Source organism: Ramlibacter sp. AN1133 (genome assembly GCF_037890035.1).
In the GTDB taxonomy this organism is placed as follows: Bacteria; Pseudomonadota; Gammaproteobacteria; order Burkholderiales; family Burkholderiaceae_C; genus Ramlibacter.
This window is the reverse complement of sequence record NZ_JBBKTQ010000021.1, coordinates 56,623-97,911: the sequence shown is the minus strand read 5'-3', so window position 1 is coordinate 97,911 and position 41,289 is coordinate 56,623. Positions and strand designations below refer to the sequence as shown.

The 41,289-nt window shown below is 66.6% G+C and carries 34 protein-coding genes and 1 pseudogene (1 of these 35 only partly in view); 14 read left to right on the top strand and 21 right to left on the bottom strand.

Annotation, left to right across the window (positions count from 1 at the left end; genetic code table 11):
• Positions 1–103: 103 nt before the first annotated feature.
• Entirely contained in the window at positions 104–805 is a 702-nt protein-coding gene (locus WG923_RS23500) for an SDR family oxidoreductase (RefSeq protein ID WP_340353436.1), read from the bottom strand.
• Positions 806–1,340: 535 nt separating this feature from the next.
• On the opposite strand from WG923_RS23500, the gene WG923_RS23495 reads away from it, so the two are divergent.
• From WG923_RS23495 to WG923_RS23475, 5 genes are all read left to right on the top strand, one after another.
• Entirely contained in the window at positions 1,341–3,683 is a 2,343-nt protein-coding gene (locus tag WG923_RS23495; protein ID WP_340353435.1) for an AAA family ATPase, read from the top strand.
• Positions 3,680–5,551, top strand: coding sequence for a UvrD-helicase domain-containing protein (locus WG923_RS23490; protein WP_340353434.1), 1,872 nt, complete (start codon positions 3,680–3,682; stop codon positions 5,549–5,551). Before WG923_RS23495 ends, WG923_RS23490 begins: the two co-directional genes overlap by 4 nt.
• 534 nt (positions 5,552–6,085) lie before the next feature.
• Positions 6,086–7,114, top strand: coding sequence for a hypothetical protein (locus WG923_RS23485; protein ID WP_340353433.1), 1,029 nt, complete (start codon positions 6,086–6,088; stop codon positions 7,112–7,114).
• Between the two features lie 410 nt (positions 7,115–7,524).
• A complete protein-coding gene (locus tag WG923_RS23480; RefSeq protein ID WP_340353432.1) occupies positions 7,525–7,812 on the top strand; it encodes a YlcI/YnfO family protein in 288 nt (95 codons plus the stop codon).
• Complete coding sequence (locus tag WG923_RS23475; protein WP_340353431.1) at positions 7,809–8,120, top strand: type II toxin-antitoxin system RelE/ParE family toxin; 312 nt, start codon at positions 7,809–7,811, stop codon at positions 8,118–8,120. Before WG923_RS23480 ends, WG923_RS23475 begins: the two co-directional genes overlap by 4 nt.
• 65 nt (positions 8,121–8,185) lie before the next feature.
• On the opposite strand, the pseudogene WG923_RS23470 reads toward WG923_RS23475, so the two are convergent.
• The 5 genes and pseudogenes from WG923_RS23470 to WG923_RS23450 all read right to left on the bottom strand — a co-directional run.
• Positions 8,186–8,338 (bottom strand): annotated as a pseudogene (locus tag WG923_RS23470) (IS3 family transposase); the annotation flags it as partial.
• Positions 8,339–8,365: 27 nt separating this feature from the next.
• Positions 8,366–9,589, bottom strand: a complete 1,224-nt coding sequence (locus tag WG923_RS23465) for a conjugal transfer protein TraB (RefSeq protein ID WP_340353430.1) — start codon at positions 9,587–9,589, stop codon at positions 8,366–8,368.
• Positions 9,590–9,671: 82 nt separating this feature from the next.
• Positions 9,672–10,073, bottom strand: coding sequence for a bactofilin family protein (locus WG923_RS23460; protein WP_340353429.1), 402 nt, complete (start codon positions 10,071–10,073; stop codon positions 9,672–9,674).
• On the bottom strand, positions 10,066–11,055 hold the full coding sequence (locus WG923_RS23455; protein ID WP_340353428.1) for a hypothetical protein: 990 nt from the start codon (positions 11,053–11,055) through the stop codon (positions 10,066–10,068). Before WG923_RS23455 ends, WG923_RS23460 begins: the two co-directional genes overlap by 8 nt.
• Entirely contained in the window at positions 11,052–12,074 is a 1,023-nt protein-coding gene (locus WG923_RS23450; RefSeq protein ID WP_340353427.1) for a recombination directionality factor, read from the bottom strand. Before WG923_RS23450 ends, WG923_RS23455 begins: the two co-directional genes overlap by 4 nt.
• A 422-nt stretch (positions 12,075–12,496) precedes the next feature.
• Here WG923_RS23450 and WG923_RS23445 point away from each other — a divergent pair, with 422 nt between their 5' ends.
• Complete coding sequence (locus tag WG923_RS23445) at positions 12,497–13,468, top strand: PD-(D/E)XK nuclease-like domain-containing protein (protein ID WP_340353426.1); 972 nt, start codon at positions 12,497–12,499, stop codon at positions 13,466–13,468.
• Between the two features lie 169 nt (positions 13,469–13,637).
• On the opposite strand, the gene WG923_RS23440 is transcribed toward WG923_RS23445, so the two are convergent.
• From WG923_RS23440 to WG923_RS23415, 6 genes are all read right to left on the bottom strand, one after another.
• Complete coding sequence (locus WG923_RS23440) at positions 13,638–14,843, bottom strand: TIGR02679 family protein (protein ID WP_340353425.1); 1,206 nt, start codon at positions 14,841–14,843, stop codon at positions 13,638–13,640.
• A gap of 20 nt (positions 14,844–14,863) precedes the next feature.
• Positions 14,864–19,036 carry a TIGR02680 family protein gene (locus tag WG923_RS23435; protein ID WP_340353424.1) on the bottom strand — a complete coding sequence of 1,391 codons (4,173 nt, stop codon included), beginning with the start codon at positions 19,034–19,036 and terminating at the stop codon, positions 14,864–14,866.
• Entirely contained in the window at positions 19,033–20,286 is a 1,254-nt protein-coding gene (locus tag WG923_RS23430) for a TIGR02678 family protein (protein WP_340353423.1), read from the bottom strand. Before WG923_RS23430 ends, WG923_RS23435 begins: the two co-directional genes overlap by 4 nt.
• A complete protein-coding gene (locus WG923_RS23425; protein WP_340353422.1) occupies positions 20,283–21,794 on the bottom strand; it encodes a TIGR02677 family protein in 1,512 nt (503 codons plus the stop codon). The genes WG923_RS23430 and WG923_RS23425 overlap by 4 nt, the downstream gene beginning before the upstream one ends.
• Positions 21,795–22,835: 1,041 nt before the next feature.
• Positions 22,836–23,273 (bottom strand): helix-turn-helix domain-containing protein, encoded by a 438-nt coding sequence (locus WG923_RS23420; protein ID WP_340353421.1) that lies wholly within the window; start codon positions 23,271–23,273, stop codon positions 22,836–22,838.
• A gap of 239 nt (positions 23,274–23,512) precedes the next feature.
• Positions 23,513–25,024 (bottom strand): recombinase family protein, encoded by a 1,512-nt coding sequence (locus WG923_RS23415; protein WP_340353420.1) that lies wholly within the window; start codon positions 25,022–25,024, stop codon positions 23,513–23,515.
• 931 nt (positions 25,025–25,955) lie between these two features.
• Between WG923_RS23415 and WG923_RS23410 the strand changes: the two genes are divergently transcribed.
• Positions 25,956–26,903 (top strand): NAD(P)-dependent alcohol dehydrogenase, encoded by a 948-nt coding sequence (locus WG923_RS23410; RefSeq protein ID WP_445322967.1) that lies wholly within the window; start codon positions 25,956–25,958, stop codon positions 26,901–26,903.
• 461 nt (positions 26,904–27,364) lie between these two features.
• Entirely contained in the window at positions 27,365–27,538 is a 174-nt protein-coding gene (locus WG923_RS23405) for a hypothetical protein (RefSeq protein WP_340353419.1), read from the top strand.
• Between the two features lie 357 nt (positions 27,539–27,895).
• On the opposite strand, the gene WG923_RS23400 is transcribed toward WG923_RS23405, so the two are convergent.
• The 3 genes from WG923_RS23400 to WG923_RS23390 form a co-directional block, all read right to left on the bottom strand.
• Complete coding sequence (locus WG923_RS23400; RefSeq protein ID WP_340353418.1) at positions 27,896–28,234, bottom strand: hypothetical protein; 339 nt, start codon at positions 28,232–28,234, stop codon at positions 27,896–27,898.
• A gap of 227 nt (positions 28,235–28,461) precedes the next feature.
• The gene (locus WG923_RS23395) at positions 28,462–29,547 is read right to left on the bottom strand and encodes a phosphoadenosine phosphosulfate reductase family protein (protein ID WP_340353417.1); all 1,086 of its coding nucleotides are present in this window, start codon (positions 29,545–29,547) and stop codon (positions 28,462–28,464) included.
• Positions 29,544–30,032: a hypothetical protein gene (locus WG923_RS23390; protein ID WP_340353416.1), complete on the bottom strand. Its 489-nt coding sequence runs from the start codon at positions 30,030–30,032 to the stop codon at positions 29,544–29,546. Before WG923_RS23390 ends, WG923_RS23395 begins: the two co-directional genes overlap by 4 nt.
• A gap of 338 nt (positions 30,033–30,370) precedes the next feature.
• Between WG923_RS23390 and WG923_RS23385 the strand changes: the two genes are divergently transcribed.
• Positions 30,371–31,849 carry a recombinase family protein gene (locus tag WG923_RS23385; RefSeq protein ID WP_340353415.1) on the top strand — a complete coding sequence of 493 codons (1,479 nt, stop codon included), beginning with the start codon at positions 30,371–30,373 and terminating at the stop codon, positions 31,847–31,849.
• Between the two features lie 223 nt (positions 31,850–32,072).
• Positions 32,073–32,390, top strand: a complete 318-nt coding sequence (locus WG923_RS23380; RefSeq protein WP_340353414.1) for a hypothetical protein — start codon at positions 32,073–32,075, stop codon at positions 32,388–32,390.
• 86 nt (positions 32,391–32,476) lie between these two features.
• On the opposite strand, the gene WG923_RS23375 is transcribed toward WG923_RS23380, so the two are convergent.
• The 3 genes from WG923_RS23375 to WG923_RS23365 all read right to left on the bottom strand — a co-directional run bounded on the left by WG923_RS23375 (position 32,477) and on the right by WG923_RS23365 (position 33,563).
• Complete coding sequence (locus WG923_RS23375) at positions 32,477–32,878, bottom strand: PIN domain-containing protein (protein WP_340353413.1); 402 nt, start codon at positions 32,876–32,878, stop codon at positions 32,477–32,479.
• The gene (locus WG923_RS23370) at positions 32,878–33,102 is read right to left on the bottom strand and encodes an AbrB/MazE/SpoVT family DNA-binding domain-containing protein (RefSeq protein ID WP_340353412.1); all 225 of its coding nucleotides are present in this window, start codon (positions 33,100–33,102) and stop codon (positions 32,878–32,880) included. Before WG923_RS23370 ends, WG923_RS23375 begins: the two co-directional genes overlap by 1 nt.
• Before the next feature lie 167 nt (positions 33,103–33,269).
• Entirely contained in the window at positions 33,270–33,563 is a 294-nt protein-coding gene (locus WG923_RS23365) for a hypothetical protein (RefSeq protein WP_340353411.1), read from the bottom strand.
• Between the two features lie 619 nt (positions 33,564–34,182).
• Between WG923_RS23365 and WG923_RS23360 the strand changes: the two genes are divergently transcribed.
• A complete protein-coding gene (locus tag WG923_RS23360; RefSeq protein WP_340353410.1) occupies positions 34,183–34,551 on the top strand; it encodes a hypothetical protein in 369 nt (122 codons plus the stop codon).
• Between the two features lie 104 nt (positions 34,552–34,655).
• On the opposite strand, the gene WG923_RS23355 is transcribed toward WG923_RS23360, so the two are convergent.
• Both WG923_RS23355 and WG923_RS23350 read right to left on the bottom strand, forming a co-directional pair.
• A complete protein-coding gene (locus WG923_RS23355) occupies positions 34,656–36,101 on the bottom strand; it encodes a DUF1173 family protein (protein WP_340353409.1) in 1,446 nt (481 codons plus the stop codon).
• A gap of 20 nt (positions 36,102–36,121) precedes the next feature.
• A complete protein-coding gene (locus tag WG923_RS23350; protein ID WP_340353408.1) occupies positions 36,122–36,835 on the bottom strand; it encodes a hypothetical protein in 714 nt (237 codons plus the stop codon).
• A gap of 287 nt (positions 36,836–37,122) precedes the next feature.
• On the opposite strand from WG923_RS23350, the gene WG923_RS23345 reads away from it, so the two are divergent.
• From WG923_RS23345 to WG923_RS23335, 3 genes are all read left to right on the top strand, one after another.
• Positions 37,123–37,758, top strand: a complete 636-nt coding sequence (locus WG923_RS23345; protein WP_340353407.1) for a thermonuclease family protein — start codon at positions 37,123–37,125, stop codon at positions 37,756–37,758.
• Positions 37,759–38,512: 754 nt separating this feature from the next.
• On the top strand, positions 38,513–39,880 hold the full coding sequence (locus WG923_RS23340) for a hypothetical protein (protein WP_340353406.1): 1,368 nt from the start codon (positions 38,513–38,515) through the stop codon (positions 39,878–39,880).
• Positions 39,881–39,883: 3 nt separating this feature from the next.
• Positions 39,884–40,627, top strand: a complete 744-nt coding sequence (locus WG923_RS23335) for a hypothetical protein (RefSeq protein ID WP_340353405.1) — start codon at positions 39,884–39,886, stop codon at positions 40,625–40,627.
• 424 nt (positions 40,628–41,051) lie between these two features.
• Here the strand turns inward: WG923_RS23335 and WG923_RS23330 are convergent, their stop codons facing one another.
• Positions 41,052–41,289, bottom strand: partial view of a group II intron maturase-specific domain-containing protein gene (locus tag WG923_RS23330; RefSeq protein WP_340353404.1) — the 3' portion only. The gene runs 38 nt beyond the window's last position; the window shows 238 of its 276 coding nt (coding positions 39–276); the start codon falls outside the window, past its right edge — the gene reads right to left on this strand; it ends in the stop codon at positions 41,052–41,054.

The window sequence follows — 41,289 nt, the reverse complement described above, 5'->3', positions numbered from 1 at the left end:
GAACGCAAAGCTGTCCAGGCCAGCGGCAGCAAGGATCTTCACCAGTTGGCGTCGCATCATGTCGCCGGTGCCCCTTCTCTCGCAAGGCTGCAACCCATGGTGCTCAGACCGATCGCGTGAGTCCGCCGTCCACGCGCAGGTTCTGTCCCGTGATGTAGGCGGCACCGTCGGAGGCAAGGAACGAAATCGTCGCCGCGATCTCCTCGCTCTTTCCGTATCGCTGCATCGGGACGGTCTGGCGTCGCGCATCGGTGGCGGGAAGGCTGTCGATCCATCCGGGAAGAACGTTGTTCATCCGGACATTGAACGACGCGTGCGTGTCGCTGAAGATCTTCGTGAAGGCGGCCAGGCCCGCCCGGAAGACAGCGGACGTCGGAAACTGCTCGGTGGGCTCGAAGGCCCATGCCGAGGAGATGTTGATGATCGCGCCTCCTTGTTGCGCCTTCATCATCGGCGCGACCAGCCGCGTCGCCCGGATCACGTTGAGCAAGTAGGTGTCCATGCCTCTGTGCCAGTCCTCGTCCGAGATGTCGAGGATCGGCCCCCGCGGGCCGTGGCCCGCACTGTTCACGAGCACGTCGATCCGGCCCCACCGTGCCATCGCGAGGCCGACGAGTTCACCCAGGGCCTGCGTGGACTGGTTGGAGCCGGTGACACCCACTCCTCCCAGTTCGCGCCCGAGCGCCTGCCCTTTGCCAGATGCCGACATGACGCCCACCAGGAAGCCATCCGCCGCCAGCCGGCGCGCGGCGGCGGCACCCATGCCGCTCCCGCCGGCGGTGATCAAGGCGACCCGTTTTGTCATGTCACTGTCCTTCCCAGGTTACCGCCCCGGCAGGAAGATGCGAGGCGGCCGCCTCGTCAGCTTACCCGCCCTTTCCTCCTTCAACCACGGTAGGGCCGCTTGTGGCCGATTTCTGCCTTGTCTTCAAGGTACTCCGCTCCCCCGACCTGCTCCTGTTATTCGGGAGCACTCGCGCCCTGCCCGTTCGGCCTCGGAACGGCGCTCGTCTGAGGTAGCCCCCCGTCGGTCGAGTGGGTCGGGCCTGCTGTTTCCGCTTCGCAGCGGTTGCGGCAGTCCGATGTCGCGAACTGGCGGGCGGGTTTGCCGCACGAACTTGACGTTCGACAAGTACGGCTCCCCAACACTCGGCGCGTCAGCTCCGAGCCGTCATGGCATGTTGTTGATAGCGGCACCTGCGTTCCGCCGTTGGATCACCTGCAGCGACTCAGTTACCCAAGCTTGTGGAGGTCGTCGCCGTGTGCCCAAGGTAGAGTTCGAGGTCCAGCAGTGTGCCCCGGCCTCTTAGGGAGCGCTTCTGATACTAACGGGGAGGCGTATGCATATCAAACACGTCGATGTAGGTAACTTCAGGAAGCTCCAAGCCGTTCACATCGACTTCGCTGAAGAAACAACAATCTTCGTTGGGGCCAACAATAGCGGTAAGACCTCTGCGATGGTCGCGCTACGGCGGTTTCTCGTTGAACGGTCCGACTTTTCGATCAACGACATCACGCTCACACATTGGGCGCAGCTCGATGCGGTTGGAGCTTCTTGGGAGAAGGCTACAGCAGGCGAGGAAGCCGTGCCTTTCGATTGGGGGAAGGCGCTTCCCTTCGTCGATGTCTGGCTCAGTGTGCCGTCGCACGAACTTCACTACGTTCAAAAGCTGTTGCCGACCCTGGACTGGGATGGGTCCAGTATTGGAGTTCGCCTTCGCTACGAACCGAAGGATGTGCCCGCTCTTAAGCAGGAGTACTTGGCCGCCAAGGCGGCTGCTGCGGCTGTAATGGCCGTGGCTGATGCGCCCAAACCGACCAGCGGTCTGGCTCCGGGCGAGCCGGGAGCCGCAGCGGCAGTGGGGATGAAAGCCGGACCTGAATTCGCACTCTGGCCCCGGTCAATGATGGACTTCTTGTCGCGCCGCCTGCGTGCGAACTTTGAGGTTCGCGCCTATCTACTGGATCCTTCCAAGCTTGTCGCGTCGAAGGACGGCCTCGCCACACCGCAAAGCCTGCCCGCCGACAGCGAACCAATTGAAGGCGATCCATTCAAGGGCCTTATCCGCATCGATGAGATCAGTGCGCAACGCGGATTTGGGTTTGCGCCGCAAACCGCCTCGCGGGGCGATGATCGGGGAGACGATCAGGCCGAGCATCGATCCGGAAGAAAGTTGTCGAGTCAGCTTCGGTCTTACTACACGCAGCACCTCGACCCGTTCGATACGCCCGAGCCCAAGGACCTGCAGGCCTTGCAGGCCCTGCATGAAGCGCAAACCGCTTTTGGAGAGCGTCTTGCGGACTCCTTTTCCGTCGCCCTTAAGGAACTCGAGGACATCGGCTACCCGGGGGTCACCGATCCAAAACTCAGCATCTCAGCCAAGATCAAGCCTATCGACGGTCTGAACCACGGATCCGCGGTGCAGTACCTGGTCCCGACGAACCTCTCAGGCCCCGAAACTGTTCATCGCCTGCCGGAGGATTCGAACGGGCTCGGTTATCAAAACTTGGTCTCAATCGTGTTCGCCTTGATGAGCTTTCGCGACAAGTGGATGAAGGTGGGCAAGGCAGGAAGTACTACATCCGCCGAGGATGCGCTCATCCCGCCTCTGCATCTTGTTTTGATCGAGGAACCCGAGGCTCACTTGCATGCACAGGTGCAGCAGGTCTTCATCAAACAGGCCTATGACGTTCTGCGTAAGCATGACAAGCTGAAAGGCTCAAAGGATCTGAGAACACAGCTCGTAGTCAGCACGCATTCCAGTCATCTTGCGCACGAAGCAGACTTCGCGTCGCTGCGCTATTTCCGAAGACTCCCAGCTCCGGCAGTTGCCGGCGCCGTCCCAGTCTCATCCGTCGTCAATCTCTCCGAGATTTTCGGCGCCGAGGACCAGACGGACCGGTTTGTCAAACGCTACCTGAAAGCGACGCATTGCGACCTGTTCTTCGCGGACGGAGCCGTTCTGGTCGAGGGCCCGGCTGAACGGATTCTGATCCCTCATCTTGTCCGCGCTCGCAAGGAGTACGAGTACCTCAATCGTTGCTACATCACTTGGCTCGAGATCGGGGGCAGCCACGCGCATCGGCTGAAGTCCCTCCTGCTCCATCTTGGACTCAACACGCTGATCGTTACCGATATTGATGCGAAGGACGGGGCCTCGGGAAAGGTTGCCATCCCAAAGCGCGGGGCTGGTCTGAAAGCGCGAAATGAGACGTTGAAGACGTGGATTCCCGCCGAGGAATCCTTCGACATCCTTCTCGACAAGAAGGCCGAAGAGATTGTCTACGCTGACCCGAGCGGCTACGCGATCCGTGTTGCCTATCAGCAGCCAATCGCGGTGAACTACAAATCGCCGGGGGAAGTTGAGGCGCTTGCCAACACGTTCGAAGACGCCATCATCTACGAGAACATTCCCATATTCGACAAGCTCGCCGGAACGGGTCTCATCGCAAGTTTCCGCAAGGCACTCGCAGACAGCAAAGATGTCGGTGAACTCGCCGAGGCTTGTGCCGCTGCTCTTGGAAGCGGCAACAAGGCGGAATTCGCGCTCGACCTCTTGTACAGCGACGAGATCGATGGTCTCAAGGTCCCGGCGTACATCCACACCGGTCTGGCCTGGTTGGAGGGGCAACTGAAGCGCAAAGAGCAGGACATGGCGGGCGAGCCTATGGTGGCGGCATGATGGCTGCTCCCGACGCCTTTGACGACGACATCGACAGCGTCGTCGACGTAGAGATCGCGGCTTGTCTCGATCTCGCCGCGCCGCGCAGTTTCTTCCTCTTCGCCGGCGCTGGCTCCGGCAAGACGAGATCACTGGTGACAGCGCTACAGCATGTTCAGCGTAGCCTCGCTAGCTCGCTGAGGATCAAGGGGCAACGCGTTGCCGTCATTACCTTTACCAACGCGGCTAGTGACGAAATCAAACGACGCTTGATGTTCGACCCGCTGATCGACGTACGGACGATCCACAGCTTCGCGTGGTCGCTGATTGAGGGGATGAACCGCGACATCCGCGAATGGATTCGCGCCGACCTGATTGCGGATATCGCTGATCTCCAGACCAAGGAAGCCAAAGGACGGAAGGGGACGGACGCGTCCGAGACGAGACTCCGGAAGATTGCTTCAAAGACCAAACGGCTTCACGGACTCGACGGCATCAAGCGCTTCGTGTACAGCCCAACCGGAGACAATCGCACACGCGATGCGCTCAATCACGCCGAGGTCTTGCAGCTAACGTCGCATTTCCTGAAGACAAAGGCAGCGATGCAGAGCATCTTGGTTGGTCGGCACCCGGTCCTGCTGATTGATGAAAGTCAGGACACAAACAAGCATCTGATCGATGCGCTCTTTTTGGTTCAGGCGGCGCACAAAGAAAGGTTTATCCTCGGCCTGCTCGGCGACATGATGCAGCGCATCTACAACGACGGCAAGGATGGTCTCGGACAGAACCTTCCCCCAGACTGGGCGACTCCCAGCAAGAAATTGAACCATCGTTGTCCGAAGCGCATCGTGAGACTGATCAACAAGGTCAGAAGCACTGCCGACACACAGCAGCAGAGGCCTCGCTCCGATGCCGCCGAGGGCTTCGTTCGTTTGTACCTGCTGCCGAACGATGCAGACGAGAAGGGGAAGCAGGCTGCCGAGCGAGCCGTCGCACGGCATATGTGTAGGGTTACGGGCGATGACATGTGGAACACTCCCAACGCGGTTAAGACCCTGACGCTGGAACATCGCATGGCGGCGTTGCGAATGGGTTTCCTGGACATGTTTGTTCCCCTTTACGAGGTCGAGAGCTGGCGCACCAGTTTTCTTGAAGGAACACTCCCCGCGTCACGTTTTTTTGCCGAGGACGTTCTTCCCCTCATTGCTGCGAAACGAGCAGAGGATCGGTTCGCGATCGCACGCATCTCCAAGGCTCTGTCGCCGTTGCTGACACCCGAAGCGTTGCGGGCGGCGGATGACAAGCACAAGCAGCTTCAGAAGGTCTCGGCGGCCATCGATGAATTGATGTTGCTGTGGAAGGACGACGCTGATCCCACGCTTTCACAAGTGCTCCGCTGCATCGCGCGAAGCAATCTGCTGGTGATCCCGGAAGTCTTGCAAGCGCCTGCGCATCAGGGCGAAGGAACGGCTGCGATCGCCGCGGGTGACGAGGAATCGGATCGTCACATTGAGCGAGTGGCGGCGATCGAGAAGTTTCTGGCAGCACCGTTCTCACAGGTCGAGCCCTTTGCAATGTATCTGGCAGGGAAAGCGCACTTTGACACCCATCAGGGTGTTAAGGGGCTTGAGTTCGACAGGGTAATGGTCATCATGGACGACGCAGAGGCACGGGGTTTTCTTTTTAAGTACGAGGATTTGTTCGGCGGAAAGGCAGCAGGAGACAAGACAGTAGAAGCCACTCGACGGCTGTTCTACGTCACGTGCAGTCGCGCCAAGGGCAGTCTCGCGTTAGTCGCCTACACCAGCGCTCCTGACCGTGTCCGTCGCTTCGTAGTTCAGGAGGGATGGTTCGAGGAGAATGAGGTTGTCGTCGGCGTCCCGGGTTAATCGCGGAGTCCGTTTAGTCGCTGGTGTGAGCACCAGGTCAGCCCACTAACGCGCGCTTCCGCCCCAACCGCGGGCGCTCGACGTTTGCGTCGCCCGATGTTAGGTAACGGCGACCGCCGTCACTAGGCGGTCCAGCCTGGCCGACCGCACCCAGTCTCGAGCGGCCCCTCAGACGCTCGCTCCGAAGCTGATCGCCAGCCCCACGCTAGGACATCACCCGGCCGCGCCGCACACGCACGGCTGGGCCTTCCCCAGTGCGATCGTCCTTGCGCCGATCAGTGCGGCCGGACTCGTGGCGCTTGTCCACGTCGCAGCCTTCGTGCCAATATAGCTTGCGACACGTCAATGCTTCTTCGTGAACTCGAAGGCTTGCACTAGAATCGCAGCCGTGCGCTAGTCGGCGCCTGCTGCCCACCAAAGGCCCACCCGGTTCGCTGGGACGACTTCTTTCGGCATCGTTCGATCCCCATTCCATGTTGGGCGGAGGACGGCAGTGGGCACCGTACGTCTCCGCTCCAGACCTGGAGTGCGACTTTGAACCATATCCCCACGACGGCGACTGCCGTCCAGAAGCTGAAGCGCCTAGCCAAGAACCGGCGCAAGTCGTCCGGCGAATCTCTTGCAGCCGCTCAGGACGCAGCAGCGCGCGAACACGGCTATCGGGACTGGAAGCACGTCACAGTGTGCCTCGCGACTACCGCTGCCGCCAAAGGCAGTTCCGATTACTTGCCCGACGCGGTGGGCGCCTTTCTTTCAGAGCGGCAGAAAGTGCAGCCAGCCGCACCGGCGACTGCCCAAACCATCGCCAAGGGCTTGGTGTTCGCGATGGACATCAAAGACGCGGACAACGTTCGGCCTGAAAGCACCCCCCAGATTCACGAGTGCCATGACGCCACACCATTCTTGGCAGGTGACATCTGGCGGGCCGTACTCCGGCACGAGCGAGAAGAGGGACTGTCCAAGGAAGATGACAGTCTCGAGCCGGACAAGGAGCTCCAACAGTTCCTCGACGAGATCGGAAACTACCGGTTCTTCAGGTACTCGGGGCCTACGGTCCCAAAGAATCTGGACGATGCGTTCGCAGGCCCTTTCCGCGACTTCTTCTTCCCGCCTACGCACGTATGGATTGAAGGCAGATTCTTCGACATGGCCGACGAGCGCGAGGTGCGCGTCGACGGCAGAGTGGCTTACTCGACGTCGCCCGGTCATTCCGGCGCTCCGGTAAGCGCAAAGCATTCGACGACAGGGACGTCGCCCAGTGGCCGGATGACGTCTCGGCCAGAGCCCGCTTCCGTCGTGGCTCGCTTGGATGTGCGCAAGCTCCAACCGAGTCTCTATGAGTACATCGTCTCGCACTCGGGACAGGAGCTTTTCTCGAACGCGGGCTTCTCCTCCATCGCGGACGCACTGCGCGAGGCTGCTGATGTGACCGGCTCCATACGCGGTTACGAGGTCGCGTATGCCGGCCTCGTTGCAGGCACTTACCCCGTCGAAGAACTGGCCTCAATAGCCGACCAGGTTGCACAACGGGCCGTTGACATGGCAGCTTCTTTAGGTCGGTAGTAGAAGTGGAGCGGTCCGTTCAGGATCGTCGCTCGTCGGCTTGGACCCGCCGCCCGCTGAAGACAGCTTCCAAGCAACACCGGTCGCTCGCTGCGAATGTCGGCCGATGTCAGGTATCGGCGACCGCCGCCAACCTAACCGGCTGCACCCAGTCTGAGCCGCCATCGGGGGCGGGAAGCCGGCCCACTGTTTCATAGCGCGACGTCCGCTAGTGGCGACAAGGCTCCAGAGAAGTACGTTGCCGAAGAACATCCCTGCCCCGCTCCAGCCGCTCCCGATAACGGCTACCTGTCGGGAGCGCTTAGAGCCCCGTCAATACCACAGTGGACTGGTTATGGCCGACTCCGGCCTTCACTTGGATCAAATGGCGCGTACACACGGCGCATAGCGTTTGCTATACACTGACGACCATGAAGTCGACACAACTGCCTCCCGTACGCGTCGAGCTCGCAGTTCGCCAGGAGATCGAAAGCTGCCTGCGAGACGGCGAGACCCTGTCCCAGTTCATCGAGAAATCAGCTGTCGAGGCGGCACGTGCGCGCAAGAGTCAGCAGGAGTTCCTCGCGCGTGGCCGAGCCTCGCTTGTGCAAGCGCAGCGTGACGGGGAGTTCTACCCTGCTGCCGATGTTCTCGGTGAGATGCGTGCCCGACTTGAAAAGCGGATGGAAAAGAAGAAGCAGGCCTCGAAGGCACTGTGACCTACCAAGTGCTGCTCACACGGGAAGCGAAGGACGACTTGCGGCGCCTAGAAGAGTTCCTCGAGGCAGCCGCAATCGAGTCGGGGGATTTCGACCTTCCCCTTCGGGCTGTCGACACGATCCTGGAGGAATTCGGCGTCCTTGAACGCAACCCGTTCACCTGTAGACGCGCGAGCGATGATCCGTTCGAGCGTGAATTGGTCATCCCCTTCGGCAAGACGGGCTACGTCGCGCTCTTCCGAATCCTGAGCGAACAAGAGGTTGCCGTCACTGCTATCCGGCATCAGCGCGAAGACGACTATCACTGAGGCGTCCAGACGCGCGGGCACTCGCCGGAAGCGGCCGCGGCTGCGTATCCACGGGGCTTACTGACGTCTACGACGGCCGTGAGATAGACGAAGCCACGCGCCATCGGAATGTAGGTCGTGTCAAGAGCCCACACCTGGTTGGAGCGACTGATTGCCATCTTGCGCAGCAGGTACGGGTAGATCTTGTGGCCGGGCGCGCGCTTGCTGGTGCCCGGCTTCAGATCCCTACCAAGCCCCCTGCCCGCTCATGCCGATGGCCGGTTCTCCGCCTTCAGGTAAGGCCGCGCGAAGAGACGGGCCATGCCCAGTGAGTGCCAAGTCTGGATGAGGGCTGCGCCCTCAGATTGCGCCGCCCAGGTGTTGGTCAGAGCCACGTAGGCGGTGGGATCGTCGCGTGCCTCGTTCAGCAAATAGAGCAGGGGCAGGTATTCCTCGTAGCAGAAGATCACCGCCGCCCGGTCTCCCTGGCCCAGGTCCAGCATGTTGCGCGCGCTCCAGTCGGCGATGAAGGTCTCGGTGCTGCGCCAGGGCTTCCACAGCGACAACGGAGCCGGCTGGCGGGCCACGGCCGTCGCGGTGCGTCCGTCCGGATAGAACGCCACGGCTGCATTCAGCATCCTGTTGCCAACCAGCGGTATGTCCATGCCGATGATCTGGGTCCGGCCTTCGCGGCGCGATTCGCGCAGCAGCTCGATCTCGAGCACCGGGTACAGGGCCGGCTCGTAGCGCCCAAGGATGCTTTCCGGCCAGACGACTGTTGCCGGCACCGGGCTCTGGCGGGCCGCTCCCATCCACTGCATGCGAAGCAGCGCGGCTTGTTCGCCGCGCAGCGCGCCCCAGGCCGTGCGCTGCGCGTGGACGCCGGGAACCGTTCCTTCCGGTGGCGGCTGGAAGAGCGCAAGGCCCGCGATGGCAAGGCAGGCCAGCACCGCTAGCAAGGCGCCGCCGCGCAGCCCGCGCGACGACGCCAGCTTGTGGGCTGCGAGAAGCGCGCACGCCGGCAGCCCGAGCGCGATCCCCGCGCCCGCCCAGCCGGTGCCGGGCAGGACAAATCCGGCCGCGATCAGCGGATGGCCCGGAACGCCGATGCACGCAGCCAGGGCCAGCAGCCACGCGCCCGAAATGGCTGCCTGCCTGACCCACAGGTGCGAGGAGCCGCTCCAGCCGCACGACCACACCAGGCCGGCGATGAGGGCATAGGCCGCCACCGCTGCAAGGCCAATGGCCATGTTGCCGTCGAACCAGCTCGCGATGAACGAAGGCGCGAACCGCAACACCCCCAGCGCGTAGCCGAAAGCCACGCAGAAGGCCTGCAGCCTGGATCTGCTGAAGGCCACCAGCAGCGGCAGCGCCAGCGCCAGCACGGGCACCCTGCCCCCGCCCCAGGCGCCCCAGCCCAGCGCCGCACCGGCAGCGACGCCCGCGCACGCGTGAGCCAGCCAGTGGTGCAGCTTGCGCGAGCTTGTCACGGGCAAATTGCGTGCTGGTTACGCTCCGCATGCGCCCGAGCCAGTGCTGGCGGAGCATCCAGCTGCGCGATGCGGTCCATGGCTACGCGGCGCGCTTCACCGTCCTGATCCGCCCCTCCACCTGCGCACCCTCGTACGACTTGATGGCGCCTGCGCTGATGTCGGCCTGCGCCCGAAGGGTCTCGGCCAGGAAGACGGCGCCACCCACTTCCAGCTCGCTCAGCTGGGTGTCAGAGCGGGGGCCCAGGGTGCCGAAGAGATAGGCCTCGCCGTGCGCCGTGATCTTGCCCGCGATGACCCCTTCGGGCATCAGCACGAGCGGTCCATCGGTCACCTCGATTTCTCCTTCCATGCGGCCTTCCACCATCAGGCCGCCCTTGCAATGAAAGGTGCCGGATTGCCGGCAGCCGCCGGCGACGCGGTTGACGATGTGCATCGCCACCGGATCGATGACGATGGTTTCGGTGTCACGCTGGTCAGTCAAGGCTGTACTCCATGCTCGATGAAACCACCCTTCCCGCCTTGGCGTCGATCGAGCGGATGATGTCGCCGGCCGGAAGCTGCTCACCGACCTCGAACTGCCGCGGCAGCCTGGTCTGCGGGTCCGTGAACACGGCGAATTTGCCGTCGGGGGTGATCGCGATGAGCTCCGCGGCAGCGGGCGATGTCGTTCGGAGCACCGGCGCCGAAGCCGCTGCTATGGCGGCAAGCGCCGTCGCGGAGGGCGGCTGCTTCGACGGTGCCGCGGTCGTCGCCGGCGGGTTGGCGGGGACAAGGCTGCGCGCGAGACCGGGCGCGCCGTCATCCAGAACCACGGCCGAGTCCTCGTGTGACTGCTGGCGCGCCGACGCCGCCGGTGCGGGCGGTAAAGGTGCTTGCTTCACGACCGGTGCGAGGGATTTGGCGGGCTGCAACGCTTGCCGGGGTGTCGCCGGCGCGCTCGCCCTGTGCGATGTCATCGCCGCCGGAAAATCAGCCGGCGTCGTGTACGGCAGCGGCGGCGTGGCGGCACCCGCGGTTCGTTGCTCGCCCAACGCCGCCTGCTCCCGGGGCGCGGGTTCGGGCGCGGCGGGCGGCAGCGCATACGCCGATTGCAGCACGCGCACGCTCGACAAGGCGGCCACCGGAAGCTCGCCCGGGTCGGTGGACCGGCCGCGCAGCGGGTGCCAGTCCATCGCGAGTGCGCCGACCAGCAGCGCGGCCACCGCCGCGAACAGCGCAACGCCGGGGCGCAGCCGCAGGTGCAGTTTCCTGCACAGCGTCTTGGCGAGCCTGGCCTGCAGCTTGCGCTTCGGAAGCATCCCGGGGCGCCACACGGAGCGCGGCTCCCGTTCGTCCAGCCAGCGTCCGCCGCGCCAGCGAAGCGCCGTAGCGCTCGGCGTCTCGAGCTTCTGGCCGACCGCGCGCCCGAGCGTCACCGTTCTCGGCCCACCCAGGATCAGGCGCGTGATCAGGTCCTCGTTCATGCTGCTTCGGCGGCGGCCGGTCGCGTCAGCTGCATCGCGTTCTGGATCGCCGCGGCCGCTACCTGCGCCAGGGGCATGCGCGGCTGCTCCGCCGCCCCTGGGGCACTCGGGGAGATGCAAACCTTTTCGGCTCCAGCGCGGCGGGTCCCCTCCGCATAGCACTCGCGCACCGCCTGGAACTCCATGCTCGCGCCGGCGAAGGCCTCCGCGGCGCCTTCATCGCTGAGGATGGCGTCGATGTCATCGTTGATGCCGGCGTCCTGAAGCTCCTTGCGCGCCGCCGTGACCGCCTTCATGGCCTCGGCCTCGCTCGGTGCGTCCAGCACCAGCCGCATCAGGCTGAACGCTTCGAAGCCGCTGGCCTCGTTGCTGGCCTGCCAGAGGGTCAGCTTCAGCGGCACATGGCGCAGGCCGCCGAAGCGGCGTTCGATCAGCAGCAGCTGGGACTTGAGCGCGCGGTAGCTATTGAGCGAGGAGGTCCGGACCTCGAAGACGCTCAGCGGATCGTTTTGGCCGTCGATCTGGACGCTCATGCGAACCTGCCGCCGGCAAATGGCTTTCTCGGCGCGCACCAGCTCGCACAGCTCCGGGCCCGGACAGGGCAGTTCGGCGATGACCTGCGTGTTGTCGGCCGCCCGCTCGATCCGCCTGGCCTTCCTGCCGTCTCCCGCGCAGACCGGGACGTTCCCTGGCGTGGAGTAGGCCTGGTACTTGATGGCAATCGCGTTGGAGGTCCTGTTGAAGAAAAGCCGGATCGGCACTTCGGTGACCTTGCCGGGGTCGCCTTCGCGGCAGGCGAGCTTCTCGCGCAGCGGATGCGCCGCCAGTCTGGATTGCCCGTCGCAGGCTTCGTGGTGGCGCTGGGTGATGAGGAACTCGTTGCGCGTGCGTGCCTCGCCGAACAGCGCGTCGTCGTCGCAGGCGACCTTGATGAAACCCAGCGCGTGGGGTGTCAGCGCGATGGTGTTCAGATCCATTGGTATCTCCGCTTGTCCTGTCCCTTCCATCGAAACACGCAACGGGTTCCTGTCAAGCCCGGCGCCTGCGAGCGCTTGGTCCGCGGCTGGTCGTCGCAGTGGCCGGCCAGCTGCAACGGCACATGCATGCTCGCGCACCTCGCCAGCCGGTCGCGAGAAGCCCGTGACGGGTGTCCGCGGTCCAGATCGGGGGGGCCCGGGGCTGCTGGAGCCTGCCCTGCTGCCCGCCGCGCTACAGCGCGGCATTCCACCTGTCCTGCGACTCGCCCCGGCTTGGATGACGGGGTTGCGCTCCATGGGTGCCGCGGTCGTCATGCGTGCGTTGTGGCGACCAAGGTAGCACGCGACGTGTCGTGCCCAGGTTGCCCCAAGTGGCGGCTCGGACGTCGTTGGCGTGACCGCGGCGGCTTGACAAGCGCGCCAACCATGCTGTCATGGATTGACGACACCTACGGTCACCGGCAATGGACACCATTTCCCTCTCATCCTCGCTCGCTCAGGCGCAGGCCTTCGCCGGCCTGCACGGCGCCGAACACCCCACCAGCGGTGCAGCGGGCGACAGTTGCCTGTACCGGCATCTGCCCGCCGACCTGTACCACGCCGACCGGGACGCGCTCAGCTGCTCGCTCATGAAGCCGCTTCTGATCTCTCCCGCACACTTTCAGGCCAGTCTCGTGGCCTGCGATCGGCCATCCGACGCGAAGGACTTCGGCACGCTGGTGCACCTGCTGGTCCTGCAGCCAGAACTTGCCAGCCGTGAACTGGCGGTGTTCCCAGGGATTGCGGAGCGCAAAAGCGCAGCGGGCAAGGACGCCATCGAGCAGTTCGAGCAGAAGCACGTCGGCAAGCTGGTGGTGGATGAGCCCACCCTGGCCGAGGCGCTCACGCTGGCGCACAAGGTACTGGAGACGCGCTACAGGGGCCGGCCGCTGCACGACTTCATCGCCGAATCCATTCCCGAGGCGACGATCTACTTCACCGAGCCGTCGACCGGCCTTGGCATGCGCATCCGGATCGACGCCTACCATCCGGACATCACCTTCGACCTCAAGACCAGCCGCTTCGCGGCGGCTCGCGCCTTCCTGAGAGACGCGGTGGAAAAGGACTATGACCTGCAGTCCTACATGTACAGCCTGGGCCGCTGCCTGTACGAGGGCATCACCACGCCCAAGCCGTTCGTGTTCGTCGTCGCCGAGAATGCGGCGCCGCATTCCGTCAGCACGCTCGAAGCGGGCCCGACCTTCATGGGCAATGGCGCCCACAAGTTCCAGGCCTGCGCGACCGCATTCAAGGCCTGCACCCAGTCTGGCTATTGGCCGGACCTGGGCAGCGATGCCAGCTTGGACCTCGAGCCGTGGCAGCAGTTTTCCGGCAAGCCGGCCTGGCATGCCGCGCTGAACTCCGAGCTGCAAGAGTCATTCACCGCGCCAACATGACAGGTCCCCCCGAAGCAATGCAGGAGAGCAGGACCGACGGCGAATCCGTAGCCAGAATCGCGGCGCCGCCTCATCTTCATTTCAGAGCGTGACACAAGCTACCCGAAGCAGCGCCACGGGACCGGACGCGGCGGCGCGACGCCTGCGAAGGCCTCCTGGCCTGCCGGTCTCACGCCCGCGGCACCAGATCTGGCAGCAGGGTGTCAGCCACGGCTTCCTCCGGAATCGCCACCCGATGTTGCTCCATCGTGGCTGTCAGTGTCGAATCCCAGCAGGCCGTCACGCGATCGCCTGTCAGAACCGACCCGGGGCGCGTTGCAGCCGGCAGGCAGGCGAGGTAATCCGCTGCCGTGAAGCGCCACGGCCGGGCGCCGAAGGCGCGCAGCACATGGTTGGCGATCGCCAGTCCTGGCCAATCGAAATCGCCGTGGTAATGCAGCCGGGCGCCCACTTCGGCCAGCTGTCGCAGCAGGGTGCGCTGGGCCGCCCCCGGCATGCCCTCCGTGCACACAAGAGGCGCGCAGCGAGCGCCGAGGCTGTCCGCCGCGATCGCCAGAAGGTTCGGGTTCTCGCAGACGTGGATGTCCCGTGCGCGCACGGGCCAGGCGACAGGCGTACGCACCAGCGAGCGCAACGACAGGTAGGCGGGCTGGCCCGCAGGGGCCGCGCCGGGCAGATTCAGGCACAAGGCGGGCCGCGCGAGTTCGTTGACCAGCACGCCGGCGCCGGCCCAGGTATCGCGCCTTCGCTCCGTTGCCGTGTCGTCGGCGTCGGACACGACCACCTTCGCCTCGCCTGCGCGCTGCCGCAGCACGGCGATCACCAGCGCGGCGACCGGTCGCCCGTCATCGAGGGCATGGGCGTCGCCGAGCGCCTGGGCGGCCAGCTGCGCCCGAGGGATCCCCTGGGCGGGCAGGCGCTGCAGAACCGCAGCGGCTGCGCGGCACAGGATGGTCGCCACGTCGGTGTCCTGGCGAGACAGCCGCTTGACCAGCCCGAGACCATGCGGCTGCTCGATCCAGCCGCGCAGAGGGGCGTCGCAACTCCGAGCGACGCCCTGCCAGCCTTCCTGAATCCGCTCGCGCTGCGCCGCCCGGTCCGTGATCGGCCCATCGAGAAGTTCGAGCGCGACGCGCAGCGTGGGCGCGATACCGGCAGCATCGAGCGCGCGGTCGACGGCCGCCAGCTCGATCTGCACCGAAGAACGCTGGCGTGCAGGCCGGCCCAGCAAGGCAGCCAGCGCGGCATGCTCGGTTTCGTTCAGCCCGGACAGGCGCAGCGTGCCGGTGTCGCCGACAGCCAGGCCCTGCTCGTAGCGCCGGCGCAGGCGCTGACGCAGGCCCGCAAGGGCTTCGCCACCGAGCAGCCGGGTCAAGCGCGGATCGACAGAAGAGCTCATGGCGGCGGGAAGCGGCGGTCCGGATCCTCATCGCGCCGCCGGCTGCGACCGTCCCAGGTCCAGCGCGAGACATACACCGCATCGATGCCTTCGCGCCGCTGCAACTGGCAGATGGCAACGCCGGGCAGCTCGGAATAGCAGGCCCATTCGCGCTCGCTGGTGATCACGAAGTCGAGGTCGAACTCGCGCACCAAGGCCATGCAGTGCGCGCGGGCGGCATCGTCGATGCCGGCGAACGCTTCGTCCAGCAGCATCAGGCGCGGCGCCAGGCGCTGCGCCGAATGGCCATAGAAACTGGCGATCGCGGCGAACAGGGGAACGGTCAGGCCCAGGGCGCGTTCGCCGCTCGAAGCCGGGCCCGAGAGCTTGCGCCATTGCCCGTCCTGCAGCCGCTGGACCCGGAACTGGTGCCACTGGCGGTAGTCCAGAGCGCGCGCCAGCTGCTCCACCAGCCCGGCTTCGGCCTCTCCGACGCCGTCGGAGCGCTGGCGCTCGTCGAGTATGCGTTGCTGCAGCATCGCGCCGACGACGCGGCGGTCCTCCTGCGACCACAGGTCCGCGCTGGTGCGCAGCAGCTTCTCCCGCGCCGCGTGCAGCCCCACGGGTGCGCCCTGCCCTTCCTCCAGCGCTTCCCATTGCAGGCGGAACCTGACCCCGGTGGAGGTCGGGCGCTTGTGCAGTTCGCGGTTGATGTCTTCCACCTGCTTTTCGGCCACGCGGATCAGGCGCTGGATCTCCGCCGCGATTTCCGCCTGAAGGTGGTTCTCCAGCACTTCACGCTCGCGTGCGGTGAGCAATTCGCGCCGCTGCGCAATTTCGTCGGCCAGGAGCGCCGCCAGCCGGTCGGGCCGCTCGGGGCGGTTGCGGTACACGGTGTGGATCACCAGGCCGAACTCGGTCGGCTCACCGGACGCCTGCTGGCCCAGCGCGCCCAGCGCGCGCTGCAGCTCCTGGAAATCCTCCGCGATCCGGTGCCCGATGCGCTTGAAGCTGTCGTCGTCGTCCTTGACCGAGGCGAGCAGCTGCTCCGCACGCCGCGCCAGCGCCAGCGCCGGATCGATGGTCCAAGGCACTTGGTTCGAGGGCAGCTCGAGCTCCGGCAACGCGGAGGACAACAGTCCGGCCGCAGCAAAGGCCTGCAGTCTGCGCACGGCCTCTGCGCGCGCGGCGCCGCGCTGCTCCAGTGCGGCGTCCGCCGCTTCAAAGCGCTCCTCCGCCCGCGCTCGCGCTTCGCCGGCGCGGCGCAGCGCGGCTTCGGCCCCGCGCAACTGATCCTCCCCCTTGCGGACCGCCTCCCGCGCCTGGCTGACGCGGGCACGGATCGCGTCGGCCGCGGCCCCGGTGGACTCCTGCAGCACCGCCCAGCGGGCCTGCGCTTCCTCCAGCTCGGCGCGCCTGAGCTCGGTCTGCTGGCTGCAGGACTCCACGCGCAGCCGCGCCGTGGCTTCCCGTTCCGTCTGGACGGAGAGCTCCGCTGCGGCGGCACGCCAGTGCGACGCCGCCTGCGCCGCGCCGTGGACCGCGTCCCCGAAGCCATGCACTGCCTCTTCCACCTGTTCCAGGCCGGCTGCGTCCGTCGGCAGGTGCAGGTCTGTGGCATCGCGTTCGAGGGCGGTGAGCGCCAGCCGCGCGGCTTCGTCCGCTTCGCGCCAGCGGGTTTCCACCCGCGCGAGCTGCGCGCGAATTTCCTGGAATTCGCGTGCGCGGGCGACGGCAGCCTCGTGCGCCTGCCGCAGGGTCTGTTCGGACGGCGCGGCCTGCCACTCGCGCTGCGCCTGCTCGCGCGCTCGCTGCACTTGCCGCTGTTCTCCTTCCAGCACAGCCTGTTGCTCCTCCAATGCTGCGAGCCGCGCGGCGATGTCGGCCAGCCGCTTGTGCCGTGCCGCCAGGCGCGCAGCGTGGCCGATGAACATGGCTTGCGTTTTCGCCCAGGCGCCCCGCAGGCCCGCCAGGCGCCAGCGGCCGTCTGGCGCGATCCACGCCTCCGCCTGCGCAGGTTCCACCAGGCCGCACGCCACCGAGGACAGCAGGTCCTCGACCGCCTGCTGCGGCACGGCTGCATCCGGGCCGACATCCGCCCGCAGCCACTGCGACAGTGCAGCTTGCGGCCGCGCGCCGCGGCGCACCCATTGCGCATCCAGCCAGGGACTACCGTCGGCCACGGACACCAGCTGCCCATCCGGCGTGACCCACGCATCCAGCAAGCCGCTCGCCTGCAGCGCCGCTTCCAGACCGGCGCGTTCGGCCTGCTCCAGATGGGCGCGGAAGTCCACCAGTTTCCACAGCGGCGCGCCGCGCAGATCGGTGCGCGTTCCCGCTGCGCGCTCAGGCGGCGCAGCCGGCTCGGCGTCGACGCCGGCGAGCAAGCGCTGCTGTTCGCCGGCAAGCTCTTGGCGCTCTGCCTCCAAAGCAGCCTGTTGCCCCTGCAGCGCTACCTGGCGCGCACCCGTTCGCGTACTGGCTTCCTGCTGCGCGAGCAGCAAGGCCTGCCGCCCGGGATGCTCGCCCGTGAGTTGCAGCGCCCAATCCGTCAGTGCCACCAGGACAGGATCGGCATCCACCACCAACTGCTGCAGGCCCGCCATGTGCTCGGCCCAGGCCTGCATGTGCACCTGGGCCTCGGAGACGACCGCCGCGTCGGCGTCGGCCCGCCGTGCCGCGGCCGCTTCAGCCTGCTCTTGTCTTTCCTGCAGGGCAGCCAGTTGCGTCTCGCACTGATGCTGGGCTTCGCCGCGCTCGCGCAGTCGCTGCCGTACCAGGCCAATGTCCTTGCGGCGGCGTGTTGCCGCCTCGAGCAGCCGCCGCGCGCTGGCGGCAAGCTGCGGTTCCGGTGAGGCCGCCAGACTTTGTGGAGGTGCCGCCGCCAGCGGCTCCGCCTCGCAATCCTGCTGCAGGCCGACCTGCTGGGCAAAGCGCGCGAGTTCGCTCTGTTGCGCGTCCAGGCGGCGCCGGCTCTCGTCTCGCTGCTGATGGCGCTGCCGCAGCTGGTCGGCCTCTCGCTGCAGCTCCTTGCCGGCCCCCCGTGCCTGCTCCTCTGCGGTCTCGAAATCCCGCTGGCGCGCTTCGGCGTCGCGCTTGGCCTGCTCGAGCCGGTTGGCGGCCTGCATGGCGGGATCGGACAACAGCGTGTCCAGCCGCATGCGCTGCCCCTTGAGGGTGATGTCGGCAACGCCATGGTTCTCCCTGGCCGTGGCTTCCGTGCCGAGCGCGCTGGCCAGCGAAGTATTCGCCTCGTTGCGCTCGCGGCTCGCGTTGTCGAATTCCGTCTGCGCCTGGCGCAGTTCGCGCGCCTGCCGGCGGCTCAGAACGCCCGCGTACCCGCGGTAGCGCGCGTCGAAATGAACGACCGCTGTCTCGAGCTTCTGGAAGTCCTCGAGCTGGCGACGGTCCTCTTCGAGCTGGTTCATGGCTTCCGCCACGTCCGCCAGCAGCTCCTGGGGCAAGGGCGGCAGCGCTTCGGTCAGCGCGTCCGAGAGGCTGCTCTCATCGGGCCGGCGCGACAGTTGCGGCTGGCGCAGCTGGATCAGGGTATCCATCAAGGCGTCGTAGCGCCGCGCACCGAGATGAAACAGGCGCTCGTCAACCGCGCGCCGGTACGCGGCCGCGTTGTCGAAGACCTGGCCGCGCCCCGCCAAGGCCTCGCGCAGCCGCTCGCGCGTGAGCACCACGCGCTGCGCGTTCACCAGCCAGAGGTCCTGTCCGATCCGCGCCCCGGCATCCTCCTCGACGATGAAGAACCAGGGCTCCACGTGCGCACGCGCAGCCACCGCGAGCAGCCCCACGCCGATCGTCAGGTAGCGCGGGCTGCCGTCTTCGGCCACGCGGCCGAACTCGATCCAGCTGTAGCCGGTCCGCCGGTCGTAGGTGCCTCCCAGCAGCAGGTTCCAGCCCATCTTCTTGCCGGGGTCGCCGTCGGGCTCGACCCGGGCCGAGCGCAAGTTGGCGTCCAACAGCAAGGGCAGTGTGAGGGAGAGGACCTTGGACTTTCCGGTGCCGTTGTTGCCGCGCAGCAGCAAGTGCCCGTCGCGAAACCAGAACTCCTCGCTGTCATAGCGATAAAGCTCCAGCAGGCCGAGGCGCAGGGGCTGCCAGCGTGCCAGGCGCGGTTCTGGCAGCGTCGACAGGGGGCGCGCAGCGGGCGCGGATTGGTCGGAGAAATCGAGCTTCATTCGGGCAGCAGCGAAGCGGGGGAAGGCCGCGGAGGAACCACGATGGCCGCGCCCGCCGCGAAACGGGCAAGCGCCGGCAAGACAGTGAATGCATCGCCGTTGCGGCGCAGCAGCTGCAGCTGCTCGAGCCGCCCGAGAGCGAGCGCAGCAAGCTCGCATTCGCCACCGGCCTCGCGAGCGGACTTGCGCCAGTAGCGCCCGTAGGTCTCGCGCGCGCCGGCCAGGAACCGCTCCACCTCTTGCAGCGGCACCGCGGCCGAGGACTCCTGTTGGCCTGCGCGGGCACCGCGGGACAGGTATTCCGCCACCAGCAGGGTGGCATGGGCTTCGGTCCCTTCCGCGGGCATGGGAACGTCCGTGAGCAAGCCCGCTTCATCCGTGAGTGCCAGACCTTCGGCCCTTTGTTCGGCCACCAGGCCGGCGGCTTCGCACAGGCGGGCCGCCATCGGGCCGCGCTGGCTCATGAAGTAGCTGCGGCCGTCCTCGTCCAGCGTCTGCAGGTAGACGACGGGATCGTCCAGCAGCCGGCGCGCAAGGTGATGGCGCCAAGCGGTGCGGCGGCCTTCATCGCTGTCCGGCACATGCTCGGCGACCAGGCCCGCCAGCCGCTCGTGGAGCGACAGCGGCTCCTCCCCGGCCGGCCAGGTGGAGGGGCCACGCGCGGCCGCGAGCATGCCGGACAGCGCCCGGCGCTGGATGTCGTACAGCGCGTCCGCCTGCGCCCCGCCGCCGTGGACGAACCCGTCTTCGTCGCCGACGACGCGTAGCAGGACGCCGAGGTCCAGCAGGGTCTGGCACACGGCGACCAGGTCGCGCCGTTCGTGCGCGGTGGCCAAGCCGAAGTCCAACCCACGGCCTGCCAGCACCGGATCGGCGGCCAGCTGCAGCAGCCGTTCGCCGAGCGTGCGCAGGCTGATCTGGGCTTCGGAGCGTTCGAGCACCGCGCACGCCAGGCAGAGCAAGACATAGCGACGGCGGTCGTAGCGGGGCAGACCGCGGGTTGCGTCCTGCAGATCGGCCGGCCGCTTGTACAGGCGTGCACCGTCGCGCTCCACCACCAGCACCCATCCCGTCTCGCGCAGAAACCACTCGCGCAGCCGCTCGCCGTTGCGCCTGACCAGGGGCAGGTCTTCGTGGGTCGCAGCCATCAGGGGTGTCATGAGAAGCGCGCGCACCGCCGTGCGGAACTCGTCGCGCTGATGGCCTTGCTGGTAGGCGCCGATGCTTCGGCTGTCGCTCGCTTGCTTCATGCGGCGGGGGTCACCGTCAGCAGGTGGTCGCGGCCCGTGAACGCGCCTGCGGGAGTTTCGATGGTGGCATGCGTTCCGGGCTCCAGAGGCTGCAGCCGAACCCGAAAGAGGCCGTCGCCGGTGGCGCGCTCGACGACGGCGTCGGGCCCGGGCTGCTCCGCCAGCGCCTCGCCCAGCAGCGACAGGAAAAGGCCGAACTCCTGCGGCTGAAGAACCCCCAGCTCGGACAATCGGGCCGGCCGGCCGGTGGCGAGCCGCGCGCGCGCAGCCTCCACCTGGCGTGACTCCTCCTCCAGCTGGGCGGCCAGCGCGGCGCGTTCCTGGTCGCGCACCTTCACACGGGCCTGCGGGCCGCGCGGCGCTGCTTCACCATACTCCCGCAGCCGCGGATGGATGGCCAGCGGCGGCGCGCTCGCCCAAGGGGTACTGGCCGGGAGACTTTCCTCGGCCGAGGAATTGAACGCGAGATGGCGCGCTGGATTGAGCGCGAACGCCGCACGCGCCAGCCGGTGCGCTTCGGCATCGTCTGCACAGCCCAGGAACCAGCCGGCGAGAATGCGGAAATCCGCGGAGCGGTCGCTGCGTCCGCTGCGCCGCTCATTGACGGCGGCGATCGCGGCCAGCAGTTGCGGAATGGCGGCCCGGGCGCGCGCCCGCAGCAGCTCCCCCTGCGCGGGGGCGTGGCCCTGCGCCATGAACCAGCCGCTCAAGCCCTGCCAGCGCTCGCGCCAGGCGAGATAGCGCGCGGCTTCTTCCGCTGTCTGCTCCTGCGCATCCCCGGGCGCGGCGTCGCGCGCTTCACGTTGCGCCACGGCCAGCAAGGCCGGCCTCATGCGCGGGCCCAGGTCCGAAAGGGCGTTGGCGATGCTCTCCGACCGGTGCACCAGATCGCCGATGAAGCGGTCCAGGTAATCGATCAAGCGGCGCTTGTAGCCGATCACGGCGGCCACGTCCGCGCGCTGCAGTTCCACCGAGCGGGCCACCCCCGCCATGAAGGACTGCGCGTTCTCCGCCAGGCTCTCGAACACGCGCGTCAGGTCACGCAGCACTTCATGCAGCTTGGCCGCATCCAGCTCGGGAAGATCGAGCAGTGTCCTGAGCGCGCGCAAGCGCGCGTCGATGTCCTCGAGCGCGACGGTCTGCAATTCGGCGCGGCGCTTCATGGCCTGTTCGAAATGATCCAGCGCGCCTTCGACTGCCTCGCCGCCCTGCGAAAGGCGGTACAGGAAACGGGCCCGGTAGTAATCGGCCAGGGTAGTCACGCGCGCCATGTCCGGCTGCGATTCGAGGTTTCCCCATTCCGCCAACTGCGACAGGGCAGCGTTGACCTCCTCGATTGCAGGCGCCGCTCCCTCCCATGCCGCTTCGGCCAGCACCTCGTCTGGCCGCAGTTGCAGGCGATACTGCCGCTTCGCCGCCGCGAAGGCCTCCAGAACGGATCGATAAAGAAACGCCTTGTCCGCGGTGAGATGGCGAAACAGGTCCCTGGCTTGCGCGGGCTTTTTCATTCTTGCGGTCCTCTTCCCCCTTTGATTATTGTCCGCCGCGGCTCACTAGCCGCAGCAGGCCAGGCTGGCTTCGAGGCGATGGCAAGCTTCGATATCGCAGCTGCGCGAGCGCGTGCCGCAGCCGCGGGGACACGGGTTCGATGCCCGCCGATTGCTGCTGGTGAGGGCGGTGAGGGACGCATCGGCTTGCCTATGCATCGCGTGCTGCGGGCGCGGCAGGTACTGCTCCAGTCTTCATCCAACCACCTCGCGACTTGCGAATGCCTGTACATCGATACAGTACAACGGACCAGCGGCAGCGTGATTACTGGGTTTTCCCTGCCCGGGAGCGCCCCGCAGTGTGAGGGAATGGCGAGCCTCGGAAGCACGGTGTGTGCAGCAGTGCCCTGGATGGATCCCCGGCGATCGACCGCGGCTTCCGCAGGAATTCGCGTGCCGCCATTGCGATCTTGTTCAAATGGGCACCGCTTCGAAGCCAGCGCCCTGTCGTCACGCCAACGCCTGGGTCGGCGACTCGGATTCAGTGCATCCCGGTACGGCGGCATCTTGCATGCCGCTTTTCCTTGTGAACTGATCGAGGTCCAATCGGCGCGCAGCCAGCGGGCGGCCCAGTCGCACACATGCGCCGCACCAGCTCCCCGGAACGAAAGGGGCCCCTTCACGCTCCAGGGCGGCCAAGGCATCGCCCCGCCGCAGCTCGGAAAGAAGGAAGATCTTCGGCACTTGGACAGATTGCCGGAGCAGTGGGGATCGCGCAGCGCCGATCTTCACCGCGGCACTGTGAAGAGAGTCGCAAAGAACATGCTGCGACCGGAGGCGGGACTTTCGCCGTTCGAAGACCAACTCAGGTCCTGACCCGTCGCAATGCCGCACGCGCGTGGCGAGAGTGCAGCTCACCGCACTCGATCGACCCTGACCGCGAATCGTCCTCTCGCCAGGTGAGGTGTGATCGGCGTCCGTTGGGCGGCACAGAATCGCTCTCATACGCGCGTCCACCAAGGGCCGTGCAATGCAGGCCACCGCCGGGATGGGCACTGCTGGTCAGCCCAGCGCCTGCAGCCGCTTGCTGACCTCGCGCTTGCCCAGACCTCGCACGGCGGCAATGGCCTCCAACTGTGCCGACCGGGGGCGCGCAGCGCCGGCTTCCCACTTGTAGATCGACTGTCCCGTCACGCCCACCAGGGCTCCGAAGTCCGCTGCCGAGAGCCCAAGCTTCTTGCGGGTCGCGGCAAGTCGCGCCGCGCTGAAGCGGCGCTTCACCCCGCCGCCTGCCTGCGGCTCTTCCCGAACGACGGTCTTACGCGCGCTTCTTCCGGCCTTCTTAACTTGCCGTTCGAGCTCCTCGATGCGACGGCGCAATGCGGCAATGTGACCGCGGTACTGGGCGGAGGATTTCTTGAAGTCCACGGTTTCGCTCCTTACCTCCTTGCGGGCGATGCGTGCAATTTCGTCCTTGAGTGCTGCAGCGATATTCGGCATATTGCAATGATAGGCGGGAATTAACCTGGAACTGCATGAAGTTGTTGCGGCGGGCGGTTTGCGCCGACCGGGCATCAGCGCCTCGTATGAAGCGTGCACGAAATAAGGATGGCCGGATTCCAACTTCCGGGCACGACGCTGTCTGGAGCAAACGAGCGGATTGCAGACCTTCCGAGAGGCCGAAGGAAGTACGGCGGCTTTGCAGAAGCGGAATGGCCGTGGCGGGCCGGGCGTCTGCCTCAAGCCAGGCAGCGGAACCTGGCTGCGATCTGGGCTTCCGTGGTCAGCCACACCACGGGCTGTTCAAGGTCGTCGACGAACCAGCGTCGATGCCGAAGATATCGATCCGCAGCCAGCAGAATGGAATCGAAGACGCTCCCATCGTCTTCCACCCGGATCAGCAGTGCGTGGTCGAAAAGTTCGCGGTAGATCTTGGGCAGGAACCAGGTCGGAATGCCGTGCCTGCGGCGCCGCCAGATCAGCTGGACGCGTACCTTCACACGGCCGTCCAGCTCCAGGGAGTGGCTTCCATTGGGGCTTTTTGGCCTCGTGCACCTCAGGCCCGCGCGCTCGAGCACGGCGGCCACATCGCTGCACAGCCGGCTTCCCAAAGCGCGCTTGTCGTTGGCGCCACGGTAATCCTCGCGTGTGCGCTTGTACGGTGCGCGGTCCAGGAGGGCGACAGCGGCAGCGAAGGAGCCGAAAGCATTCACATACGTCGCCCGGCATGCGCAGCCCAGGGACACCAGGTCGGATGCCGTCAGCTTGGGGTTGGATTGGAGGGCCTCGAGCAGGTCCGCCAGCAACGTCCCTTTGCCACGAGCAGCTCCGACTCTCTGGGTTCGCTTGACTCTTGCGGCTTCCCACACGTCCCGCTGGAGGATCGATTCCACGGAGCCCTTGACCCGCTGGAAGCGCTCGTGGTTTTCGTCGCGTCGGTGCTTCAGCGCATCGCAGCGGCCCCAGACGAAGTCGCCAACATAGGCCTCGCAACGCAGCATGCGGTACAGCATGTTCTGCGTGAACGGCCGGCCGCTGCTCGCGAGGCGACCTTCACGGTGCAGCAGCCGGGCGATTTCAGGGACGCTCATGTCGCCGTCCGTGTACAGCCGGAAGATTCGTTGCACCAGCCCTACCTCCTGGTCCGGTCCCCGGACCCACTTGAGGTGTTCGCCGCGGCTGGACTTGTGCTCATTGGCAGCCAGGGGACGCTGCATGCCACTTTGCTTTGCCACGGCGACGCGCCCGATCCCAAGCGGCGGCAATGATCCCATGTGAAACCCGTGGGCCATCGCAATGCCCTGGCCGGCTCGGGTCTTGACGCCAAGCTCCCGGCTGTATTCGGCGGCCATGACTCTCTTCATACCCTTGAGCAGCGCAACGAGCGGTGAGTCGAATTGCGTGAACGGCTCCTGCACGTACCGCACGTCCACGCCATGCATGCGGCAGTGGTATTCGTAGTACGCGGAAGCGTCGGTGTCCTGAAATCTCCCCCACCTGCTGACGTCATAGACCAGGATCGCGTCGAACGGACGCCCTGGCCTGACCGCATCTTCCAGGAGCCTCTTCATGGCAGGGCGATTCTGCAGGGTCAGCCCACTTCGCCCTGCGTCAAGATAGGTTTCGACGACCGAGAAACCTTCGCGGTCGGCATATGCCGAGATGGCGTTTGTTTGCATCTCCGGGGAGAGGTCCTGTGCGTCCGTCGACATCCGGATGTACTGCGCGGCGCGTATGGGCTTCTGACTCATTGGTGTCCTCCATGGGATGGCTAAACAGAGCCTCCCCCCTCTCAAGAAAGACCCGTTTGGCCCAGCACCTGTTTGCATTCCTGCGCTCGCGCGGTGCAGACTTTGGAGTGATCATCCGGCGCGAGTGGAAGAGCACGCCAGAACTGCACGCCTGGCGATGGCGCCGAAGCAGTGCGGCCGGTGCACGGCGTTCGATGCGCGACGGTGGCTGGCTGCTGCTCCGCGCCCGCACCGCAAAGCGCACAGAGAGGACGCTGGGGCTCTTGCGCAGTCTGCGAAGAGCCGCAGACACAAACACGAAGACCGCACTGGGCGGCGGGTACGGCGCAGCGGCAGCGCGTGGCTGGACGGCGCCCGGGCCAATTGGTGCAGGCCGTGACAAGCGCGATTGACACGCCTGCAGCTGAAGCGCTGAAGACGATCATGCTACACGTGAATGGGGTGAAGCCTGTCACTGCGCCCGCGCACCCGCCGCCGCATACTGCGCGCATGAGGAATACACCGAGCACCGCGCCAGGCTTCATCGGCCCACCCGCCCCTGGGCTGCGTGAGATTCTGGCGCGGGCGGGCCTGCGGGCCTCCTCCATGCCCTGTCCGAAGCGCGTCCCGCAGCACCCACACGGCGAGATGCCGCTACTGCCGGGCCGCCACAGCATTTCCGGCGCCGGCTCGCGCCGCTGAACCCGCGGCGAAGGACTGGCCTCGGGCGTTTGCCGGCCGTGGGTCCCTCGATCTGGGTTGCCGATCCTCCCACTGCCGTGAGTGCTGCCCGCTGGGCGCATGCCAGCGACCGGTGGGGGAATCTTGAGGTGGCCATCGGGGGTCGGCACGCGGTCGTGGTGCAGCAGTTGAGGACGCCAACGCAACCCCAGCGCACGGCATCGAGGCAAGGGCGGCCTTCGGCCGTGTCCCCTCAAGCCCTTGCCACGGCATGCGGCGCACGCCGCTTCACGCCGTGGCCTTGCGTGCTGGGCGGGCCGGCGTGCGGTCTCAAGGCCTCGACATCCCGCCGGGGCGGAGCACCGAACAAGCGTGCGTACTCGCGACTGAACTGCGAAGGGCTTTCGTAGCCGACGCTGAATCCCGGGGCTGCTTGGTTGACTCCGACCGCAGCTGCCCCCATTGCCGCTCCGGCCGCGAGAACTTCTGCCCCGACCTGACGCTGACCTTCGGTTCGCGCGACCGCCACGGCACCGCGCCGATGACATTCGGTGGCTACTCCAGCAGCATCGTCGTGGACGCGCACTTCGTGCTGCGCTTACCGGCCAAGCTCGAACCGGCTGCCGCCGCGCCGCTGCTGTGCGCCGGCATCACGACCTATGCGCCGCTCAAGCGCAACGGCGCTGGCCCCGGCAAGAAGGTCGGCATCGTCGGCCTTGGCGGGCTCGGCCACATGGGCGTCAAGCTCGCCCGCGCCTTCGGCGCGCAGGTCGTCGTGCTGACCACCTCGCCGCGCAAGGCCGCCGACGCGCTGCGGCTGGGCGCGCACGAGGTCGTCGTCTCGACCGACGCCGACGCCATGATGGCTCACGCCGGCAGCTTCGACTTCATCCTGGACACCGTCTCGGCCGACCACGACATCAACGCGATCCTCGGCCTCTTGAAGCTGGACGCCAACCTGACGCTGGTCGGCGCGCCCGCCAAGCCGCTGGCGCTGTCGTCGTTCGCGCTGATCTTCGGCAATCGCAGCGTGTCGGGCTCGACCATCGGAGGCATCGCGCAGACGCAGGAGATGCTCGACTTCTGCGGCCAACATGGCATCACCGCCGACATCGAGCTGATCCCGATGCAGCAGGTCAACCAGGCGTGGCAGCGGCTGGAGAAGGGCGACGTCAAGTACCGCTTCGTGATCGACATGGCGTCGCTGAAGGCGGCCTGAAGGCTGCGCGGGCGCAGACCCGTGCGGCGCGCCCGGGCAAACCGGCAGGCGGCGAGTCTCCTGAAGCTCAGGCGACAGCCAGCTGTCGGGCACCTGCCATCGCGCCGCGCGGTCGCTTTGACGGGCAATCGCTCGATGTCGGGCGACGCGCAACACCCATCTGCGTGGTACCTTCGTCATCGATTGACGCCCTGCGTCATATCGCGGTCCCTGCGACTGCATTGAACATCACGCAACACAACACTCGAGGCCGCCCCCCGTCGGTGGCGGCCGACCTGGCCAAGCCGCGCTGTCTCGCCCGCACGCCTCCCGCAAGAGGCATGGGAAACGGACTCTCCAATGCCGCGCGGCCGGCCTTGCATCACGGACTCGCCAGGCGGGCCGGAACACATCGCCCCGTGTGCGTTCTCCTGCGAGAGCGCAGACAGGGCGATGTGCCCGGTTTCAGATTGGAGAGTCCCATGCATGCCACCAATGCCAACTGCCCGAAGGGTCCTGCCCTCCTGGCCAAAGCCGGCGTGACCCTGGCCGATGCGCAGTGGTTCTATCGCCAGCGGCGCGCTGCGTCCATGGCGAGCGATGCGCCGCGCCTGGAGTCGATCCGCCGCAAGGTGTCATCGTTCCTGGCGCAGTAGTCGCGCCACGCGTCGCCGCGGTCTCAGGTGCATCCCTGCCCTGCCGCGGCGCACCCGTCTCAACGAAGCAAAGGGGCAGACCTCACGGTCTGCCCCTTCTGCGCTTGGAGACAGGTTCGGCGACTCCGCGCGCTACGGCGGGATCGCGGCCTGCGGTATCTTCGACATGCCGTAGGGTTCGCGCTCCGTGCTATGCCTTCCCCGGCGGGCCTGTGCGAGCGCGTTGGGGCGACCTGCGCCGGCGCCGTTTGCGCGCGCCCCGCTTGCTCGCCAAGCGCTCCTGCGCTGGCTCTGCCAGATCCTCTTCCCCCTCTTCGTGGAGGCAGTTCTCGCACAGGAAGGACAGTGGCCATTCATTCACGCACTCCAGCTGGCAGCCACAGTCCGGACACCGGCGTGCGGTTGCGCGCTGCCATCTGGTTCGCCCGCCAAGTCGTCGTCCGGTGCTTCGGCCAGCGCGTAACTGCGGTAGTTTGCGAAGTCCGAGCGCTCGATCATCTTGCGGGCCTGCTTCGGGGTCATGAACACGCTGCCGTCCCCGGATGGCGCGATCGGGCGACCATCCAGCATGAAGGACAGAGGCTCCTGGTCGATGGTGCCCAGCGATTCGCCAAGGTCGAACAGCCGGGCGTCAGGGTAGTAGACGTAGGCCTGCACCAGATAGTGGCGCCTGCGCTTGCGTTTCGTTCGCTTCATTTCGGTGTGGTGACAGTGAGGTCGGCGCAGCGGCTGCTGCTGCGCCGGCGGGGTTTGGGGGTCCGGGACACCGCGGTGCCGGCGAGCGCGGGCGGCGCCCGTGCGGCAGTTCGGGATCCCACGGTTCGGTCGGTGCACGGACGCGCTGCAGCGCGCCCGTGCACCGACCAGAAGAAGGCACAGGGGCAGACATCGCGCTGCGCCCCTCACGCTGCGCGCGGCGGCCCCTACGTGGGTCCGCAGCTTTCGCCGTAGGCGCCTTGCGGCAGCACCCAGGGGTTCATGAAGGGCGGATGCGTGAACTCGCGGCTGTTGGCGATGGCCACCCACTTCGGGTCCAGGGCGTACGGCGTGCCGGCGTCCGCGCGCTGTCCCACCGTCCTGCGGCGGTGGATGGTGATGCCGAACTCACGTTCGTAGACGGCGATCCGATCGAACTGTTGCGGCGCGATTGCCCGAATGGAGGCCCACTGGTGGGCGCTGCCGAAAATGCAGCACCGGCAGCTCACCCGGCCCCATCCGAGGTAGTAGGCCGGATGGCAGGTCAGCTTCCATTTCTCGATCAGGTTCCAGACGCGCTGCTCGCTCCAGCCGTGGACGGCGCGCCAGACATCGACGTGACGCGGGACCTTCCTGCTGCCGCGGGTATCGCAGCGGTGCGGCTCGAACACCTTGTACTTCGCACGCGCCCTGCTCTCCTGGGCCCGCTCGCCGGTGACGACCAGCGTGCGCCGGCTCACGAACCCCGGCTCGTTGCACAGGTAGCGCGCGAACACGTCGATCTTGTTGACCGCGCTGCACCAGCGCACCGACAGGTCCGAGGAGACCTGCGGGAACTTCAGCCGCGTGCCGGCCGGGCCGCGGCCGCCGATGCTGCGATAGCCGTCCGCATGCGGGATCCAGACCGGGGCCGTGGGAGTTCCGCGCCGCGTCATTTCGCGTTCGATCCCGCCCTCGCGCCAGCTGAAGTTGAGCTTCACGCCCAGCGCCCTGCAGATCGCCGCCGCATACGCTTCGGTGCAGGGCCAATCCATCAGGCTGGAACCCTCGCGGCCGTCGACCAGGTGGTGCATGCACTCGATCTTCTCGCGTGGCACCCCGAGCTCCAGCAGGTACAGCAGGCAGGCCTGGCTGTCCTTGCCGCCGGAGTACCCGATCAGGATGCGATCGTAGGAGGCGAGATCGGGTGTGAACGCGCCCGGCGGCGCGCGCAGGCTCGGGGCCGCGGGGACGGCCAGCGCGCCCAGGTCGAAACCTTTGCGCGCCAGCCAGTCCCGCGCAGTCTCGCTTTCTTCGTCACGGCCGGTGCTCACACAGCAGCCCGGTCGCGGAGGATCCTGCTGGCCAGCCGGCGGGCCAGATCCAGCCGTGCCCCGGGATCCTGGGGCACCGGGTCGCGGCCCTCGGGCGCGGCGAAGCCGTCTGGCGACGCGAGCGCCGCGCAAGGCCACTCCTGCACCAACTGCGGTCCGATCCAGCGCTGGCCCAGGGGAGCGCGCGGCAGCAGCGTGTGCTGGCGAACGCGCAGCAGTTCACGCAGCTTGTCGGTGCTCTGGCCGTAGTACGCGCTGGGCTGCAGGCTGGCGAGCTGGCCGCGGCCGTCAAGCCGTGTCCCCACCCGGTCCAGCCGGTACAGCGTCTCGAGGTGGCAGCGGCCGCCAAAGCGCTCCTGCGCGTACAGCCACCAGCCGAAGATCACGGGGGCGCGCTCGGAGTCGAGGTTCAGTGTGCGTTGCGACGGAAATGGCTTGGCGCAGGCGCCGTCGATGCGTCCCTGCAGGTGCTGTCGGTTCAACATGGGTCTCCGGTTGCCCGATGCAGTGCCGCAGCTCCCGAGCGGGCAGCAGGGGCCCGCATCGGGAAGTTCATGAAGGGCGGTGCCCTTGGCCCGCCATAGCGCTCGAGGCGTTACGCAATCCATCTTGGTGCCGCGGTGCTCCGGCCGCCAGCAGTCAGGGCCATCACCGCATCACACACCTTGCCGAGGGTTCATCCGTCGAGCTGCGCCCATTCCTTGCATGGCGACGCGCCCACCTGAGGAGGGAGCGCTCTCGAAGGAAGGTGGCGGGGCGACCCGCGCGACAGGACTCCTGCGCATAGGGTGTGCACTCCTCTTCGCTCTCAAGGAGCACCCTCATGAGCACCCAGACGCGACCTGCGGCCCAGTACATCCGCATGTCCACGGATCGCCAGGACCTCTCCCCTGTCGTGCAGAAACACGCGATCGCGGAGTTCGCCCGCGCCAACGGCTTCGAGATCGTCCGCAGCTACGAAGACGAAGGCCGCAGCGGCCTGCAGCTGGCGAACCGGCCCAAACTGCGTCAGCTTCTCGGGGACGTCGCCGATGCGGCCCCGTTCTCGGCCATCCTCGTCTACGACGTCAGCCGGTGGGGGCGCTTCCAGGATGCAGATGCTGCTGCGTATTACGAGTACCACTGCCGCCTGAACGGGGTGCAGGTGATCTACGTGAGCGAATCCTTCGCGAACGACCACACCCCCGTGACTGTCCTCTTGAAGAGCATGCGGCGTGTGATGGCCGCCGAGTACAGCCGCGACATTGCGTCCAAGTCACGCGCCGGGCAAGAGCGGGTCGTTGCCAAGGGCTTTCAAATGGGGCCGCTTCCGGCACTGGGTTATCGGCGCTGCTCCGTGTCTGCGGACGGTTCGCGCAGGCTGATGCTGGAGCACGGCCAGCGCAAGGCGGCGTTGACGGACCGCATCGAGTGGGTGCTCGCGCCGGATGCGGAGGTGCAGCTCGTGCAACGGATCTGCCGCGCCTACGCCGGCGGCCTTCGGCTCGTGGAGATCGCCAGTCTTGCGAATGCGGAGGGCTGGCGCACCAACAAGGGCCGGGGCCTCTCGGCCGAAGCCTTGAAGAGGTTCCTGAAGAACGAGGCACTGATCGGAAACTTTGTCTGGGGCGTCAAGAGCAAGGGAGGAAAGGTGATCCAGTGCGCCCCCTCCAGGCAGGACGGCTGCCTCCCGCGGATCGTCGATGACGCCACCTGGGCCCGGGTGCAGGCGCGATTCCAGGGCGTTGCGCAAAGGCGGCCTGGGCACACGGAGGCGCCGGGGACCAGGGACTGCGCGCGCCTCGGTGCCCCCAGGCAGCTCAGGCTGCCTCTGGCGCCCGCTGTCCCGGAGCACCGCTACCGGCGCACGCTCGGCGCGGCCCAGCAGCTTCGCGACCATACGCGAGAGTTCGGACGGGCTTTGAGTGCGGCGATGGCCACCGACGGACTGCCTGCGGCCTTCGATGTCCGAAACAACGCGCTGACATTCTGGGGCGCGCGCGTTCGCGTGCGGCTCATGTGGCCTTCTGCTCCGGGCACCTGGCTGCTGGAGCGCAATCGCTGCGCGCCGGAAATCGCGAGCACCTTGGTCGTGCGGATGGCCAGGTTGTACGTCCCATTGGACTTCTTCCTCCTTCCCAGCGCCCTGCTGCCAGCGCTGTTCTCACGCCCGCTGCAAGCGAGCGTGCCGCGCGAATTGCAAGCGTACTGGCTGAACTCGGCGGACCCTGTGATCGCCCGTCTGCGTGCCATCGCCGCACGCACGTCTGCGGGCCTGCAGGCGAGCGGGCCGCAGAAACTGCCCTCGCCTGCTCGATGCTGAAACCACGCCGCGGGCCGCCAGCTTCGGTGGACGCGCAGGATTTCAGGTGCTCGGCGACCACGGGCCAGTGAGGAGGGCCAGCGCAAACGCGCCTGGGGACTTGCGAACGCGACGTCCGCTGCTAAGCTGCCTCTGTCAACCCGCGTAGCCGCGCGACGAGGAGCGCAAGGTACGCAAAACGCAAGGGCACGCAAGCATGCTGGTTGCAGATGGAAAGATCACGATGAGCGATGCAGAGTGGCAGCAGTTCGCTGCGGTGACCTTCGCTCCATGGCTGCCGCGCACGCGGGCGGAGTTCGACGCCATGTGTGCGCTGGGCAGCGCCCGGCACCTCGCCGACAACACCGGCGGCCAAGGCTTCATGCATGCCTTGGCGGCCGAGGCCATGGCGTTCGGCGCCGACGGCGAGGTGAACTTCCCGATCGACCAGCGCCGCACGGCCTACATGAAGCTGCACGGCGCCTGGCCCACTGACGACGAGCTCAAGGCGTCCGAAGCCCCGCGAACGTCCAGGCCCCCTGGACTGCGCCGGATCAAGTAGGGCAGCGCGCTGCAGGCTAGGCGAACCCACATGCAGTCGCAGCAGCCCGGTAAGCCCGCGCGGCAAAGGAATCCCGTCGCCAAGAGTCAGCGAGCGACCGCCTGCGCGCCACGGACCTTGGCAGCTCGCTGGTCGAAGGTCCAAAGCGGCACCTCGCCGGCCTGCGCCGCCAGCGCGACGTGCAGGCAGTCAGCAAAATCCGCCGAGCCTTCGCGGTACAACTGCAAGGCGACCTCGAGGGCGCGCTCCGACCCGAAGCTCAACTCCGCCGCTGAGAACAGGCTTGCAAGCGCCTGCATGACGTCATCCTTGTCGAAGCCGAAACTCGCGCGCAGCACCCCTTCAAGTTCGAGCGTGACCGTCACGGGCACGAAAAGCGTTTGGCCGTGGGCGATGCACTTTTCGATGAGCCGCCTGGCCGCGGCCAACTGCGCATTGTCGTCGCGGACGACATAGCGGACCAGGACGGTGGTGTCGAGTGCGGCCATCAGCGCCGCCAGGGATTCATGTCCTCGATGGCCACGCGCCTGCCCTTGGGCGCCTTCAAGAGGCCCGCCAGTTCGAGGACGGATTTCGTCTTGGCCCGAACGATGATCGTTCCGTCGGGCATCTCGGACCAGACCAGGCGCGTGCCTGGCTCGGCGTTCACGAGTGCCCGGATCTCGGCCGGAACCGTTGTCTGGCCCTTGGCAGTGATCGTGGATTCGGCCATGGGCTGACTCCTTACATTTCCATTGATTGAAATGCATTGGCGGTCGAATCGGCGCACATGAACTGCATTGCTGGAACCCGGTGTGGATCCATGGCCCGTTCTATCGGCCAATGCGAGAAGGCCTGCCCCAACTTGGGGGCAGGCCTTCCGATCGCTGCAACAGCGGTTCAGTGCAGCGTCTTCACCAGCAGCGCGGCGAGCGGGCGGCGGTTTCCGAACAGGAAGCTCTCCAGGCGCGCGCGGACCCACTGGGGCAGCTTGGGCGAGTTGAGTGACTGGACCAGCACCTGGCGGTACCCGTAGTCCATGACCGCGTCGAACAGCGCCTGCACCGCATCTTCCCCGCCGGCGTCGACCGCCAGCTGGATGGCGCGGCTGGGCCGCTCCGCGAGGGACTTCACGACATAGTCCATGCGCTTGCACGCAGCGTGGTAGTGGGTCGCATAGGTGGCGTCCAGCATCTCAATCTCTCCATTAAAGAAGGTTGGAGCGGAAACCACCTTCCCAGGCGGGAACAGGGTTCCCGCAGGGGCTTGGGTGAATGCCGGCAGTGGCCGGCGAAGACGGATCTCTCCGAATTCGCGTTCAATTTCATCGTGCGCCCCTTCAAAGGGTCAAGAGCACAGGGCCACTTCAACTCGGCGCGAGCATGCTGTTGGGGCCGTTCACCATCAGCCGTACCGGTGATTCGATGCGCGCGAGACGGGCGAAGCTGGATGAGTGAATCCCCGCGCACTGACGCCATTTGCCGAAGCGGCGTCGGCGTACTTCTGGTACAGAAGGCACTTGCCAGGCGATATGGACGCTTGGCCGCAAAGCCCTCACCCACTGCGCGCGCGGCCGTCGTGGCGCTGCCCGAGGCGTCCCGCCGATGCGGAACATGAAGCGGTGGCGATGATCGCTGCCGCATTCCTCGGCTGCCCGCTTCGCCAAGGCCCGTGACCGCAGCAAGCCTGCTCGGCCAAGGGGCACTTCGGTGCCGACCTGCAGGTACATCGGTGCCGACAGGATGCATGGCGGCTTCCTAGCCGCTACGCGGACGCAGAATGCGCCGCTTCGAAGTGACGTGGAGAAGGCGAGTTGAAGACGATTCTGATCAAGGATCGGTTCAGCGACGCCCCAGTGCTGCGGGAGATGCTCTCGGCGACTGCTGGCCTGGAGGTGACCGCAACGCTCGCCGGCGCCGATCTCGCCATCACCTGGCTTGCAACCCACCATGACGGATGGGACCTCGCTGTCGTGGTCGTCGAACAGGACGTGGCCCAGATGGACGTCATCGCGTTTGCGAGGGCGGCGCGTCCCGCGGCCAAGATCGTCGCCACCGGCAGCATCGTCTGCGGCGCGGTGCGCTCAGAATGCCTGCGCTGCGGCGCTGACGTGGCCTTTGACAGCAGACGGATCGGAGACCTCGCCGACTGGCTCGACCGCTTGAGCGCGGGCCCAAGCTGAGGGCTGGGTGCAGGAGGCCCGTGCTGGCGAACACGGTGAACGAACGCGCTCGTTCAATGCCTTGAACCGTCCGCGCGGGCCGAGTGCAGGCTGCGGGTCGGTGCTCATGAAGGCGACCGTTGGGCAAATTTGCTGGAAGGCCCATATCGGTAGTCGGCATCGCCCGAGCCGCAGATCTGCTCCATCAACTGCCTGGCCTCGTCGACCGGCATACGCTCAGGCGGGGGCAGCGGCGGAACGCGGCGCTCCGAGGGATTGCCGCCCGGAGTCCACACCCAGGTGGGAATGCCTTGTTCGGCCATCCGCGCGGCAAGCGCGTGGCGCAGCGCAAGGTAGTCCGCAGAGACCGATCGAGCCATGACTTCCAGTGCGGCACGGGCCACGGGCACACCGTCGGGCCCGCGCACGTGCCGGACCAGCCAGTCGGGATGCGCGCGCCGACCGGGCGGTGCTCCGCTGGGCAAGTGCTGGAAAGCGTGGCCGCCCGACACCAGGGCGTCGATCAGCATCACCATATTGCTGCTCGCCGCCGGTACGTAGGTGCTCGGATGCACGGCCATCAGCCACCCAGACCGGGCCCAAACGCCTCCCCGCGGACCGGCCTCGACGGAGAAGAAGCCGACCAGCTCGGGTGATCGGGGCGCCACGATGCCCCCGCCCTGCGACTCCTTGACTGGCCGCCCCGCGGCCAGGTGGCTGTTGGCCAGTGCGTTGCGACAATCGCGCCAAAGGAAATCGACGCAGGCCGGGGACAGCCCGATCGGGGCGAGCAGATGACGCAGGAAGACGGCCGCGCAACGGCCCTCGTGGGCAGCCACGACGCGCCGCACTGGCGCGATGAGCAGCCGCGGCGTGTCCTTGGGCTCGGCACGCAGGGAACGCGCGAACGCCTCCCACTCCTGGTTCAACACACGGGCGAGACCTTGCCTGAACGGCCTGGGCACGAACAGGAGCTCCTCCAGCGGACATCCGTTGGTGGAGAACTGCGTCGCCGCCTCGCGCAGCTGGTAACGCGTGCGCCCCCAGTCACGGGTCCAGCTCGAATGCCACCGGCAAAGGGATGCGGCCTCCCAAAGACGATGCGCGAGCGACTGGATCGTCACCGCCGACATGGCCGGTTCGCTCGCGGCGACGGGCCCAGTCCGCAAGGCGATCCGGTGGCCCCGCACGGCCGCCGCACCTGGATCGCCTGGCGCCGTTTCGCAGGCAGCAAGGGACACGGTACATCGCGGCGCTCCAGAACCGCCTGGCGCGACCTCGTCATGGAAGAAGATGCATTCGGAGTCGTGTGCCGGGCCCTGCTGGGGCCAGACCGCCAGGTGGCACCTGTCCTGCCGCAGTCGGATCTGCAGCTTCAGCGGCTCGGGGCGGCACTCGCACAGCGCATGCCCGAAGCATTGGCGTGCGGCGAACAGCGCGCGCTGGATTTCGGGCCGGTTCCAGCCTTCGCGCAGCTGCGCCTGCGCCACGCGCTCGCCGCCGGCGAGCACCGTGTACGAGACGGTACGCGGGCGCGCCTGCTGGTGCGTCGAGGGGGTCGCTGGCGCCACGACGGCTCCGTTCGAGGGTGTCAGTTGCGCACGGCCTCAGGGCCCCGCGCGTCATCCTCGGACAGGGATTCCTCGCCATGGTCCGGATGTCGCGACCAGCGCGCAGCGGAGCGATCCGCCAGGTCGAAGATCGAGGCGATCGACGGAAATGCCTCGAGCACCCGGTGTGCGCGCCCTTGCGGTCCCTCGGGATCGACCGTGCACACCCTCTCCACCCAGTACGGATCTCCCCAACCGGTCTCGTCCTCTTCGGCGACCAGATTGCGGTGGACTGCCTCGACGCTGCCGTGGCGGGCCAGGCGCTCGCGGGCCGACCAGGCGCGGCGCAGCCAAAGCATGCCGGTCCAGGTGAGGCTCACCAGGCTGTTCTTCCCCACGACGTCATCATCCGGATCGGGAGCCGCCGGATCCTCACCGGGGAAGTTCACGATGTTGACCAGGAACAGCTTCTCCATCGCCCGCAACGCCTGCCGCAAATGCTTCTTGCGCTTGGGCACCGTCGCTTTTCCCGTGAGCTTCTGGGCGAGATCCTCGAAGCTGGCCACACCCCGCTGTTCGTAGATCCACGTCAGCAGCGTTGTGCGCTGCGCGCGCTCGGTCGTGCGCGGGATTTCGGCGATGAGAGCGTCGATCTTCGGCCCGAGCGACTCCCAATGGGGATGCGCGATCAGTTCGTCGATCTGGGCGTCCGTGAGTTCGGTCGGCAGGAAAGATGCAGCGGAGGTGGGCAGCATGGGTAAAAGGCCTGCGAGTCCAGCACGAAGCCGTAGCGAAGTATTGGATTGCAGGCCGGATTCCGCGCCGGCGCCATCGCGTGCTTGGCACTGCGTTGTCGCCGCGTGTGCGGCGCAGGGCAACGCGCTCGCCAGCGGTCGGGGAATGTTGGATGCCCTTGACCTCCATCGGTTGGCAATCGGGTCGCCTGCGCGAAAGTCCCGTGAGCGTGCGGTACCGGCGTCTTGAACTTCGCTGGGCGTCAGGCAAGCTGGATTGCGCTAACCTCCCTGCCGCAGGAGACGACGTGAATCGGACCATTCTGTTTTCGGCTCTGGCCGCATTCGCCCTTTCGACTTTCGGCGGCCAGTCGCCGCTCGCCTACTCTCGGCCCGAGAACGGACGCGCGCCAGGCACACGCTCACCCCTGCCGGACAAGGTCGTGGTCGAACGGGTCCTGGACGGCGATACGGTGGTGGTGCGCGGCATCAAGGAGCGCGTCCGGCTTGCGAACATCGACGCTCCGGAGATGAGCCACGGCTACGGCAAACCGGGACAGCCGTTCAGTGTTCAGGCTGCCAGGTGGATGGAAAGGAAGGTGCAGGGGAAGGCGGTCACCCTGCGCTGCCCCGAGCAGGATCGGTATGGCCGGTGGATCTGCGACCTCTTCCTCGACGGGGAATACGTGAACAAGGAATTGGTGCGCGCAGGGCTCGCATGGGCGAACACCGCCAACCGGCGTTACCTGCGCGACGAGTCGGTGCTCGAGGCACAGCGTGAGGCGCAGCACGGGCACAGAGGGTTATGGGAGCAGCGCCGGCCCACCGCCCCGTGGCTGTGGCGACAGGAGTGCTGGCTGGGGCGAGCCTGCGCCGGCGCCGCCTCGCTCCAAGCGCCATCGGCGCGTGGCCCTTTCGCCCTTGTCCACAAAATGCATGAATGACTCTGGGACAACTACGCTCGTCGTACCCTGCCGGGGAGAGGCGGCGGGGGGCCGCACCGGTAACGCGTAGTCAATACGCAATTCGCTGACGCGTGAATGCGGAGCGTGTATCCGCGCGCTGCGCAGGCCTTGGCGCCTTGGACGTGGCAGCGGCGGCGCTCGCACTGGCGGCGGGCGCGCGAAACCCCGGCTGGAATCTGGGCGTCGGCAGATGGTCGATGCCGCCGGAAGCCACCGCGCTGTCACCAGGCAGCGCCGCCGCGTTGGCGTGCCGGCGTAGCCCTGGCAACACCTGCGCTGGCGCGTCTGCCTTCTCGCTGCCACCCGCGATTCAACGGCCGCTCGCCAACGGCCAACTGGCGCCGAGGGGCCGCGTCCCCCGCCGGCTTCCTTATCAATTCGAATTGCCTCAACGGCATCGGATGTACTCCATGCGGTTCCAAAGCGAGTTGTCAGCCACGGCGGGTGTTGGCCGAGAGCTGCCGTGAAGGGAAACTCAGCTCAATCGCGCGCACCTTAAGTGCCATCGGCCCGCATCGGAACCTAGTCACGCCATGAGGATTCGATTTACCCTGGTGTCGTGAAGCGAGTCGGTAGGCGCTCCCGGCTGCTGCTTTCAACGTCGATCTCCGAAATCGCCCCACCCCTCTTCGCTTCTGCGTTTTATCCCCTCGTCCAATTGGTGCTTGCCGAGGCGGCTCAACGCGGGCATATTGCCGCGGCCGGTACCTCTGACCCAGGGGACTAAATCGACATGACCAGGACTGCTTCGAACTGCGCGCCGCGCGCGCCGAGGCCCTCACTTGAGTGGACTCCCAATGTAGAGTCCACCAGTGCCCTCGATGTCGCAAAGTGGCTGATCCCGGGCGTCACGGGACTGTTCGCGGTGATCGGCTATCTCGTGCGCTCCGCGCACGCGGGGCTGATCGGGCGCGATGTGGACTTCGCCTCCGCGACCGGATACGCGGGCGCAGCCGCGGACTTCGTCAGCGACCTGCCCCCCGTGGTGATAGACGCGCTGCTGGACCTGCAGCGCGAATTTTCAGTCGCGGGGCATTTCTTGGAACTCGTACGGGCGGGGCTTGGTGTGGTGCTGGTGCTGCTCATTGCTCGCTGGGCGAGGGACAAGAACGCCTCCTCGCATGACAAGCGCCTGGCCGCCGTTGCGCATTACCTTCCTGTCGCCGCCCTTCTGTTCCTGCTGGCGTGGAAGTTCCTGACACTCGACGCACCACTCGGCAAGGTGGAGGGTGTCGTGATCGGCACCAACTTGGACACGCTGGCGGAGAAGGAGCCGACGCCCTGGTCTGCTGAATCGATTCGAGGGGCAGCGCAGGCCAGGGTTGCAGCCGCGGCTGCTTCTGCGGCAGGGACCCTGTCAGCGACCGCGGCAGGGGCATCCGCATCGGCGTCAGCCTCGGCGTCGACTCCAGCACGGGACCTGCCGCAGCAGCATCTCCAGCGCTTCATCGCTGCGGAGGCAGACTGCCTTTACCGGAGCATTGCACTCACCCGCTTGCGGCAGGCAGGTTCCGATCTGCATACGCTCCCCGGACAGGATGTGCACGGCTGTCCCGCCGACAACGCCGTCGGCACAGATGTACAAAAGGGGGAGTTCGTCGCGCGCCTGATGGGCTGTGCACTCGTGGCCGTCCTGGCGGTGGTGGCCGTCCGCCAGCGTACTTTCTGGATCAACGCCATCGGCGTGCTCGGGCTCGCATCGCTGCTCACCCTTCCCTACGCATACGGCAAGCTGATGGTGCCAAGCTATTTCGAGGTGGGGCAGGTGCTGCTGTCGGAATCACTTGCAAAGGTGGCGCTGCGCGGTCCGGTCGACGCCAGCGCACGGATGATCGAGGCGATCGTCCTCTCCCGGCGCGGTCCCGAAATCGATTTGCTAGTGCGTATTCCGGTGAGCTGCCCTGGACTGCGGGGCGGCGGAGCGGCCGATACCGCGCTCGATTCCTACCAGTTCTACGTGGGCCGGCTTTGGACCATCCCCGCCTCACAGATCCTCTCCATCCGGGAAATTCACCGCGAAGACGTCATCGCCTGGAAGCTTCACAACGACCGCGGCTGCCCCCAAAAGCCGACCGTGAGACAACCAATATCGGAGAGTTGACGCATGATTCCATTGAACGCCAAGGCTTGCCTTCGCACCGGATCGCTGCTGCTCGCATTCGTGCTGTACACCCTGCCGCTCTCCGCCGCGCCAGAAGTGGCCAGCTTCACCCGTGAAAAGGTTCGTCCGTTGAACGCGAATGTTGCATTCTCAGTGCCACTTGACCGCAAGTTCCGCGTCGGCCAGCGCCTCATCCTGCCGCTGGGCGCGTCGGCTGAGGCGCGTGCCCTGCTCGCCAACGGGTTTCAGCTCCGCATTTTTCGCGTCGCTGCATCCGGCGTCCACCCTAAGCCCCTTGATCCGTTCTTTGATCCCTGCTATGTCTTCCTCTCCACGGTCCTGCCGTTCGTGGGCGGAACCGGGGCCAACGTGGTCATCGAGTTTGCGGATTTCAGCTGGTTGTCCATCCCCGAAAGCGGCCCGGTGGGGCCTGGTCATTTCCTCCTGGTTGTACAGGTTGGCGGCGATGCCGACCCTACATTCCGTTTGGAAGGCGACCTGAAGAAGTACTTCGACTCCGGCTTCTACTTCGAAGTCGGCGCGCGTGACGTGTCCCCGACCCAGATCGCGAACGAGCGCACGCTAAATGCAGAGTACTTTCGCAAGGTCAAACGGCGCGCCCAACTGAATCGCCCTGACATCAAGTGCTTCCGGCCGGAGGCGAGATATCGCTCTGACGAGGAAGAATTCCTGGCATACCTGCAGCCCCCCTGCGCCCCAGAGTTGGACCTCACCACACTTCACTGAGAGCTGAATCGTGCGCGTGAGCGTCGCCGCGCGCCATCGCTGCGAAACGAGGCGACCCTTTCCTGAATTGTCCGTGCGATAGCCACGCGCGTATCGCTGACCGGCACAGTTGCAACTCGCACGCCACTGCGGACCAATGCGCGCATTGATGTTTCGTTGCTGGCCACCCGCAATTCACGTGATCCAGGATCCGCATCCATCCTCGGAGGGTCCACACACCTCGCGGAAAGTTGAAGGACGTCGAAGGAATCAGCGGCCGCTTTTGGCGGAGTCGAGATGTGGCGCGGTGACTGTAGGTCCGACATCGCTGTTGCCGCCGCTTTCGCTGTGGCGGTGCCCTATGAGCCAGATCATGGCTCCGTTTCCACATCCCGCTCATCGAACCGGACGTGCGGATCCCCGCATCCGGCTCTCGGACCAGACTTCACGCCTTCACCCACGACTCGCTGCGCCCGCGCGCAGTCAGGCGTACGAGCCCGAGGCGCCCGTACAGGTGCGAGAGTGGATAGCTCCCGCCCTTGCGCTGCCTGACCTTGTACTTGTGGCGCAACCACCGGCGCAACCGCGGAGCGGTGTAGTTGTCGAGCGCCCGATACGCTTGGCTGACCATGCCTACCTGGAAGTAGTTCGCCCAGCCACGCAGCGCGCGGCCCTTTTCCAGG

What these genes read in the sequence shown, in the direction of transcription:
- WG923_RS23500 (WP_340353436.1), bottom strand. Translation starts at nt 805, where the DNA reads ATGACAAAACGGGTCGCCTTGATCACCGCCGGCGGGAGCGGCATGGGT.
- WG923_RS23495 (WP_340353435.1), top strand. Translation starts at nt 1,341, where the DNA reads ATGCATATCAAACACGTCGATGTAGGTAACTTCAGGAAGCTCCAAGCC.
- WG923_RS23490 (WP_340353434.1), top strand. Translation starts at nt 3,680, where the DNA reads ATGATGGCTGCTCCCGACGCCTTTGACGACGACATCGACAGCGTCGTC.
- WG923_RS23480 (WP_340353432.1), top strand. Translation starts at nt 7,525, where the DNA reads ATGAAGTCGACACAACTGCCTCCCGTACGCGTCGAGCTCGCAGTTCGC.
- WG923_RS23455 (WP_340353428.1), bottom strand. Translation starts at nt 11,055, where the DNA reads ATGAACGAGGACCTGATCACGCGCCTGATCCTGGGTGGGCCGAGAACG.
- WG923_RS23445 (WP_340353426.1), top strand. Translation starts at nt 12,497, where the DNA reads ATGGACACCATTTCCCTCTCATCCTCGCTCGCTCAGGCGCAGGCCTTC.
- WG923_RS23435 (WP_340353424.1), bottom strand. Translation starts at nt 19,036, where the DNA reads ATGAAGCTCGATTTCTCCGACCAATCCGCGCCCGCTGCGCGCCCCCTG.
- WG923_RS23430 (WP_340353423.1), bottom strand. Translation starts at nt 20,286, where the DNA reads ATGAAGCAAGCGAGCGACAGCCGAAGCATCGGCGCCTACCAGCAAGGC.
- WG923_RS23425 (WP_340353422.1), bottom strand. Translation starts at nt 21,794, where the DNA reads ATGAAAAAGCCCGCGCAAGCCAGGGACCTGTTTCGCCATCTCACCGCG.
- WG923_RS23420 (WP_340353421.1), bottom strand. Translation starts at nt 23,273, where the DNA reads ATGCCGAATATCGCTGCAGCACTCAAGGACGAAATTGCACGCATCGCC.
- WG923_RS23415 (WP_340353420.1), bottom strand. Translation starts at nt 25,024, where the DNA reads ATGAGTCAGAAGCCCATACGCGCCGCGCAGTACATCCGGATGTCGACG.
- WG923_RS23410 (WP_445322967.1), top strand. Translation starts at nt 25,956, where the DNA reads ATGCGGCGCACGCCGCTTCACGCCGTGGCCTTGCGTGCTGGGCGGGCC.
- WG923_RS23405 (WP_340353419.1), top strand. Translation starts at nt 27,365, where the DNA reads ATGCATGCCACCAATGCCAACTGCCCGAAGGGTCCTGCCCTCCTGGCC.
- WG923_RS23400 (WP_340353418.1), bottom strand. Translation starts at nt 28,234, where the DNA reads ATGAAGCGAACGAAACGCAAGCGCAGGCGCCACTATCTGGTGCAGGCC.
- WG923_RS23390 (WP_340353416.1), bottom strand. Translation starts at nt 30,032, where the DNA reads ATGTTGAACCGACAGCACCTGCAGGGACGCATCGACGGCGCCTGCGCC.
- WG923_RS23385 (WP_340353415.1), top strand. Translation starts at nt 30,371, where the DNA reads ATGAGCACCCAGACGCGACCTGCGGCCCAGTACATCCGCATGTCCACG.
- WG923_RS23380 (WP_340353414.1), top strand. Translation starts at nt 32,073, where the DNA reads ATGAGCGATGCAGAGTGGCAGCAGTTCGCTGCGGTGACCTTCGCTCCA.
- WG923_RS23375 (WP_340353413.1), bottom strand. Translation starts at nt 32,878, where the DNA reads ATGGCCGCACTCGACACCACCGTCCTGGTCCGCTATGTCGTCCGCGAC.
- WG923_RS23370 (WP_340353412.1), bottom strand. Translation starts at nt 33,102, where the DNA reads ATGGCCGAATCCACGATCACTGCCAAGGGCCAGACAACGGTTCCGGCC.
- WG923_RS23365 (WP_340353411.1), bottom strand. Translation starts at nt 33,563, where the DNA reads ATGCTGGACGCCACCTATGCGACCCACTACCACGCTGCGTGCAAGCGC.
- WG923_RS23350 (WP_340353408.1), bottom strand. Translation starts at nt 36,835, where the DNA reads ATGCTGCCCACCTCCGCTGCATCTTTCCTGCCGACCGAACTCACGGAC.
- WG923_RS23340 (WP_340353406.1), top strand. Translation starts at nt 38,513, where the DNA reads ATGACCAGGACTGCTTCGAACTGCGCGCCGCGCGCGCCGAGGCCCTCA.
- WG923_RS23335 (WP_340353405.1), top strand. Translation starts at nt 39,884, where the DNA reads ATGATTCCATTGAACGCCAAGGCTTGCCTTCGCACCGGATCGCTGCTG.